The organism is Reichenbachiella sp. MALMAid0571 (assembly GCF_040151475.1).
Lineage (GTDB): Bacteria > Bacteroidota > Bacteroidia > Cytophagales > Cyclobacteriaceae > CAXBNB01.
In genome coordinates, this window is sequence record NZ_JBDKWG010000093.1 from 1 (window position 1) to 43,875 (window position 43,875).

The window sequence follows — 43,875 nt, forward strand, 5'->3', positions numbered from 1 at the left end:
CAGTCCGGTTTAGCGCAAAAACAGGAAAAAAAACCAAAACCAAAACCGTATTCGAAAAAGGGACGATCAAAATCTAATTTTAGGTTCTGAAAATTGAATTTTTTACTCTCCTGATTATTGAAAGTCCGACAGACTCCTAGAGTCTTGAAATCTCAAAAACCTATACCCCCCAAACTCGCCGAAAGCTTCCTTTCATGGTTCTGCAAAGGAGAACTGCTGGAGGAAATTCTGGGGGACTTATATGAATACCATGAGGAGTTGCTTGACAAACCTGATTGGAAAAGAAAACTTTTCTACTGGTTTCATGTATTCCACTTTCTCAGGCCTTTTGCAATAAAAAAAACAAAGCCAAGTCAATCAAATACTACTGCCATGTTCAGACATAATTTTCTTATCACCTTCCGAAATTTCAAGCGTTACAAAAGTTCATTTTTTATCAACTTGATTGGCCTATCAACAGGATTGGTTTGCATCTTACTAATTTATTTATGGGTACGTGATGAGCTTGCTATGGATAAGTTTCACACCAATGACCACAGACTTTACCAGATGTTGGAAAACGTAGATCAAGGAACGGGAATGATAACCCGTCACAGTACATCAGGCCCAACCGCCAAAGCTTTGGCAGAAGAAATGCCTGAAGTTGAATATGCAGCAATGACGACTTGGGTATCCGATTACACGCTTTCATTTAATAGTAAAGATGTAACGGGAAAAGGAATATACGCCAGCAAAGATTATTTTCAACTGTTTTCCTACAAGCTCATTCAGGGAAAAAGCAATCAAGTTTTAGCTGATAAAAAATCGATAGTACTGTCAAAAAATCTTGCAGTTAGTCTATTTGGTACAACGGAAGATGTAGTCGGCAAAATTCTAGAGTGGCAGCATGAAGAGAAATATCAGGTTTCTGGTATTTTTGAGAACTCTCCAAATAATTCTTCTGTTCAGTTTGACTTTCTCTTGACATTCGAAGGATTCCTAGATAATAATAAGTGGGCAACCAATTGGTTTAATACTTCACCAAGCACCTTTTTGCTAATGAAAGAGGGTGTTGATATTCAAGACTTCAATTTAAAAATTGTAGATTTAGTTCGAACCAAAACAGAGGGAAAAGCCAGTCATAGGACTCCATTCATCACTCCATATTCGGATGTTTACCTTTATAATAAATATGAAAATGGTGTTCAGTCAGGGGGACGGATTACTTATGTAAAGCTCTTTTCGATCATTGCACTATTCATATTGGTAATCGCATGTATCAATTTTATGAATCTATCTACGGCAAGAGCTTCCAGAAGAATTAAAGAAGTTGGAATTAAGAAGGCACTTGGGGCATATAGGGCAACACTTATTGCACAATATTTGGGAGAATCCATTCTGCTATCTTTTTTATCCTTGGTTATTTCAATATTGATTGTCGTTGTGCTGCTTCCTCAATTCAGTGACATTACTGGGAAGCAACTTCAAATCGAACTCAACTTATCTCTCTTAACTTGTTTATCGGTTGTTGTTTTGGTAACGGGTCTGTTGGCAGGTAGCTATCCAGCCCTGTATCTTTCAAAATTTAATCCTATCTCTATGTTTAAAAATAACCTCAGCGGAGGTGTTGGAGAGTTGTGGGTTCGAAAAGGATTGGTCATTTTTCAATTTACGATTTCTATCGTACTCATTATTTCGGTTTTAGTGGTATACAAGCAAATTGAATTTACACAGAATAAGAATTTAGGATATAAAAAAGACAATATATTAATTATTGATAGAAATGGACAGTTAGGAAATGACAGAAAACTAAAAACCTTTATTACCGAAATACAGAACCTTCCCGGGATTGAAATAGCTGCAAGTTCCGGACACGATATGACAGGCCACAATGGTGGTACGTATGGCTTATTCTGGCCTGGAAAAGACCCTGAAGATAGAACTGAATTTGAAAGGATGCCAATAACACATGGGATGTTGGATGTACTTGGTATTGAAATGAAGGAAGGAAGGGCATTTTCAGAAGAATTCCCTTCAGATAGTAGCAAAATTATATTTAACGAAGCTGGGATTGATTTTATGGGATTGACAGACCCTATTGGGAAAGTGGTCAAATTATGGGGAGAAGAACGGCAGATAATAGGTGTAGTTAAGAATTTTCATTTTGAGTCTTTTCATGAAAATGTAAAACCATTGTTTTTTTGGCTCTCACCAAATAGAACGGAATATGTTATGGCTAGAGTAGAAAAAGGAAAAGAGCAAGAAGCCATTCAAAACCTTGAAAAATTTCACGCAGACTTCAATCCGAATTTCCCAATAAATTATCGTTTTTTAGATACTGACTATCAAGCACTTTACGAATCAGAAAAGCGAGTATCTGTTCTTTCCAGCTATTTTGCTGGTATTGCCATTCTTATTTCGTGCCTGGGTCTTTTTGGGCTAGTAGCCTTTACTGCTGAGCGTAGATTGAAAGAAATTGGCATTAGAAAAATACTTGGCTCAAGTTCGTTTGGCATCATTGGACTACTCTCCTTCGATCTTACCAAGATGGTTATTTTGGCTATTCTAATTGGTCTGCCTATGAGTTACTTTATTGCTGACGAATGGCTTGATGGTTTCGCTTTTAGAATTACTCTGGAATGGTGGTTCTTCTTTGGAGCTGGTTTTATGGCTCTTCTTATCGCATGGCTCACTATTAGTTTTCAAATCTTAAAAACTGCTAATGTTAATCCAATTGAGTGTCTAAGAGATGAATAACTCTAAACTACTCAAATTCGCCGAAGACTTTCTCTCACAGTACTGCAAAGGAGACTCCTTGAAGAGTTACTGGATAAACCTGATAGGAAAAGAAGACTGTTTTACTGGTTTCATGTGCGTCATTTATTGAGGTCTTTTGCATTGAAAATCAAACCACTCTAATTCTTCAGTTATGCTAAGACATTTAATCTTATTTCGACACATTTCAGACACAACAAAACCACTTTTTAAGGAACAACCAGTTAACCCGATATCAAAAAATTGAAGTTATCATCAAATAGTTGATGACTTAGGATTTGGATCGGATTTCTCTCCTCATAAACAGATAATAACTGACTGAAAAGCAAACTACCGTAAGAGCTGTAAGACCTGTGAGTTGTGGCCAAACCAGTAATAAACTCTGTCCAAGTGGCAGTGGCCCGGGTATAGCCCCCTGAAGCTGCTCCATTGAGAGTGGCCCCAAAGTACGTACTGTTGGAGTTAAAAGTGTAGAGGTGGCCTCATTATAAAGTTCGTTGGGCATTACTTGCGACAAGCTGAATTTCAATTTTTCATAGAAATAGACTGCTCTTTGTGAGGCAAACTTTGAGGGCTGAAAAGCTTTGGTAATTATATTGACTATGAGGGGATAAAACATCGTGAAAAACAACCACACTCCTATGCCTGACAGGGCAGATGTAGCTGATTGTTTGAACCGAACCGAAAATAAAATGGATAGGTTCAACCAAAAAGACACATATACTACACTTAACAAGGTAAAGAAAATTATCCGCAGAAATTCCTCAGCAGTTGGTGGAATCCCCACAACTATCAATCCTGTACCCAGAACCGTGAAACTCAGAGCAAAAAACAAAATACCCAATACGATTATTGAAGCGACAAATTTTGCATTGAGGATGTAGTCTCGTGGTATGGGCTGAGCCAGAATGCGGCTTAGAGTTCCCCTGTTCTGCTCTGAATTAACGGCATCAAATCCCATACTAACCCCCATTAATGGTCCTAAAAATCCTACAAACACAAAAAATGAGGGAAGTGTACCATCTGAAATGGTAAACAGCTTCAAAAAGAAAAATGCGTTTTCAACATTTCCTGAATCAGCTATCTTATCAAGATTAGTCAGTGCGGTATATATTGACCCAATACATGTAAGTACAATAATAGCAATCAGGATCATCACTCGCCAACTTCGAATATGGTCTGCAATTTCCTTTTGTACCATCGACCAAAACGGATGAACAGCCTGATCTCCCGGTACTTTATCTTGCTGAGAAAAAAACAAAACCAATTTTGCCCATATTGAGCTCTCTATAACCTTTTCTGTTGAATTATTCATCTTCATTACCTCCTTCAAAATAACGATGATAGATATCATCCAATCCGTATTCTTTTTTGTATAAGTGGCTCAAACCCACCCCGGAATCTATGATGGTTTTAGATATTTGATTTGAAATATCCTGAGTGCATTCTATCCGCCAAATGTCACCCTCGACCTGTACTGACTCCACTGTCTCAATATTTTTAACTTTATTCAGTAAGGTAGTTTTCTCACTATTTCCATTTGCTGCCAAACCAACTTCAATGGTGTATGCACCACTATTGAACAATTGCTTTGCCAGCGAATCAACATTGCCTTCTGCTAATAATTTCCCTTTAACGAATATACCCACCCGATCGCACACTTGCTGTACCTGATGCAAATGGTGGGAAGAAAAAAGCACTGTAATTCCATCTTGTTTACTGAGTTGAACAATAAGTTCCAAAAATGCCTTTACACCAGTAGGGTCAATCCCCAAAGTAGGTTCATCGAGGATAATGACTTCAGGGTTTTTGATCAATACATCAGCAAGTCCCAGGCGTTGGCGCATTCCACGTGAATATTTACCAGCCTTTTTATGCATGTCTTCCGACAAGCCTACTCTTTCCAGTAGCTGCAACGACCTTTTTTGAGCCTCAATCCCCGAAACGCTGTTTAACCTGGCAGTGTACATAAGGTTTTCAAAACCAGTGAGGTCATCGTAAAAACCTACATCTTCGGGCAAATAGCCAACCTTTTGTTTTACATTTATGGGATTCCTTTCAGGGTCAATGTTACATACTTTCACACTCCCCGAATCAGACTCGGATAAGCCCATCAACATAAGGATGGTTGTAGATTTCCCTGCTCCATTAGGACCCAGAAGTCCAAAAACCTCTCCCTTTTCTATAGACAGATTTAGTTTGTCAACAGCAGTGTAGCTCCCATACTTTTTTGTGAGGTCGGATATTTCTATAACTGGAGTGCTCATACCCTACCTCCTTCCGTATTTTCGGACAAGATAATACACACCTCCGAGTGCTCCTGCTATGATCAACACCCCGAGCCAACCCCAAAGCAAAGGTGTTTTAACCGAAATCCTAAATGCTGTTTTGGAAGATACTTCAGGAGTTTGAGCAGTAATATTGGTTACATAATCTCCGGGAATAGCCTTGTCATCCGCTTTGATTGTAGCGAATACGGGTACACTACCTCCCGCTTCCAGGTGGATAACCGTATCAGGTTTGAATGTGACATCCCAGTTTTTAGGTTTTGAAGCACTGAACCTAATATTATTCAACTCACTTGAACTGGTATTTCTGATAAGCAACTCCACCCTCTTTTCACTTCCTGCTGTTATACCAGTACTCAGCAGTCCGTTTGGAGTAGTCAGTTCCATTTCATAAGAACCTGTAATGACAACTTCCAATTCTATGACTGCAGAAGTAGAACTGGTTACTGCCTGGATCGGTATTTTATATGTTCCAGCTTCAATATTATGCGGTGGTTTGATTTCTACTGTGATCTTAGAGGTAGCATTGGCATCAATCTCTACAGCAGTCGCTTGCTTGTAATTGGGTTTAAAAATCACATTCCACCCACGGAGAGAACTTGCCCGGAGAGAATAGAGCTGTTTTTCACCTGTATGATTTTTCAGTTCTGTTTGAAAAGTAAAAGTAGATTTGGCATGACCTTGCATATTCGCCTGTTCGGAAGTGAATTCTGTTTTATATGTTCCCTGCTCAGAAACTTCCACTGCCAAAGGAAGTATCCCAAAATTTCTGGCAACCACATTGAACCTGTGCATTCCTTTGTCCACTTTCAAAGGAACATCTACTTTCAGCGAGATGGTTTTTTTCTCTCCGGGCAGGACAGAAATCTGATTGATAGTCCACCCTCCTGACTTCATAGTATATCCCCACTCCTTAGGAATACCCGACAAGGAAATGTTAACATCCTTGATACTACTACCATTGTTAATGACATCTATAGAGTAGTCGATGGATTCTCCCGGTGGAACAGAAATGTTGGTGTAAGGTGTGTAAAGGCTTATTCCGTTTGCTGCATTTGCAACATTTTGACAGAACAATAAAAGGATTAGTGATGCTAAAGTATAGCTGAAAAATTGCGTACGAACTGACATAAAAAACTTTTTTTATCTTAGATGACTATTAATACGGTTTCCAAAAAACGGAAATAAAATTATCTCATGTACTTCTGTTAATGTTGAATGTTATGCTGGCAAATGTAATAATGGAGGATATCATTGAAAATAGTTAGCATACCGACACAATGTTAAAAATTGTTAAAACTTTTTAACAAAAGTTAAAACCGATCGTCTAAAAAAGTTTTCCTAAAATGAGAGCTTACTGAAGAAGTGATGTTGTGGATTAAAAACCCATCACCTGAACTGAATAATCTGAGGACTTGATATGTCAAAGTCTTGAAGCTCCAGATTTCCTATGGTGGAAAAATTGAAACTGCGGGAAGCTCCTTGAAAAGGAACAGAAGGATAAAAACCAAGACGGAATTGTATGGTATTGAAAGCCAGGTTGTCATTTTTTAATCTCAGCCCAAATCCGGCTCCATAATAACTATCTCTTCCTCTTGTAGTATTTATCAACCCAAAGTCAAAAAAGGCTAAAAAAGCCGTGCGAAATCCGCCCACATAAAAGGGCGTAAAAATTACAGATTCGGTATTGACTACAAATCGTTCTGTTCCGGTCAGGAAAAAATTATATAGCCCTCTGATTCCATTAGCATCATTTATATCAATATAATCCTGTTCTTTTCTTCGGATTCCTTTGGTGTAATCCACCGTAACAAACTGTCGGTATTTGAACAAATTCCATGTATGTAATCGTGAAAAATATTCTCCCCTCATCTTTAATACTCCCTGTTCAAGGGTCTTGTGCCTGAAAAAACCACCCAGCTTGAATGTACCCTTGATATAGCCGAATTTTTTCAATACCTCCCCTTCTGCAAACTCAATCCCGATATACTCTCTATTGAAGAACTCTCCTATTTGGTATCCGGTAGTAAGTTGCAATGAGGTTCCTACTGGAATATCTTCAGTTCTTCCAAAATTTCTGATGAGCCGGTCTTTGTAGTAGCCTCTGGAACTTAAGCCCACTCCTATCAGCATGTTGGTTCTGTCATGAAATGCCTGATTGTAGTCCAATTGTACTTCCGGACTATCCATAAAATTTCTTCTGGTTATTCTTCCTGAAACGATAAACCTAAGCCTTTCACGGTTCTTCAAAATAGATGGCACATGCAAGGTTTTAAAGGAACGTGCAAACCAAACATCCTGGAAAACCTCTTTATGGGAAATAATAGTAATTGAATCTGTTACATTATCGAATGCCCGGAATTGATTGTGGTTTTTACTACTAAACTCTACACCCCCGGCATACTCAATATCCGGGGTATAGAAATTTCGGTACAATTTTATGCCATAGCCATGATTGGCAAAAGATGTTACATAATTGAGCTCACCTGTGACAAATGAGCCTCCAATGTTTCTAACCAGATAATACCCATCATAACCAATACTATTTTCTCCAATATCATCTATAATAATATTGTTTTCATTTTCATGACCTGTACCGAAAATATTAATATTACTGATCCCTATACTAGATGTAGTAGTTTCAGCATCGGTACTGTAATCAAATTTCAAGGGGAAAAGGTCTCTGGTTACCACATAGAGATTTGCTTCTTCAGGGCTGCTTCCCTCAGCTACGTATATCCTTGCATCTTTGATATAATCAAGCTTTCGAATAAGCCTTTCGTTATCAGCAAGTTCATCGGCTCTAATCACACTTCCTTTCCGTACTATCAGGTTTTGCTGAATGATTTTATCGCTGGTAGCAATGTGCAATCCATTGATGGTTTTTGTAATTATAGAAGTTTCTAATTTGGTAGTATCCTCTACATTGGTTCCAAAGACCTTAAGCTTCTTCAGATTTATCTGATTGACAGTGGCTCCATCGTATTTGAGATACCTCTCTTTACTTTCCTCAAAATTTGATTTCTCCGCAGCTTTTTCCTCCGCAAGTTTTTGTTCATCCTTTTCAAATAACAAAGTATAGAGTAAGGAGGAATATTTGTTACTGGACAGCTTATTTACCAGAGAATTGTAAAATTCATTGGTACTGTTAAGCGAATGCTTCTTTTGATAACAATGCAAAGTGTCCGGTACTACAAAAACCGTATCTCTTGCGACATAATAAGCATCTTTTTCGATTACAAAAAAATGACCTGCTTTTACCTTAATACTGTCCAGATTCGTTTTTTTTTTCTTGCCTGTATTTTGAGCCCGGCTGTCAACAGAACAGATAATAAACAATACGGCAAAAATCAGTAACGAATTTTTTTTCATACTCCGACAATATATCAAAGATAGAAATACTTAAAAAATGGAATGAGTCAATAATTTATACTAACGTCAAATTACTTGGTCATAATACAAAAAAGGTCAAGATTTGTTTCTGACTCTTCATTGAGAAAATAGTCCTGATGTGATATGTCTGTTACCAAAGAAGTATTGTTGTTTTGAAGCATTTTTCTGTTTACCCTATTGAGTATATCGTAAGGTATTTTCAGTAAAGAAGCAGGGAGTCTGTATTGAAGGTTGAAAATGTCAAACCTGGTAAATTTAGCGACAGACATTTTATTTTCTTCATAATAATTCATTACTGTTCCGTTACCTGCTATCCCCTTCATTTCTACATGTTGAAAAATAGTACCAGCCAGTTGTTTCAATTCTGCATTGGTATATTCGCGGATATGCCAGGGATTTCGAGTAAGTGTCATCTTGATGTTTGGAGTGGTAATGATGGCCTTACCACCAGGTTTAAGCACACGGTAGATTTCCTCAAGAAATTTTTTATCATCCTGTATGTGTTCGATCACCTGAAAACTAATAACTACATCAAATGTATTATCTGAAAGCCCCTTAAATGGCGGGAAATTCATTTGGCTGAAATTAACTGTAGGAAATTGCAATTTCAGCGCATCAATTACTTCATCTATTTTATCTAGTGCTGTATAGCTTTCAGCTTTACCTGCCAATAGGTTTATCCCTCTTCCTTCGCCACAGCCCGGCTCCAATACATTTCCTTCAATATACGGCTCTGCTTCATAATAAGCTTTTAACAACCTTTGGTGAATCGGATTGTCGGACAATATCTTATCCGATGCTATTTCAGTAGTATATGTACTCATTGTCGCAAAATTAACGTTTTCCTTCACTTAAAAAGCGCATTAAAAACTATATTAGTGAAGAATTTGCATTTTTAATCTAAATGAACAATTGCCTTAATTATGAGACACCAAACAAGACTAAGCACCACAAACTCTTTCTTAAAATTGTGCATGTCAGTCTGCGGTTTTTTCTCTGACCAAATAAAAAACTTCTCAATTAAACCATTTTTCACCCTGAGCAAAAAGAAGTTGTTGGTATGCATTTTATTTTTTTCATACTTGAGCGTATATGCTATTGATTTGACCAAACAGGATTTCAACTACCAATACGACCCTTATTCTCCGGTGAGTATAAAGCATAAGTTAACTCAGAAAAACAATGAATTTACACTGTATATCATGCTCAATCTAAAAAACCCTCTGAGGCAAGAGTATTTTTTTGAGATTGATATATTGGCTCAAAAAGGATATAGTGATAAGAATGACATCATTGTAGATACCGAATTGATCAAACAGGATTCCACCAGAAAATTGATATTGATGAAGTATCAATTTAGTGTTGATAAAATGTACGATTTGCTTGTCGGAAGCTTCTTAATCAATAGCATCAACTATTACTATGACATCCCCATCCACTCCGGGCTAAAATTTCCCATTCCGGAAATCGTTCCTTTGAAAGAAAATGGATGGCCTTATTTTGAAAATTATATTGTACAAGGTAATACTGTGAATTTTGGACAAACTGCTTATTCCTTTCAGTATGATGATCAGTTTGGTACTGCTATGCCTCCAATGGCATCTGATATTGAGCCCAGTTCAAATACGATTAAAATTGATTCCTCCTTTGTCTCTACTGCCTTTACTCCTGATAAGGAACGCATGCTTTTTTTCAATCAGACCGACAGCTCCAGCAATGCTGGCTGCTCTTTTCTAAGTGTGTCCCCATATTACCCTAAATTGAGAAGAATAGATGATTTGGCAAAAGCCATAGTCTATTTATGCAAAAAGGAAGAATATGATAAAATTCAAAATGCTGGTGATACCAAAAAAGAATTTGATCGGTTTTGGATATCAGTTGTTTCTTCAGAAGACAGGGCACGGTCTATTCTGAAACGTTACTTTAATCATGTACGCTACGCCAATGCTTTTTTTACAAACTACAAGGAAGGATGGCGAACAGACAGAGGTATGATTTACATTATATATGGTAACCCAAAAGAAGTTATACGATCGGATGACAAAGAAATATGGAGTTATACAATCAATAGGAAGAAACAAAACTTTAATTTCGCCAAAGTTCCCAACTTATTCGTTCAGCACCATTACGTTTTAATTCGGGATAACGATTTATCTAAAGTTTGGCTTAATGAAGTAGGAAAATGGAGAAAAGGAAATATGTAAAATACAACCGACCAAAAGAAGAATCTCACAATGATGAGGACATGATATTTGGTACGAGGGCTTTGATAGAAACGATCAAAGCAGGAAAACAAATCGAAAAGATATTTGTTCAAAAGGGGCTGAACAATGAATTGTTTTCAGAGCTAAATGACCTAATCCAACTTCACAGACTCAGTGTATCTAAAGTTCCTGTTGAAAAACTGAACCGCCTTAGCAGAAAAAACCATCAGGGAGTCATTGCCTATGTATCTCCGGTCACTTATGTGCCCCTTCACAACATAGTAGCTGCCAGTTATGAAAATGGACGTACTCCATTGATACTCATCCTCGACAGAATTACAGATGTAAGAAACTTTGGAGCCATTTGCAGAACGGCAGAATGTACCGGGGTAAATGCCGTAGTAATTCCTACAAAAGGAGGAGCACTTATCAATAGCGATGCAATAAAAACTTCTGCGGGAGCTCTGAATTATCTTTCTATTTGCAAAGAAGAAAATCTGGTCAAGACCATTACCTATCTAAAAGAGAGTGGATTTCAGGTCATTTCCTGTACGGAAAAAACAGATAAACTTATTTTTGACCTAGAATACAACATCCCCACTGCTATAATAATGGGGTCAGAAGAAAATGGAATCTCAAAAGAGTTGATCGAGGCATCAGACATTTCGGCAAAAATCCCATTACATGGTGAGATTGCTTCTCTTAATGTTTCAGTTGCTACAGCTGTAGTATTATATGAATGTATGAGACAAAGGATGTGAAGTGAAACTTTACTCTTTGTATTCAAAAGTAATATTTCCGAAAGCCACGTCCAGATTGAATGTCATAAGGTTGGAAGCATCCGCTTTATATTCCGGATTGACATAAATATTTTTATCTACTTCTTCAAAACCCTTTTTGACAGAAATATTACAAAGAGGAGACCTTTTAAAGTAAATAATGGCGGGAGTTTGTTTATTAGGTAAAATGACCTTCAAATTACCTGCACCCACACTGGCACTTATGTTACATTTTTCAAATGCATTTTCGTGAAAGTCCAATACTGCATTGCCAAATCCAACATCCGCAATGATATACTTCGCTTTCGATAGGTTTACATTTTTAGCGCTGATACTCCCCAAATCGACTTTTACCAAAAAAGTATCCATCACACAATTATTGGGTTTGTCAAGATCGTATTTCACATTTACATCTGCACTTCCCGTTTCAATTTTCAAATTGGATACTGACACACCTGACAGATCGACATTAGCAGCACCCACTCCATAATTTAAATTGAGCTTGTATATCTTTTGCTTGTTCAGAAAGACCTTCCAAAAATTCATTTCATCCTTTTCTTCTGAACCAAACACAGTATAGGCAATGGTGTGGCTTAATCCACTCTTTTTGTAATCTTCCAAATTCAAATCTACGAAATTGGTGTTGTTACTTATGTTAGTATGAAAGGAAGGGTTAACGTCGCTGAAATCTGGATTTCCGTAGATAGTGATGGGATCGGAATGGTAGGAAGACTTGATGTGGCAGGTACCGGATGTCGCTTTTAGTGAGAAATTAATAGTATCAAAAGAACTCTCATTCTTGACTGCATAAAACTTCTTGAGTTGACCATAACAGTGACAACAACAACATAGACCAGTAATAAAAATCAATATTCCCCTCAGCATGAACTAACGTACGGATTCGCCAAATTTGAGTTGCAATTATACTAAAATTATGATTTGCGCCTGTACTCTATAAAGTATTGCATTTCAAACCTTTAAAATTGACAGTATAAATCAGTTGTTCTACATTATAGAAAAGACAGGTTTCTCAGAATAAAAATTATTCTATTACAGAGATCCCCTAACTTTGTTTTTTCAAAATAAATAATCAGAATGTATATGACTTTTTCAGTTTTAAGCACGAATATTGCTTTAAGCTGACAAAAGGTTTAATAAATCAGCAGGTAAATGATGCGTAAATTCATTTATCTTTGTAACAAATTTCAAATTAGACAAAACACACTTTAAAATGTTAGATTCAATATTAGCTATAGGAATGCCGGGAGGTTGGGAATTGGTGATAATTGTTTTAGTGATTATACTTCTTTTTGGAGCCAAAAAAATTCCAGAGTTGGCAAAAGGATTAGGTAAAGGCATCAGAGAATTCAAAGATGCTACCAAGGAAATTAAAAACGAAATAGACGAAGGGATCAAAGAAGAACCTAAAAAGTCTTAAAGTTCAATAAACAGTTTGAACGGTTTTTGGCATTTCTAAAAATGTTCACCATACAATCATAAAATAGAAAGACTGGGTCTATCTATGGATAAATGTTCTTTTTTTCGGAAATAGAAAATTAGTATGGATTCTTTTGATTAAGAACAGCAATCCATTTAATTTGTCAAACATGCTAAATCAAATTTTGTGTTAAAGATTAAATTAAGTGTAGTAGCCTTCTTAATAGCCTGTTTGCCTTGTTCACTATTATATGGACAAGAAGCAGATGTTTTTGAAGACTTACTCCCTGATGCACCTTACGATCTTATTGAAGATCGATTAAGTTGCATGGAAAGTGAAGTTCCGCTCAATTTTAATAATAATGTCAAGTCGTTTATAGATTACTTCACTATTCGAAATCGTGAATATACCAAAGGAGTAATAGAAAGAAGAGATCGTTTTTTCCCAATTTTCGAAGAAATATTGGCGAAAAATGGCATGCCTGAAGAACTAAAATACCTGTCCATTGTTGAATCCGGATTGAGAGCCAACGCCATCTCCAGAGTAGGAGCCGGAGGGCTCTGGCAATTTATGCCTTCTACCGGCAAAATGTATAAGCTAAGCCAAAGTTGGTATATTGATGAACGCATGAATCCCCGAATGGCTACCGAAGCAGCATGTAAGTACCTCAAAGAATTGTACAACATGTTTGACGATTGGGAACTGGCTCTGGCAGCATATAATACCGGGCCAGGAAATGTGAGGAGAGCAATCCGTCGCTCGGGATATAAAAAGCACTTTTGGGAAATTTATCGGTATTTACCCAGAGAAACCCGATCCTATCTGCCTCAATTCGTTGCTATTGCATATACGCTGAATCATCTGGACGAACACAATTTTGTGGAGCACGAACTAGATATGCAATACTTGCAGGAGCACGACACCATACATGTTAGTAACTACATTCATTTAGAAACTTTTGCAAGTCAGCTAAATTTATGTGTCGAAGATTTGATAAACTTAAATCCACAGATTATCAGGGGAGCAATTCCGGATGGTACAAAAAGATATCCACTTAATATTCCTGCTGATCTCAAAGCACATATCGATACTACTAAAACTACACTTTTGGATTCTGCTTCTAAAGTGGGTAAAAAAGAATTGGAATACCTTGCAAGAAATACACCGGGGAGTACTTTTGGCAGAACTAAGCAAGTTTACAGGGTAAGAAGTGGAGACGTACTTGGAACCATAGCCAACCAATACCATGTGCGGGTATCCGACTTAAGAACCTGGAACAACATTAGTGGAAATATGATCAGAGTGGGGCAAAGACTCAATATTTGGGTATTACCATACTACAATGCCAACACAAAATCCAACTATGTTGTCAGCAATTTACCTGTTACAACTCCAAAGACAGCTGCTGCCGAAAATGAAACAACAGGGGGCAACTTGTATCTGGTGAAAAATGGAGATTCTTTATGGAGTATATCCAAAAAGTTTGATGATCTCAGTATTGAGAAGCTTAAAAAACTCAACAACCTGACCAGTAGCAGAATCAACCCCGGGCAAAAATTACGAATTAGTTTGTGACTTTTGACCTAGTACTTTCTTTATAAGAAGTAATTTACCACAAATCTGCTTTTAGTAATCTATCCAATGAACTTATGAAAAAATTAACTTCTCAGATAAATACAGGTTTAATTATTTTCTTTTTGGGTCTGCTTTTTTCTTGTTCACAGGAAAATGGGAAACAGAAAAAGACGAAAAGTTACTTGCCGGAAGCCAGAGGTGCAGATGGAGTGATTTTGGTTGTTATGGATTCGGCACTATGGGCAGATAGTTTAGGTGCAGAACTCAAAAAAACCTTCGCCAATCCTATTCCCGGCTTACCTCAAGATGAACCTTATTTTACCATTCGCCAAATTAACCCTCTCAAACTGAATGATATACTGAAAGCAGCAAAAAACATGATTTTTGTTACTACTCTTGATCAAAAAAGTAGGCAGAGCAATGCAATGCGTCATTTTATGACAGATGAATCTCTCAAGAAGATTCAAGCTGACAGCTCTATTTACCGATTTTCAAATCAAGACGCTTATGCAAGAGGACAGGAAATATTACACCTTTTTGGACAAAGTCAGGATCAACTCATAGCTAAGATAATAAGTAACAGAACAACATTAAGAAACCATTTTCTGACAATAGAAAAGCGACGGATTTCTGAAACTCTTTTTAAGAAAGAAGAAAAAGGTACAGAGAGAATTCTGGAAAATGACCATGGCTTTACCTTCAGAATCCCTTATGGGTATGATCTTGCAAAAAATGAAAAAGATTTCGTATGGGTCAGGTTTTTAGATCTGGAGTATGAAAAAAATGTGTTTGTTTACTTCGTTCCTTATACCTCCAAAGAAGCATTCGACGATCCTGTAGAATATAGGGAAACAATTACATCCAAAAAAATGAGAGATGTAGAAAAACCGGATGTCTATATGACTACACAAGATGTTCCCCATCAGGTGCAAGAAGTGAACTTTAATGGAAAATATGCCAAAGAAACCAGAGGTCTTTGGAAATTGAGCGACATCTCGGGTGGAGGAGCATTTGTGAGTTATGTTTTTGTGGACGAATCTCAAAAAAGAATATACTACCTGGAAGGATATGCTTATGCTCCTTCAAAAGACAAAAGAGAATTCATGAGAGAAATGGAAGTAATTCTCTCCACTTTCAAATCAGGTGAAGAATTAAAATAATACATTTATTGAAACCTGCTTTTCATTAAAGATAATAAAGCAACTGAAAGACAAATAAATAGCCCAAGTGTCAATATTTGTTTTCCAAAAAATACCCATCTTTAAGGTTTTAAATTTCAGGAATAAATTTGATAATATTTTTAACCTACCTTCCCCCTTAGATTGTAAACATAGCCAATCCAATGGCCTGGTTATACCAACTTAAAGACACCTTATGAGCTTAAAAGTGAGAAAAAAAGACGCATTAAAATTTCATTCCGACCCTATACCAGGAAAAATTGAAGTCACCCCCACAAAACCATTAACTACCCAAATGGATTTGGCGTTGGCTTACTCTCCCGGAGTAGCAGAGCCCTGTCTGGAAATAGCGAAAAACCCCAGTGATGTATATAAATACACAGCCAAAGGAAATCTTGTTGGAGTAATATCCAATGGTACAGCGGTACTTGGGTTGGGAAACATAGGGCCCGAGGCATCAAAACCAGTAATGGAAGGTAAAGGAGTACTATTCAAAAAATTTGCAGGAATAGATGTATTTGATATCGAAATAGCAGAAAATGATGCGGATGCATTTATAAAAATAGTCAAAGCTCTTGAACCTACTTTTGGAGGCATCAATCTCGAAGACATTAAAGCTCCTGAAAGCTTTAAAATTGAAAAAGAACTGCGGGAACAAATGAAAATTCCCGTAATGCACGACGACCAACACGGCACGGCAATCATTTCAAGTGCTGCATTGCTGAACGCACTTTTGGTAGTAAACAAAAAAATTGAAGAAGTAAAGGTCGTGGTAAATGGTGCCGGAGGGGCAGCCATTTCCTGTACAGCCCTTTACATCAAATTAGGCGTGCAAAAAGAAAATGTTATCATGTTAGATAGCAAGGGGGTGTTAAGAAAAGATCGCTCTGACCTGAACGAAATGAAATCCCGTTACGCCACTGATATTGATGTACATACGCTTGATGAAGCCATAAAAGGTTGCGATGTGTTTTTAGGTCTTTCTATGGGCAATACCCTTACTCCGGAGAATCTATTGTCAATGGCGGATAGCCCTATTGTTTTTGCCCTTGCTAATCCTACCCCGGAGATAGATTATGAGCTAGCCATAAGTACCAGAAGTGATATTGTAATGGCTACAGGTCGTAGTGATCATCCAAATCAGGTAAATAATGTTTTGGGTTTTCCATATATATTCAGGGGAGCACTGGACGTTCGTGCCACATGCATCAATGAAGAAATGAAGATGGCAGCAGTAACCGCTTTGGCGGAACTGGCCAAACAACCAATACCCGATTTGGTGACCAAAGCCTATGGAAATACTCCTATAAAATTTGGAAAGGAATATTTAATTCCCAAACCATTAGATCCCAGATTGATTTCTACTATTTCTCCTGCAGTAGCCAAAGCAGCAATGGATAGCAATGTAGCGCAAATTAATATTTACGATTGGGAGCATTACAAAATAGAACTGGAAGAGAGAGTAGGTGCTGAAAAACGCATCATTTCAAGAATCATTACCAGAGCCAAAAAAGATCCTAAAAGAATTGTTTTTGCAGAAGCTGATAATTTAAAAATCTTAAAGGCTGCTGAAATGATTATAGATGAAGAAATCGGAACACCAATACTTTTAGGAAATGTCAAAAAGATAGAAAAACTCATCAAAGAGTATGAGCTCGAAATCGGAAATTGTACCATTATCGATCCCTTCTATGAGAATGACAAGCGGAAAAAGTACGGTAGCCTATTGTATGAAAAAAGAAAAAGAAAAGGCGTTTCCCTATATGAAGGAGAATCATTGATGCTTGATAGAAACTATTTTGGAGCAATGATGGTAGAAACCGGAGAAGCGGACGCATTGATCTCAGGATTGTTGAGTGACTATGCGAAATGCTTAAGACCAGCTTTACAAATATTAGGTATTGATGACGATGTGAAACGCGTAGGTGGTATGTATATCATACGCAATAAACGGGGAACATACTTTTTAGCAGATACCACAGTCAATATCAATCCAAGCTCTTCTGAATTGGTAGATATCATTGGCTTGTCTGCACGTGCTGTTCGGTTTTTCGATTTCGAACCTAAAATAGCTGTGCTTTCATATTCCAATTTTGGGTCTCAAAAAGGAGAAATACCTTCCAGGGCATCTGATGCCGTAAAAATGGCAAAAGAAAAGTGGCCTGAACTTACAATTGATGGAGAAATGCAGGCCAATGTTGCATTGAATAAAAAACTTATGGAGAAGTCTTACCCTTTCAGTGATCTGGTAGGTGAAAATGTAAATACACTGGTATTTCCTGATTTGTCTTCAGCCAACATTGCTTACAACCTACTAATGGAAATAGGTGGTAGTGAAGCAATAGGCCCAATACTTATGGGAATGAAAAAACCAGTCCATATTTTACAAAATGGCAGTTCTTCCAGAGATATCTTTAATATAGCAGCTATCGCTGTAGTTGACGCACAAACCACTCAAAACAAAACCAAATAAATGATAACTTATTTAAAAGGGGAAGTGGTCATAAAAGACCCAACTTTCCTTGTGATGGAAGTAGCGGGAATTGGCTATGAAATCAAAATTTCACTCAATACTTATGGTTATTTAAAAGATGCCACCAGTGCCAAATTACATACCTACCTTCATATCAAAGAGGATGCACATACTTTATTTGGCTTTCACGAAGAGTCCGAAAAAAAACGCTTTCTTGATTTAATATCTATCTCTGGAGTAGGGCCTTCTACAGCATTGATGGTATTATCCTCTTTATCCGCTCAGGAACTTCAGTCAGCAATAATAAATGGTGACGTAAAAACAATTTCAGGAGTGAAAGGAATAGGGCAAAAAACAGCACAAAGAATAATACTGGAATTGAAGGACAAAATGTCTAAAGACGACCTGCTGAGTAAGGCTGTTGGCATATCTTTGTCGATGGACAATACCGTAAAAAATGAAGCGTTATCCGCTTTGGCTACTTTAGGAATCAATAAAGCAGTTGCGGAAAAAACCATCGACCGAATAATGAAAGAAAGTGATGGAAATTTAAGTCTTGAAGAATTAATTAAATTAGCCCTCAAAAGGGCCTGACCATTTAAGAGAGAGCATTTGATCCGGATCAAATTCCACATAATAAATTTATCAATATTAATCCTTGGAAGTGGGCTAGAATCAAAAGCTAACTACACAAGAGCGTTGTTTTTTCAACAACCTGATAGTGTATTAACTGATTCTACCAAAACAGATTCACTCAAAAATCAGCCCTACGTTCCGTCAAAAAGACCTACGTTTATTCAGCAAGACAGGTTTGGAGATCCGTTTTCTAATCGCTCAAGCCGTTCCCCGTTATTACTTCAAGACCCGACAAGTCTCAATTTGGACGTGGAAATAGATACCGGGATGAATTATACTATTTATGAGAAAATTGGTGACCTCAACTACAGACCAATGAGTACCATGACTTTTGATGAGTTTAAAAATTATCAGGACGGTCAAATGATTAAATCCTACTGGAAAGAAAAATCTTCCGGCCTGGATGGGGAAAGTGCTGTTAGCGGAAGAAGCCTGCTTCCCAAGCTATTCGTTAGCCCTGTTTTCGACAGGATTTTTGGAGGCACCTATGTCGATATTCAGCCAAATGGATACTTAAACCTTGATTTTGGAGGTAGATGGCAGAAAGTAGAAAACCCTTCCATTCCGATTCGTCAACAAAAAACCGGTGGATTCAACTACAATCAGCAAATTTCGATGAATGTAACGGGTAAAATCGGAGAAAAACTCTCTATTTCTGCCAATTTCGACAACAACAATTCATTCGACTTTCAAAATAACTTAAAAGTAGAATATACAGGATACGAAGAAGACATAATAAAAAAGATCGAAGTAGGAAACGTCAGCATGCCTATTTCTAACAGTTTGATTACTGGTGGCCAGAGTTTATTCGGACTTAAAACGCAATTACAATTTGGAAAACTATTTGTCACAGCAGTTGCTTCCAGACAACAGGGTAGAAGCGAAGTATTAAATATTCCCAGTGGTTTTCAAGGCAAAGAGTTTGAAGTCCGGGCATCAGACTATGACGAAAACAAACACTTTTTCTTAGGTCATTTTTTCAGAGACAATTACGAGAAATGGCTTTCAAGGCTACCACAGATCGTCTCGGGAGTAAATGTCACAAGAGTTGAAGTTTATATTTTGAACAGAAACAACGAAACACAAACCCTGAGAAACATTGCCGCTCTGATGGACTTAGGTGAGGGCTCGAAAGTTCACAATCAAAATGTATCTGGTAGAGTTCCGGGTCCAAGTAACAATGCTGCAAACAATTTGTACGAAGAACTGGCTGTATCTAAAGTACCTGAAATCAGAAATATAGAAACTGCAGCAGACTATCTTGCCAGCACTTATTCAATGTCCAAATCAACGGATTTTGAGACTATTACTGCTGCAAGAAAACTTGACCCCAGAGAATATACCTGGAACAGCAAACTTGGATACATTTCTCTTTTAAGGAAATTGCAAAACGATGAGTTTTTGGCAGTATCCTATGAATATACCTATAATGGACAAAGGTATCAGGTAGGGGAATTATCAGAAGACTATCAGGTAAGACAAGATGATGATTTAATCTTATTAAAGCTATTGAGGCCAACTAAGATCAACACTAAGGTGCCTAGTTGGGATCTGATGATGAAAAACGTCTATTACTTAAATGCATATCGTTTGAGTGAAGACGGATTCACCCTCCGCATACATTACAGGGATGATTTGATCAACTTCGATAATCCAAGTTTAAATCAGGGAGCTGAAACCAAAGATATTCCTTTGGTACGCTTGCTTGGATTAGATCAGTTAAATAAAAATGGAGACCGACAAAGAGACGGTAATTTCGATTTTATTGAAGGGGTAACCGTGGACAAAGAACATGGAAACATTATGTTTCCTGTTCTTGAGCCATTCGGACGAACTCTGGAAAGTCACTTTAGAGATGACGAGCAAACACTGGTAAATAAGTATGTCTATGACACCCTGTATCGAACAACACAGGTTGCCGCTCAGCAAGTAGCATCTAAAAACAAGTATTTTATTAAAGGATCTTTTCAATCCGGATCTGCAAGTGAAATCCGGTTGGAAGGAATCAATATTGACGAAGAATCTGTGCACGTTTCTGCAGGGGGCACCCAGCTTACCAAAGGATTACACTATACAGTTGATGGAAGGTTGGGAGTTGTGAGAATTATCGATGATGGTATTCTTAATTCTGGAAAAGACCTGCAGATTTCTTATGAAAAGGCCGACCTGTTCAATTTTCAAACCCGATGGCTCACCGGAGCTCATTTTGACTATCGATTCAACGACAATTTCAATCTGGGTGCAACAATACTTCACCTCAACGAACGACCCGGAGGAATTAGCAGATATAGTGTAGGAGACGAACCATTGAAAAACACGAAATACGGATTTGATCTCAACTACCAAAAGGAGTCCAGATTTCTTACCAAAATGATTGATGCACTTCCGATACTAAATACGAAAGAAAAATCAACCTTTAGTTTCAATGGAGAGTTTGCTCAAATAATTCCCGGTACTTCCAATGTGGTGGATGGTGAAGGTACTTCTTACATAGACGATTTTGAGAATGCAGCTACACCGATAAATATCGCCGGAGGCCACATCCCCTGGAAGCTGGCCGCCACACCCGAAACTACCAACAACAAATTCAAGGTAGAAAATGGCATTGACAATCTGGGGTATGGATATAAGCGGGCAAAACTGGCATGGTATATTATTGACAATACTTTCTATCGATCAGTTGGAGGAAATCGTCCTGACAATATCAGGGATGAAGATTTAGCCAATCACTACGTAAGACCCATTTTACCTCAGGAAATATTTAAGCAAAGAGATTTACAAATAGTAAATACCAACGAACCGATTTTTGACCTTGCCTATTACCCAAGCGAAAGGGGAGCCTACAACTACAACCCGAATTTAACGGCAGATGGTTTTCTGAAAAATCCTGAACAAAATTTTGGAGGGATTACCCGAGCCAATACCAATGAAGTCAACTGGAACAAAACCAATGTAGAATACCTGGAATTTTGGATGATGGATCCCTTTATACAGGGACCAAATGGTAGAGTACTAGACGGGAATACCAACTTAAACAACTCAACTGGCGGAGAATTAATATTCAATTTTGGAAGTATCTCGGAAGATTTGATGAAAGACAACCGTCACGCTTTTGAAAATGGACTACCTGCTGATGGTTCTTTTGAGAACACAACCAGTACAGAATGGGGTAAGGTAACTACATTACAGTACCTCACAGACTTTTTTGATAACTCTGCCAATGCCAGGCCAAATCAGGATGTGGGTTTTGACGGGCTAAAGTCCAGTGAAGAAGCATCTTTTTTTGATTCAGGTAACAGATGGAGCAACATACTCAACAATAATGGTCGAGATCGGGTATTGAATGATGTTTCTGCTGATGACTTTAAGTACTTTCTTGATCCTGAATATGATAATAGAGATGCTAAAATCCTGGAACGTTATAAAAACTTTAATGGTACAGAAAACAACTCCCCTCTAAATGCGGGTTCAGGAAGTTATACAGCATCTTCCAGCAATACCCCTGAAAATGAAGACTTAAACAATGACAATACCATTTCTGATGTAGAAGAATATTTTGAATATAAAATTCCGCTAACTCCCGGAGGGTTGGGTATTGGCAAGGGTCACATCATAGATCAGGTAACAGTTGAAGAAAATGGAACAGATGTCAATTGGTATTTATTCCGCATACCTGTAAGAAATCCTGATAATATATTCGGTAATCCCACATTTGAGTCTATCAAATTTTACAGAATGTACCTGACAGGATGGAGACAACCAGTCGTTTTGAGGTTTGCAGAACTACAGCTTGTAGGTAGCCAATGGAGAAAATCTGAAGAGAATTTGAAAAAAAGTGGCTTCAGCGAAATCCCCGAAACCACCACTTCTGATTTCGACGTATCTGTGGTAAACATTGAAGAAAATGGTACAGCGGTGGATGGCAAATCACCTTATGTGGTACCACCCGGATTGAAAAGAGACCTTGACAACACTACTACCATTCAACGTAGAAATAATGAACAGTCTCTTCGGATTTGTGTAGAAGATTTGGAAGATGGAGATGCAAGAGGTGTTTACAAATTAGCAGGATTGGATTTACTGAGCTATGGTAGCATAAAGATGTTTTTGCATGCGGAACCAAACGGAGATAGTTTTCTGGAAGATGATGAAGTCACAGCATTCCTACGTTTTGGTAGTGATTTCGTAGAAAATTACTATGAAATTGAAGTGCCTTTAAAGATTACTCCAAATGGCCTCACTGGTTCAGAAATTGATATTGACAGACTTATTTGGCCTGAGGAAAATGAGATAGACATTGCAATCGATGAATTATATGCTTTGAAATCTCTAAGAGATCGAGAAGATCATAATTTGGAACAACCTTTTACGATACCTTATGATGGCGAAGATGGGAAACATTATAACCTGACCATAGAAGGTAACCCAAAAATGAGTTCAGTTCAGACCTTAATGATTGGAGTGAGAAACCCTAAAAGTACAGACCCGGACGTGGATGATGGTCAGGAAAAATCAATTTGTATCTGGGCTAACGAATTGAGGGTCTCAGACTTTAATACTACAAAAGGCTGGGCTGCAAATGCCCGGATGAGTGCACAGTTAGCCGATTTTGCCAGAGTAAATGCTTCTACCAGATACACTTCTATAGGTTTTGGAAGTATCCAGCAAAGAATCTCCGAGAGAACCAGAGATGAAACTTTTCAATATGACATCTCTGCAGACATCAATTTAGATAAGCTGATTCCGGGCAAACATGGAATAAAAATTCCTATGTACATCAGTACAGAAAAGACAGTTGCCACCCCACAATACGATCCATTGGATCAGGATTTGCCATTGGATGCTACTTTGCTAAGTTTCAGTAGCGAACAGGAAAGACAGGAGTATAAAGCGAAAGTGCAGGAAAGAAGTACCAGAAAGGCGATTAATTTTTCTAATGTACGCAAGGAGAAAGTAAATCCGGAAGCAAAAACCCATATTTATGATATCGAGAATTTTTCTTTCAGCTATGCCTTCAGTGAGTCTGTTACCAGCAATATAAATACAGCTGCTTATGTCGAAAAAAATTATCGCGGAGGATTTGCTTACAATTTCAGTCCATCTCCTACTCCAATCGAGCCTTTTAAAAATGTTGGGTTTTTGGATGGCAATTACTTAAAGCTGATCAAGGACTTTAATTTCACTCCCTTACCCAATAATCTTTCGATGAGGGCTGAAGTAGATAGAAGGTTTACAAAAAGGCAACTGCGGAATTCTGATTTATCTACCGATGGGATTGATCCTTATTTTGAAAAGTATTTCAACTTCAACAGATCGTATGCTCTCAGGTGGAACCTGACTAAGAGTTTGAGTCTGAATTACAGTGCCAGAGCCAGAGCAATAGTAGATGAGCCAGAGGGGGACTTGGATTCACAAGCCAAGAAAGACTCTGTCATGTACAACCTTCAGCATCTCGGCAGAATGAAAAATTTTGATCAAAGTATGGGAGCCACCTATCGCCTTCCTTTTGATAAAATACCGTTAACAGATTGGATCAGTGCAGATTTGGGATTTGATGTAGGATACAATTGGAATGGAGGATCAATAGATCAACTGGAAGAATTTGGTAATATTATTTCTAACAACAGGGACAGGTCAGCCACTGGTAAAGTGGATATGGTTAAACTCTATAACAAGATAGGTTTTCTCAAAGAAATAAATACTCCAAAAAGAAGCTCTACTTCAAGAAGGAGTCAACAGCCTACAGTGAAGAAAGATACAGTCAAACAAAGCGGAGGAGGACTAATAAAGAGTGTATTGAGAATGGCTATGTCACTACGATCAATCAATGTCAACTACAGTATAAGGGAGAGTACAGTATTGCCCGGATTCCGGCCAAGGGCATATTTGTTTGGATTGGATAGTGGGTTAAATGCTCCGGGTACCAGCTTTATATTTGGTAGCCAGGATCCGGAAATTAGATTTAGAGCAGCGGAGAATGGCTGGTTGGTCAAAAGCCCGTTTCTCACCTCATCTTTCACCCAAAGCTTGTCAGAAGATCTTGGTTTAAAAGCCAACATCGAACCCTTTAAAGACCTGAAAATTCAGCTTGATATGAAGCGGACAAATTCAGGAGATTTTCAGGAGATTTTCCGATACGATAGTCTGACTACTGAATACAATTCATTGACACCAACCCGATCGGGAAGCTATTCTATCTCTTTCTTTTCTTTGAAAACCGCATTTGTAAAGGACAATGCAGAAAATATTTCACCTACTTTTTCTGAATTTGAGAGCTATAGAGAAATTGTGCAAGGAAGATTGAATTCTTATAACAAGGCCGGAGAATACAGTTTAAATTCTCAGGATGTATTGATTCCTGCCTTTATTGCAGCATATAGTGGAAGAGACCCCAATACCATAAGCCTTACTCCGTTTCCAAAAATACCTTTACCAAACTGGAGGATCGATTATGCCGGGCTTAAAGATCTGCCAATGTTCAAAGATTTAGTATCGTCAATCAACCTGACACATAGTTACACCAGCACTTTCAGAATCAATAACTATACTAACTCCCTGCTCTACGACAATGCCATTGAGCTTTCAAATCACATAACGAATTACCCCAGCCCAACACTTTCCAATGACAATGGGTTAATTCCTGTGTATATACTCAACGAGGTATCCATAGCAGAAAGATTTTCGCCGTTAATAGGCGTAAATGTGCGAACCAAAAACAGATCAAGTGCCAAAATAGAGTGGAAAAAAGAAAGAACCATGGCACTCAACTTATCCAACTCTCAGGTAACAGAGGTTCGAAGCAGTGACATCTCTTTTGATTTTGGTACTACAAAAAAAGATTGGAAGATTCCATTTAAAGTGCAGGGAAGAACCATTTCGATAAAAAATGATGTCACATTCAGGATGACATTTACGGTTCGGGACACAAAAACCATCCAGAGAAAAATTGATGATGTGACCACCATTACAGCCGGAAACATCAATTATCAATTGAGGCCAACGGTGAATTATGTAGCCAACGAAAAGTTAAATATAACCATGTATTTTGAAAGGAATATAAACCAGCCAAGGGTTTCAAATTCCTACAACCGGGCCACTACAGCATTTGGGGTACAAATGAGGTTTAGTTTAGCGCAATAAATATTTTAAAAGTAGGTTTAAGAGCCAGTCTTATTAATAAAAACCTGGGTGGATTCTTTGCTACCCGAATCCATTTTAGCCCTTCTCTTGCGGTATGTTACGTTCAGAAAAATTGTCAACGACAATGCCGTTCCCACTACTACTGGAAGCACAACCAGATCAGAGTATCTTCTGAGAGAAAATACAAGAATGAGAAAAAGTACTTTAATTGCTACCAAAATGATTGTTGCCTGTTTGTGATTGTTTCCAAGCGAAAGTAAAACATGATGAATATGGCTGTTATCGGCTTCCATAAATGATTTTCCTGCAAGTGTTCTTTTTACAAACACCCTGATAGTGTCAACCAACGGAATGATCAATAATCCAATAGGAGTACCTATATTGGCTTTGAACTTAAACGTTGCTACGTCCGGCAAACCTGCATTTATCTGAATAAAATACACCGTATATAGAGCTATCAGCAACCCAACAATTGAGGTTCCTGAGTCTCCCATAAAAATTTTGGATGGACTCCAGTTGAAGTTAAGAAATGCCAACAAAGCTCCTGAAAATGCCAGTGCGATAAAACTAAAATGAATTTTATCATTCAGTAAAAACCAGCAACCAAAAAACAGAAGTGTAATCAACCCAACAGAACCTGCCAACCCGTCAATTCCATCTATTAAATTATATGAGTTGGTAATGACTATGATGGTAAATACAGTCGCAAAATAGCTTAACCACAGCGGCATTTGATACAATCCGAACAAACCATAAAAGGATTCAATTCGGATATCGCATAAAAAAAATAAGATTGATGCTGCACCAATTTGCCCCAACAGTTTTTGCAATGCCGTAACAGGACTCAAATCATCACGCAATCCCAGAATAAAAATAAAGGAGATCGCCACGATATAAAACTTGTATGTAGCTATCATGCCTATGGGCAACCATACCGCCAAAGAGATAATAACTCCAAGAAATATAGGAACACCACCCAAAGCAGGTGTTTCCTTGGTGTGAATTTTTCTGCCGCCCGGATCATCTACCAGACTGAATCTATGAAAGGCCTTAATGGCTGGCGGAAATACCAGATAGCTTATAGCAAAGGCGGTAATGAAGGAAAGTATGGCTCTGTCCATATTCCAAAGTTAGTCAAATTGTGATAGAATGGGAATCATAAATTTTGCTAGAACTGTTAATTGGATTTTAATTACGGTGTGATTTCTGGGATTTTAGTTGTATAGGTGTTTATATATCACAAATTCCATATAGTTTTATAGTTGATAATCACCAAATAGAAATAAAATAGTCTGGCCAAACATGAAAAAAGCTTTATTCTGGTTATGCTTTTCTTTCTTGTCTCTTTCTTCTGCTGAAGCCCAGTTTGGAAAATTCAAAGAGAAGCTCAAACAACAATTGGGAAACATTGTTGATGATGAAAAGGAAAAAGCAAAAGAAACTCTGGAAGAAAAAAAAGATGGTGCAGGGCTAAAATTGTTTAAAGAAGAACAAGCCAAACAACTTGTCAAAGACACTACCTACTACAACTTCTCATTTGCTCAGGCTGAAAAAATATCTTTCTTTACCAGCAGGGATGATGACCAAAATGCACTTTTTTCCTTTTCCAAACTTTATGATGACAGTAGTGAGGCACTCCCCGATCCAAAAGGTTACGAATTAGCTTTTGACCATAACAGGACAGGCAGCAACAGCATGGCAATCAACCGACTGCTGGCTATGTACAAATTTGCCGAAGCACTAAACATTTACTTCAATAAGGGCATCACCGATAGCCTCGTTTGGAATTCCGGACACCTTGATCTGGTAAGGCTCACAGCCTCTCTTAATAAAGATACCCTTATTGTTAATGACTATTATGCTATAGGAAAAACAGTGAGCAATGTCGCTATATGGTATCATACCAGCGGCCTTTTTTCCTTTTCGCAGGAACTGAATCAATCACTGATTTCTTTTATTAAGGAAAACATTGGCAGCCAGAGCCTGATGATTGCCTCTGTATATAATAACCTTGGGTTGATAGAAAGCAACCTTGGCAACTACAATACAGCGGAAGAATACATGATGAAATCCAGCTCTATTTTATTACAAAGAAAAGATGAACTAAAATTAGATTTGGCGGTACTGTCTAACAATCAGGCAATGCTTTATCAGCAAACAGGGCAATATGAAAAAGCCATTTCCAAAATAGACGAAGCAATCAATATCGCTCAGAGTGAAATCAATAATAAGGGAGCCGACTATAGCAAATTAAAATTAAATAAAGCACTGATATTAAAGAGTCAACAGAAGTACGAGAAAGCGGAAGAGTTGTTGACAGAATTGAAAAAGACAAAAGAAAAAAGATTCGGAACAAGACACCAAGACTATGCCGATATCCAAAGCATAATGGCTTCCTTATATATGGAAATGGGGAAAACCGATTTGGTAGAGCCTTTGTTGCTAAATGCATTGGACATTTACCAGAAGAAGTTTAATGAGCAACACCCGACATATTCAAACACACTTCGAAGCTTAGGCATCTACTACCTTTTTACTGAACAATACACCAAATCCCGTGAAGCCTTAGAAAAAGCAAAAGAACTCATAGAAATGGCTTTTGGTACCAATCATCCGGATTATTTGGCAGTAAACGAAAGCCTGGCGGCCTTATCATGGAATGAAGGAAATATCACCCTTGCACAGTCCGAATTTGTCGGGGTTTGTAATGCCAATCTCGACATGATCGAGAAGTTTTTTCCTTCCATGAGTGAGAATGAAAAGTCGAAATTCTGGGGAAAAACACAAAACACCTTTTTGAAGTTCTACGCTTTCGTCGCAGACAATTATCAGGATAATCCTGATCTGCTTAAAGAGATGTACAATGTACAGCTAGCAACAAAGGGAATTTTACTGAACTCGACATCCAAAGTGAGACAGGCTATTTTGTCCAGCGATGATGAAGCTTTGAAAAAAGATTACACAAACTGGGTTAGCACTAAAGAACATCTGGCGATAGCTTATAGCATGTCAAAAGCACAACTATCGGAACAAAAAATAAACATTGACTCGCTGGAGCAAACAGCCAATATGCTGGAAAAAAATCTGGGAAAAAAATCCAACGAATTTGCCAGTGTGCAAAAACTCAGAAGCAGTTCTGTAGAAGAGGTAGCGAGTAAGCTAAATCCAACAGAAGTCGCAATTGAGATCGTTCGTTTTCCGAAATTCAAAAAGGCATTTTCTAATGACATTCAATATGCTTATTTGATTTTGGACGATACAGGAAAAATCAATTTTGCACTTCGAACAAATGGAAGTGAATTGGAAGCCAAGCTGGCAAGCAGGTATAGAAAATCGATACAATACAAAATAGAAGACGAACATTCTTATGGAGATTACTGGTCTTTTTTATCGGATTTTACAACTGGCAAAAAAACCATTTACCTGTCAGTAGATGGCATTTACAGCCAGATAAATGTAAACACACTGAAGAAACCTGATGGGCACTACTTAGTCGATGATCAGAACATCATTAATCTACCTTCTACCCGAGACATCAAAAAACAATCAACTGCTTTAGCCAAAACAAAAAACATATTGATTTTTGGCAATCCTGACTTTGGTAGTTCAGGAAAAATAGCCGACCTGCCCGGCACCAAGTTGGAAGTAGAAAAAATTTCGGCTCTGGCAAAAAAGAATGGAGTTGCCGTGAAATCTTTTTTGAGAAAGGAAGCAAATGAATTTAAGTTTAAGTCTGAAACCAAAAGCCCGGAGGTATTGCATGTAGCTACACATGGCTTTTTCTTAAATGATGTAGAAAATGATGAGGGAGTTATATTTGGTGTTGAAATTAGCAAAGCAAAAGAAAACCCGCTACTCAGGTCAGGTTTGATGTTGGCAGATGCTGACAAAACAATAGATCAGGTAGCCTCAAACGAAGTAAATTCATCGGATAATGGCATTTTGACAGCTTATGAGGTAATGAATCTCAATTTGAAACAAACAAAACTAGTGGTGTTGAGTGCTTGCGAAACAGGACTGGGAGAAATCAAATCCGGCGAGGGTGTTTACGGTTTGCAACGAGCATTTCAATTGGCAGGAGCAGAAACTGTCATTATGAGTTTATGGAAAGTAAACGATGAAGCTACCCAGCAACTGATGACTATATTCTATTCCGAATGGATGAAATCCGGAGATAAATTTCGGGCATTTCAATTGGCACAAAAAAATATGCGTGAACAATATGAAGAACCCTACTATTGGGGAGCATTTGTAATGATGAACTAATAAACTATTCAAAAACTATAACTATACAATGAAAGAAAATAATAATCTCAACCACTATTGGCAGAAAAACATCAAATACCTGATCATACTCCTGTCCATTTGGGCACTGGTATCTTTTGGCTTTGGTATTTTATTCGCCGAACAACTCAACAATATCCGCATTGGAGGATTCAAACTTGGATTCTGGTTTGCTCAGCAAGGTTCTATCTATGTTTTTGTGATTTTAATCTTTGTGTATGTCAGGCTAATGAACAAGCTCGACAAAGAACACGGAATCAGCGAAGAATAATTTTCAATCAACTAATACAAATCAATGGATATTCAAATTTGGACGTATATTATAGTTGGGCTTACGTTCGCCCTATATATTGGAATTGCAATCATATCAAGAGCCGGATCCACAAATGAATTTTATGTAGCAGGCGGAGGAGTCTCTCCTTTGGCGAATGGAATGGCCACTGCTGCAGATTGGATGTCAGCAGCTTCGTTTATTTCTATGGCAGGTCTTATCTCCTTTATGGGATACGATGGAGCTGTTTACCTCATGGGCTGGACCGGTGGTTATGTACTGCTGGCATTATTGTTGGCTCCCTATCTTAGAAAATTCGGAAAATTTACCGTTCCTGATTTCATCGGAGACAGATATTACTCAGAAACCGCCAGGTTTGTAGCAGTTATCTGTGCCATATTCGTGTCGTTCACCTATGTGGCAGGTCAAATGCGAGGCGTTGGGGTGGTCTTTTCCAGATTTCTGGAAGTAGATGTCAATGTAGGCGTACTCATAGGAATGGTGATCGTATTCTTCTACGCTGTGTTAGGAGGAATGAAAGGCATCACCTACACTCAGGTGGCGCAATATTGCGTTTTGATTTTCGCCTTTATGGTGCCGGCTATTTTTATTTCAATATTAATGACAGGAAATCCTATTCCTCAATTGGGATTTGGAGGAACATTGTCTGATGGTACTTACCTGTTGGACAAACTGGATGGATTGCATGAAGAATTGGGTTTTGCATCTTACACCATTGCCAAAAAGAGTGTCACAGACATATTCTTCATCACAGCCGCTTTGATGGTAGGAACAGCAGGCCTGCCGCACGTTATAGTAAGGTTTTTCACCGTACCAAGTGTAAAGGATGCCAGGATATCCGGTGGGTATGCGCTGATACTCATTGCCATTTTATACACCACGGCTCCTGCCATTTCCGCATTTGCACGAACCAACCTGATCGGTACCGTTTCCAATAAAAACTACGCTGATATGCCGGAATGGTTTGGAAAATGGGAACAAACCGGATTGATCAAATTTGACGATAAAAATGGTGACGGAAAAATCCAATACGTAGGAGATCCGGTAAAGAACGAATTAGATATTGACAGAGACATCATCGTATTGGCCAACCCTGAAATTGCCAAGTTACCCAATTGGGTCATTGCGTTGGTGGCAGCAGGTGGATTAGCAGCTGCGCTTTCTACAGCAGCAGGATTATTGCTGGTGATATCGACTTCTGTGGCACATGATTTTGTAAAAAAACAACTGAGACCAGACATCACGGACAAGCAGGAATTGTTAATCGCAAGGATTTCTGCCGGAGGTGCCGTAGTGGTTGCCGGATATTTTGGAATTAATCCTCCCGGGTTTGTCGCCCAGGTGGTCGCATTTGCTTTTGGCTTAGCTGCTGCGTCATTTTTTCCTGCTATTGTTCAGGGTATTTTCACCAAAAGAGCCAACAAAGAAGGTGCAATATCAGGAATGATCGTGGGATTATTGTTCACTGCCTTTTACATCATCTATTTCAAATTTGTATCTCCTGAACTGAATACCAGAGAAAACTGGTGGTTTGGTATTTCACCAGAAGGAATAGGTACTTTGGGTATGCTAATCAATTTTGCAGTATCTTATGTAGTCTCGATGTTCACGCCAAAACCACCAGAAGAAATCGCAGTTATGGTAGATGGCATCAGGCATCCAAACTAATACTTTAGAGTTTAAGCATGGATAATTCTAAGCACCTGATATTTGAGAGCAGGCCGGAAGCGGAAAAAATAATTCCGCTCAATTCTATTCGAAAAATAAAAATAGATGACAGGGTGTATGGATTGGCAAATACAACCGATGGGTTCAAAGCATTTGAAAAATCATGTCCTCATGCGGGAGCAGATTTATCAAATGGTAAGATCAATTATTTGGGAGAAATAGTCTGTCCACTCCATGCTTATACTTTTAGGTTTTTGGACGGTGAGGAAGAAAGGCGCAGGTGTCCTCCAATTAAGACGTATCCCACTGTTTGGGAAAATGATAAATTGTATGTTTTTATAAGTAATTGAGACTTTTCAAATGCGTTTGCCCTGAAAGCAACACCTACTATTTTCCACAGGTTATTAACCCAAAAACGAAATTAATACTCCGGCCGCTACAGCAGAACCTATCACTCCTGAGATATTACTAGCCATGGCGTATTGCAGCAAATGATTGGAAGAATCATGCTTCAATGCAATATCATTGGCTACTCTGGAAGCCATCGGCACGGCACTCAGACCCGTTGCACCGATCAATGGGTTGATTTTTTTCTTAGCAAACAGGTTGTATAATTTTACAGCAAAGATTCCTCCTGCAATGGAGATCGCAAATGCAATAAACCCTCCGACAACTATCATAATCGTCTGTGTATTTAGAAATGCAGTTGCTGTCATTGTTGCGCCCACAGCAAGGCCAAGAAAAATGGTAGCTGCATTCATAATAGTACTTGAAGCCGCTTGATACAACCTGCTAGTAGATGCTCCTATTTCTTTCACCAAATTGCCAAACAGAAGCATGCCAACCAGTGGAACCGAAGAAGGAACCAGAATGGAAACTATTGTTCCCAAAGCTATTGGAAATAAGATTTTAACTGCCTGAAGGTTTTTTATCTCTTTGTTTGGAGGAAAAAGTTTGTCCTGTTTTTTCATGTTAATAGAAAGCTCACTTTTTGTCATCGTGAGTTTCACAATAAGAGGAATAATCACTGGTACAAGAGCCATATAAGAATAGGCAGCAATTGCTATCGGTCCTAAGAGATGAGGAGCCAGTTTGATGGTAGTGTAAATGGCCGTAGGGCCGTCTGCCCCACCGATGATACCCAATGCTGCAGCTTCTTTTAAAGTAAATCCCATAAGAACGGCAGAAATCAAGACGGAGAAAATGCCAATCTGTGCGGCGGCACCAAAGAATGCCAGTCTCAAATTTCGAAGCATCGGGCCAAAATCGGTAAGAGCTCCCACCCCCATAAAAATAATAGGCGGAAGAAATCCTGTTTTGATCAAAGCATAGTAAACGAAATTCATAATGCCATAATGCTTTGCTATTTCGAGAAGATTTTCTCCCTCTTTAATTTCTACAACACCCATGGCACCTCCAGGGAAATTTGCCAACAGAACTCCAAATGCAATCGGTACCAGCAATAGAGGTTCGTATTGTTTTTTGATGCCAAGGTATAATAGGAAAAATGAAATAAACAACATCAAAATAGTTTCAGGAGAATCAATCAGATTCCCAATAGCTGTCATTTCATATATCTTTCGGAGTAATTCCATTGAATCTCGAATATTAAATTGTAAATGTGGTGAAAGTAATCATTGATAAAAGTCCTGCTAATTTAAGCGGACAAGCACATCGTCATCGTAAATATCATCACCATCTTTAAAGCAAATTTCCACGATTGTTCCGGTAGTATCGGCTTTTACAGCATTGATTACTTTCATGGCCTCAATGTAGCAGACAATATCTCCTTCTTCTACCCTGTCACCGATCTGAATGCCTTTTTCGGAAGCATCTTTGGTGAAAAAAGTCTTACCTTCCAATGGAGCCAGAATCTCTACTGTTTCTCCTGAAGACTGAGCGTTACTACTACCGGAGGTGGTATTGGACTGGCCATTTTCTTTGAGGCCAATTGTCACTTTGAATTTTTCTCCATTAACATCCACAGTCAGTATTTGAGGCTCCTGACTTAGCGCAACACCAGTATCGGCAGAAGGTTCATTTGCGACTTTTCTTTGTTCCAAATCTGCTAAGAATGCTTCTTTTGCCTTCCCTGATTTGTAATCAATATATTGCTGTGGGTGAAGTGCATATTCCAGCAATTCCTCATCATCCTCTCCTGTATCCCAGCCTTTCTCTTCCATCTCTTTTCTGAATTCTTCCAAGGCATCAGGGTATAATGCAGCAGGATCTCCCTCAAAAAACTCTCTCCCCTGCTCTTTTGCAAGTGTTAATAATTCTTCGCCAACTTTGCCGGGCAAACGCCCACTTTTTCCCAGAAGCATATCCCAGGTATTGTCGTCTAGCAGAGACCACCGCTCTTTGCCCTTCAGCATTTGCATCACATTGACAAGTGCTGCATTTTTTACGTATTGGCTAAATGGAGTCACCAATGGAGGGTTACCCATTATTGGCCAAACATGTTTTACTTCGTCAAAAAGCTTGATCAATAAATCATCTTGTGAGATTTCTGGTTGCCCTTTTTTCTCTAGGTATTTATTGATACTCTTAAGGTTGTTTTCCAAATCAGACATCAAGCTGCCCATCATACCACCTGGAAGACCAGGGCTGATTAGAAGGGAATTCATATGCCGGTTTTTGGGGTTGATATAGTAGCCCAGAAAGTCATCAATAAACTCCTGCGTCAATGTACGGGCTTCCATGTAGGCATTCATATTGATGTCAGGAACTGAGAATCCCGCATCTTTTAATACTTCATGGACAGTCAGAAGGTCGGCATGTGCCGTACCCCATGACAAAGGTTCCATGGCTACATCTATAATGTCTGCGCCTGCACGGGCTGCTTCCAGTGATGAAGTAACAGAAAATCCCGGACCTGAATGGCCGTGGTATTGCACCAGAATGTCCGGTTTAATCTCTTTGATCCCTTTTACTATATTTCCTATCGAAACAGGTCTGCCTATTCCAGCCATATCTTTTATGCATATTTCCTCTGCACCCATATTGATGAGTTCTTCGGCCATTTTCACATAATACTCCACGGTATGTATTTCAGATTTTGTAATACATAGACAAGTCTGAGAAATCATGCCCCCTGCTTTAGCATATTCTATTGATTTTGCCAGATTTCGGGTGTCATTTAGCCCGTCGAAGGATCTTGCAATGTCAGTTCCCTGAAGTTTTTTGACTTTGAACATTAGTTTCCTTACATCGTCTGGTACGGGGTACATCCGTAATCCATTCAGGCCTCTTTCCAACATTTGGGTTTGAATGCCGGCATCATTGAAAGCCTGTGTCCAGGCTCGGTTGGATATGTTTGGGTTTTCACCATAAAGGAGGTTGATTTGCTCAAATCCACCACCATTGGTTTCTACTCTGGTGAAGCATCCCATATCCACAATTGGCTGAGCTATTCTAGTCAGCTGATCGACTCGTGGCATATATTTTCCCGAGGATTGCCACATATCTCTGTAAACAAGGCATAATCCAATCTCTCTTCCCATTATTTTTTATAATTTATGTATAGTTTAGATAGACTCTAGTCTGTTAAGTCAAATGGTTTTATTTAGCTTTTTCTATTTTTAATACTTCTCCTTTTCCTCTGGTTATTTCTTCAATAGCTGAATTAATAGCAGCTATTTTAGCAGGAGAAATGTTGTTGGAATTGCTTCGTTGGAGAACGGGTTGACCTGTAACCGGAACATATCTATTGACCATTTTTATCAATAGATTGCCTACTATTACTACAAAGGCCAATACCAGAAAAACCGTTATCATTCCTACTCCCAAAAGGGAGAGTGCCATGTTAAAATCATCAGACATTATTTATTCAGTTGAAGTTTTAAGTTGTGAAATTAGCCCAAAATACTAACAAAAATGAAATACCCCAATCAACATCAGTGCTTTTTATTATAAATAAAAAGATTTGGTTAGTAGAAAATTATCTATATCGCTGAATCAAATTAAGTTTGCAGCTTAATTGGTTAAATATGGAAATTACTGCGGATAAGAAATTAAAAAAACTTATTGTTGTTGGCGACAGGGTACTGATTAAGCCGAGAAAGGAATCTGAGAAAACTTCAAGTGGGCTTTACCTTCCTCCAGGTGTGAAGGAAAAAGAAAAAGTGCAATACGGATATATAGTTAAAACCGGGCCGGGATATCCAATTCCTACTCCTGCTGAAGACGATGAAGACTGGAAACCCGAAGAAAACAAAATAAAGTACATTCCACTACAGGCTAAGGAAGGAGATTTGGCTATTTTCTTACAAAATGGTGCTTTTGAAATTTCTTTTCAAAATGAAAAATATTTTGTAGTACCACAAGCTTCAATTTTGATGCTGGAAAGAGAAGAAGATCTGTAATTAATCTTCTTTCCTTAATTATTCGAAACAACATAAAACTCATACCATTATGATAAAATCATTGGAGTACATCGAAAACAACAAGCAAAGGTTTCTGGATGAATTGTTTGATTTATTAAGGATCCCGTCGGTTAGTGCTGACTCTAAGTTTAAAAATGATGTAAGAAAAGCCGCCGAGTTTATAAAACAAAAATTTGATGAGTCCGGTGTGGACAGTTCAGAAATATGTGAAACAGCTGGTCACCCTATTGTTTATGCAGAAAAAATAATAGACCCCTCTCTTCCAACTATACTGGTTTATGGGCATTACGATGTGCAACCTGCTGATCCCTATGATCTTTGGGATTCTCCTCCGTTTGAACCTGTAATCAAAGATGACAGAATTTTTGCACGGGGTGCTTGCGATGACAAAGGGCAATTTTATATGCATATCAAATCCTTTGAGTCAATGGCAGCCACAGGAGAACTAGCCTGCAATGTCAAGTTTATGATAGAAGGAGAGGAAGAGGTTGGTTCAGACAATTTGGGGCTTTTTGTGCAAAAAAATAAAGAAAAACTGAAAGCTGACGTGATCCTTATTTCTGACACTAGTATCCTCAGTAATGAGCACCCTTCTGTAACGGTTGGCTTAAGGGGACTTTCTTATTTGGAAATAGAAGTAACCGGGCCAAACAGAGATTTGCATTCCGGAGTTTATGGAGGTGCAGTGGGCAATCCATTAAATACACTTTGCGATATGATTTCATCATTGATTGATGAAAACGGACGTGTGACTATTCCCGGATTCTATGATAAAGTAGAAGAACTGAGTGATGAAGAAAGAGCAGAAATGGCAAAAGCTCCATTTGATTTAGATGAATATAAGAAGGATTTGGGGATAGAAGCGATAAAAGGCGAGGCGGGGTATTCGACCATTGAGAGGACGGGGATTCGTCCTACACTGGATGTGAATGGGATCTGGGGAGGATACACCGGAGAAGGTGCAAAAACAGTATTGCCATCAAAAGGGTACGCCAAGATTTCTGCACGACTAGTGCCCAATCAGGACAGCAAGGAGATTACGAAATTAATCATAGACCACATGCAAAAAATAGCACCAAAGCATGTGAAAGTCAAAGTGACTCCTCATCATGGAGGAGAAGCAGCGGTGATCCCAACGGATTCACAAGGGTATATTGCTGCGGTAAAGGCTTTTGAAGAAGCATGGGGCAAAACTCCAATCCCTACACGGGATGGAGGAAGTATTCCTATTGTAGCTTTGTTTCAGAAGGAGCTTGGCTTGAATTCCGTACTGCTCGGTTTCGGATTGGATGAAGATGCCATTCATTCTCCTAACGAAAGTTATGGTACTTTCAACTTTTATAAGGGTATTGAAACCATCACCTGGTTTCACAAATTTTTTGCTGAGAAAGAGAATTAATAGTTGCATCAAACTCACCTTTTTAGCAAACCATAAAAATCGAAACTAAATGCGTCGTTCCAAACTTGTAATAAATTGTCAGCCAGGCATATCTCCTGTGCTCAAAAATGAAATCGAATCGCTGGGTTATCGGGTGCTGTCAGTTGACAATACAGGGGTTTCGATGGAAGGAGGCTGGGAAGAAGTGATGGATTTGAATTTCAACCTTAGAACTGCGTCAAGGGTATTGTGGACAATTCGTTCGTTTGAGGCCAAAAATCCCAATGAACTTTATGCAGAAGCGAAAAAAACTCCCTGGAACAAGCTGATCCCAAAGGATGGATTTATTTCTATCCATTCTTTTGTCAAAAACGATTATATCCGGGACACCAGTTTTGCCAACCTCAAACTAAAGGATGCCATAGTAGATCAAATGACAGAAACTACTGGTGATCGTCCTAATTCAGGAAAAGAAAAGGACAAAACAGTAATTTTTATGTTTTGGTATGAAAGTAAATGCACTATTTATTTTGATACATCTGGTGAGACTATTGCCAAGCACGGATATAGGAAAATGCCTTTTAAAGCTCCAATGATGGAATCTTTGGCAGCAGCATGTGTCCGGTCGTCTGTATGGAAACCGGGAAAAGATCATTTCATCAACCCTATGTGTGGTAGTGGCACTTTAGCCATAGAAGCGGCACTATTAGCCACAAACAGGCCTCCGGGGTTGTTGCGGGATAACTATGGTTTTATGCACATAGATGGTTATGACCCGGAAGTCTGGAAAGCACAAAAGTCTAAGCTTAGGATTAACAGCAAGATAGATGGAAAAATTATAGCTTCGGATTTGAGTGGATTGGCAGTAAATGCCGCCATAGAAAATGCTAAAAATGCTGATGTTTCCGATTTGATCGAATTTGAAAAAGCACCATTTGAAAAAACGAATATTCCGGAAGGATCCGGAATCGTTATGATCAACCCTGAGTATGGTGACAGATTAGGAGAAATAGAGGAGCTGGAAAAGATATACGAACAATTGGGAGATTTTTTCAAGCAAAAATGTCAGGGAAAAATGGGATATATATTTACAGGAAATTCAAATCTGGCTAAAAGAATAGGGCTTAGGACTAAATCAAAGACTCAGTTTTTTAACGCCAGAATAGAGTGTCGATTACTGGAGTACGAGCTATACGGAGGAAGCAGAAAAGCTGAAGGCAATCATAAAACTTAACATTGCTCGTTACGGAATTTATATTTACCATCAATAATTGGGAATATTACGACTTGGGTTATAATTTGCACAAAACCTGCTAAAAGTGAAAAAATTCCTTATCATCATTATTTTACTGGTATTCTTCGGGGGTGGGTTGTATATATACAATAGCTATTTCCGGCAATCAGTCCTTTCGGTGTGGTCTTTTGTGCCATCTGATGCAGTACTTGTGTATGAGTCCGGCAATCCTCTGGCACAATGGAACGAAAGTAAAGACAAGAAAATATGGAAAAACCTAAGCGGTTTGCCCATTTTTAGCAAGATTGACAAGCGCCTAAGTGTTCTAGATTCTATTTCAGGAAAAAATGGCTCATTGCAAGCTTTTTTTGAGAAAAATGAGGTGTTGATTTCATTTCATGTGACCTCCAGTGAGGTAATGGACATGCTTTTCACTTTAGAAGTGAACAACCTTAGCCAACATGAATTGTTGTCAAAAGCAATAGACTACTATTCGAAAACTGAAAATCTTACCCGAAGAACCAGGCAATATTTGGGATATACCATAACGGAACTAAATTCTGATAAAGGCAGTTTTGCTTATGTGTTTCACAAAAAATATTTTGTTGGCAGCTTCACTCCTTTTTTAGTAGAAGACGCCATCAGGGTTGTTGAAGACAGGGAAATATTGTCTTTTCAAGAGCAACATGCAGATATTTTTGGTATTACCAAATTGCAACAGGATCAAGGCAACATCTTCGTGAATACTGCACGATTAAGTCAAATCACAGGCGTTTTTACCGACCCTTTAAAAGCAGACCTGTCGTCTTTATCCTCCCTCACGGATGTCTCTTTTCTGGATTTGGCTATCAACGATGACAATATTCTGATGACAGGCTTTTCGTTAAACAACCCTATAAAAAGCAATTATCTGGATGTTTTCAATGAAGTGGCAAGTAGCGAATTTGAGATGCCGGAAGTTACTCCTGACAATACAGCAGCCCTGATCCATTTTTCGTTTGACAATACCGAAAAATGGCATTTGGCATTAAAAAATTACTGGAGAAAAACCAATCCCTCTAACCTGACTCAGATGGAGGAATTGGAAAATAAATATAACCTTGAGGTTTCGGATTTGTACAACTTTTTAGATAAGGAACTGGGTTTGATTATTTTGGAATCACTTAACCCCAATGATCCTGATATGATTACCTGCCTCAAAATTTCGGATCAGGAAGCTGCAAATACTTTTTTTGGAACACTCGCATCAGCCACTCACAATGAAGAAAACCCTTACAATGAATCCTGGTCAGATATTCCTTTAAATCAAATAGAAATTGATGAATTGCCGGCACGATTGTTTGGTTCAGTTTTTTCAGGTTTTCCTATTACCTTTTATTGTCAGATAAATGGGTTTCTTTTTTTAGGAAATAGTGAGCAGGTATTGAAGCAGCTTATCGACCAGATAAACTCAGAGGAAATGTGGAGAAAATCCATCAAAGTGAATAATTTCCTGGATATCGCCAACAAAGAAGCAAACGTGAGTCTTTTTGTACATACGCCGGGTGCCTGGAATTTACTCTCAAATCAACTCAATGAAAAATGGAATGGTTTTTTTAGTGAGTATTCTTTGACATTGAAACAAATAGAATATGGAGCCTTTCAGTTCAGCAACATTGATGGTAAGTACTACACTAATATCTCTTTACAGCATCCTGGTAGAATCATAGAAAAAGTAGAGGCATCAGATTTTGTGACAATAGATGAGCAGGAATTCGCTCATAAACTGACTACAAAGCCACTTATAGTTAAAAACCATAACGACGGAGAACTAGAAGTGCTTGTGGCAGATTCATTGCACAATGTTTTTCTGGTTTCTTCCGACATAGACACACTGTGGAGCAAGAATTTGAAAGAAGAGATCGTAAGCCCTGTTTATCAGGTGGATTATTATAAAAACAGGAAACTCCAATACCTTTTTGCAACAAGTAAGTCGATTTATATTCTGGATAGAAATGGAGAGACACTTCCCGGTTATCCTTTTGAACTGCCGGACAAGAAAAACATAGAATTTCTGAGTTTGATAGACTATGACAACTCTAGGAATTATAGAATAATGGCAGCTACCAGTGATGGGAGTTATTATATGTTTGACAAAGGAGGAGTGAATCTGGAAGGATGGAAACCAAAATCTCTTGAAGGAAAGCCGGTTATTTACCCTTTTCACATGAGAATCAGATCCAGGGATTACATAGTGTTTATGCATCGCAATGGGTTGGTTTATATCTTAAACAGAAGAGGAGAACCTGTTTCGGGTTTTCCGGTAGATTTGAAAGGGATAGTTGAAAACGAGTTTTATATCCAAAAGGGAGGAAACATATCAAGCACCACCTTTACCACTGTTACTAATGATGGCGAAGTGGTAGAGTTCAACCTCGAAGGAAAATTTCTGAAAAGAGAACAGTTGTATAAAGCTACCCCAAGTGATCAATTTTTGTTGGTCAACTCATCGCCCAACAATAAATCTTACATAGTGTTGCGCTCCGATGACGAAAAAGTAACGGTCATTGATGCCAAAGGAAAGGAGTTGTTTAATCATAATTTCAGAACACCGTCATTGAGTGCGAAATATTACAACTTCAGTCCTGACAATGAAGTCATTGTGATCACAGATATAGAAAAGAAATACACTTATCTGTACAATAAAGAAGGAAGGATACTGCATTCATTGCCTTTGGAAACAGGAAAAGAGATAGGCATGCTTTATTTTGAATCTTTGGGTATTTACAAGCTGTACACAACAAACAACAGCAAGCTGTCAGTATTGTCATTGACAAGGTAATATCTGTTAAATGCTTTCCTGCACATACTGTAAATTCCGCACTCATAAATATTTATTTTGAAATAAAAGCGATATTTTTAATCATCCAACCAATTAATTTTTATGAAAAACTCCACCCTCATTGTTGCACTGGTCTTGATATTCAGTTCATGTGCAAAAAAAAACAGCGACCAGACGGATCAGTTAAATGAAGAAACTGAAGTATATGAAAATAATCCTGCGGAGGGATTTGATATTGAGGGATCAGACCCGCGGGCGATTGTTTTGGCTGATAAAGCAATGGAAGCTATGGGTGGAAGGAAAGCCTGGGATGAAACGAGGTACATTTCCTGGAACTTTTTTAATGCCAGAACACTCATATGGGACAAATGGAAAGGAGATGTCAGGGTTGACTTTTTAAAAGAAGACCTTAAAATAATCGTGAATATTCATGACCTATCGGGAAAAGTACTTAAGGACGGGCAGGAAATAACGAGCCCCGATTCATTAAAACAGTATTTGACCAAAGGTAAAAATGTATGGATCAATGATTCCTATTGGTTGGTGATGCCTTTCAAACTTAAAGATTCAGGGGTGACGCTATCTTATCTTAAAGAGGACACAACTCTTACAGGCAAACAGGCTCATGTTTTGGAACTGATATTTAAAGATGTAGGGGTGACACCTGAAAACTATTATGAGGTTTGGATAGACCCGGATACCAATTTGGTATGTCAATGGGCATTCTACAGAACACATGCTGAACAGGAAGCTAACTTTGTACTACCATGGGAAGATTACAAACAATACGGAAAGATTTTACTTTCAGGAAACAGGGGAAAAAGGGAATTAACAGATATAAAAGTATTAGAATCTATACCTGAAAATACTTTTACTACGTTTGATTCTGTTGTATTGTAAAATAAATAGGAACGATATTTGGATAAGACTAAAAGAAAAAAAACAGAAACAGAAATATGAAGAAGATAATCTTAATTTTATTGGTTGGGTTTGTTGGGATGAATATGCCTGCCATGGCTGTTGATGGGGTTAAAATCATATCAAAAACCAAGGACATTTCCAGCGGATCGGTTTCCAATACCACCATCTACATGACGGAAAATAGTATGGCTGTTGAAAATAATGGAGGCAGGGACAACAGTTCATTTATTTTCAATTCGGAAAAAGAGGAGTTTACATATGTTGATCACTCTAAAAAAGAATATTATCATTTCGATAAAGCGGCGATGCAACAACTGAAGCAGCAAATTCAGATGATGATGATGATGATGAAACAATTTGCGGCAAGTATGTCTGAAGAGCAGAAAAAAAAGATGGGTAAATTTATGAACAAGGACGCATCACCCATGGAATTCAATGCCGTTGGTTCATCTACTAAAGTAGGAAAATGGAATGCCCAAAAGTACGAGGGAATTTCCGAAGGTGAAAAAGCTACTGAGATGTATATTGCTTCTTTTAAAACGATAGGTATCCCGCAAGATAAATTTCAGGTAATGGATAAAATGATGGATTATTTTAAAACCAACCTGAGTGAGATAGCTACATTTTTACCTACTGGAGGTTCATTTTCCCAGATGGGATTTGATGATTCCAGTCCGGTATTTAAAGAAGGTATTCCCGTGAAAACGGTTTCGTACAAAAGTGAAACAGCAGACAATGAAAATACTGTGGAAAGCATCAATCAGGAGAGTTTTTCTGATGCGCTTTTCAAAGCTCCATCGGGATATTCTAAAAAACAGATTAACATGCAGATGAAATAATCTCAGAAGATTCAGTACATAAAAAAACACAACTCATTTGGGTTGTGTTTTTTTGGGTGCATATCAAATTGTCGTTTATGCCACATTTTTAAATTCTGTATTAACCATCTTGATTACTTTGTCCCATTGTCCATTCATATGTGCCACCCTTAAATTTAGCATGTGCTGCGCACCTTGTTTAGTCCACCTTTGTCC

The 43,875-nt window shown here is 38.2% G+C and carries 29 protein-coding genes; 19 read left to right on the forward strand and 10 right to left on the reverse strand.

What is annotated here, in order from left to right; all coding sequences use genetic code 11:
* Positions 1 to 144 precede the first annotated feature (144 nt).
* Positions 145 to 2,736 (forward strand): ABC transporter permease, encoded by a 2,592-nt coding sequence (locus tag AAOP42_RS03195; RefSeq protein ID WP_349527014.1) that lies wholly within the window; start codon positions 145 to 147, stop codon positions 2,734 to 2,736.
* Between the two features lie 289 nt (positions 2,737 to 3,025).
* Here AAOP42_RS03195 and AAOP42_RS03200 read toward each other — a convergent pair whose 3' ends face one another.
* The 5 genes from AAOP42_RS03200 to AAOP42_RS03220 form a co-directional block, all read right to left on the reverse strand.
* A complete protein-coding gene (locus tag AAOP42_RS03200; RefSeq protein ID WP_349527015.1) occupies positions 3,026 to 4,069 on the reverse strand; it encodes an ABC transporter permease in 1,044 nt (347 codons plus the stop codon).
* The gene (locus AAOP42_RS03205) at positions 4,062 to 5,021 is read right to left on the reverse strand and encodes an ABC transporter ATP-binding protein (RefSeq protein WP_349527016.1); all 960 of its coding nucleotides are present in this window, start codon (positions 5,019 to 5,021) and stop codon (positions 4,062 to 4,064) included. The genes AAOP42_RS03200 and AAOP42_RS03205 overlap by 8 nt, the downstream gene beginning before the upstream one ends.
* 3 nt (positions 5,022 to 5,024) lie before the next feature.
* Positions 5,025 to 6,173, reverse strand: a complete 1,149-nt coding sequence (locus AAOP42_RS03210) for a COG1470 family protein (RefSeq protein WP_349527017.1) — start codon at positions 6,171 to 6,173, stop codon at positions 5,025 to 5,027.
* 258 nt (positions 6,174 to 6,431) lie between these two features.
* The gene (locus AAOP42_RS03215) at positions 6,432 to 8,414 is read right to left on the reverse strand and encodes a hypothetical protein (protein WP_349527018.1); all 1,983 of its coding nucleotides are present in this window, start codon (positions 8,412 to 8,414) and stop codon (positions 6,432 to 6,434) included.
* A gap of 71 nt (positions 8,415 to 8,485) precedes the next feature.
* The gene (locus tag AAOP42_RS03220; protein ID WP_349527019.1) at positions 8,486 to 9,259 is read right to left on the reverse strand and encodes a class I SAM-dependent methyltransferase; all 774 of its coding nucleotides are present in this window, start codon (positions 9,257 to 9,259) and stop codon (positions 8,486 to 8,488) included.
* Between the two features lie 258 nt (positions 9,260 to 9,517).
* Between AAOP42_RS03220 and AAOP42_RS03225 the strand changes: the two genes are divergently transcribed.
* Both AAOP42_RS03225 and rlmB read left to right on the forward strand, forming a co-directional pair.
* Positions 9,518 to 10,639, forward strand: a complete 1,122-nt coding sequence (locus AAOP42_RS03225; RefSeq protein WP_349527020.1) for a GWxTD domain-containing protein — start codon at positions 9,518 to 9,520, stop codon at positions 10,637 to 10,639.
* A complete protein-coding gene (gene rlmB, locus AAOP42_RS03230; protein WP_349527021.1) occupies positions 10,618 to 11,400 on the forward strand; it encodes a 23S rRNA (guanosine(2251)-2'-O)-methyltransferase RlmB in 783 nt (260 codons plus the stop codon). The genes AAOP42_RS03225 and rlmB overlap by 22 nt, the downstream gene beginning before the upstream one ends.
* A gap of 9 nt (positions 11,401 to 11,409) precedes the next feature.
* Here rlmB and AAOP42_RS03235 read toward each other — a convergent pair whose 3' ends face one another.
* Positions 11,410 to 12,045, reverse strand: coding sequence for a toast rack family protein (locus tag AAOP42_RS03235; protein WP_349527022.1), 636 nt, complete (start codon positions 12,043 to 12,045; stop codon positions 11,410 to 11,412).
* A 604-nt stretch (positions 12,046 to 12,649) separates the two neighbouring features.
* Here AAOP42_RS03235 and AAOP42_RS03240 point away from each other — a divergent pair.
* The 6 genes from AAOP42_RS03240 to sov all read left to right on the forward strand — a co-directional run bounded on the left by AAOP42_RS03240 (position 12,650) and on the right by sov (position 25,858).
* Complete coding sequence (locus tag AAOP42_RS03240; RefSeq protein WP_349527023.1) at positions 12,650 to 12,856, forward strand: Sec-independent protein translocase subunit TatA/TatB; 207 nt, start codon at positions 12,650 to 12,652, stop codon at positions 12,854 to 12,856.
* Between the two features lie 186 nt (positions 12,857 to 13,042).
* Positions 13,043 to 14,431 carry a lytic transglycosylase domain-containing protein gene (locus AAOP42_RS03245; protein WP_349527024.1) on the forward strand — a complete coding sequence of 463 codons (1,389 nt, stop codon included), beginning with the start codon at positions 13,043 to 13,045 and terminating at the stop codon, positions 14,429 to 14,431.
* Between the two features lie 74 nt (positions 14,432 to 14,505).
* Positions 14,506 to 15,591: a DUF4837 family protein gene (locus tag AAOP42_RS03250; protein WP_349527025.1), complete on the forward strand. Its 1,086-nt coding sequence runs from the start codon at positions 14,506 to 14,508 to the stop codon at positions 15,589 to 15,591.
* Positions 15,592 to 15,805: 214 nt separating this feature from the next.
* Positions 15,806 to 18,082 (forward strand): NADP-dependent malic enzyme, encoded by a 2,277-nt coding sequence (locus tag AAOP42_RS03255; RefSeq protein WP_349527026.1) that lies wholly within the window; start codon positions 15,806 to 15,808, stop codon positions 18,080 to 18,082.
* Entirely contained in the window at positions 18,083 to 18,676 is a 594-nt protein-coding gene (gene ruvA, locus AAOP42_RS03260) for a Holliday junction branch migration protein RuvA (protein WP_349527027.1), read from the forward strand. It abuts the gene before it with no gap.
* A 105-nt stretch (positions 18,677 to 18,781) separates the two neighbouring features.
* Complete coding sequence (gene sov, locus AAOP42_RS03265) at positions 18,782 to 25,858, forward strand: T9SS outer membrane translocon Sov/SprA (protein WP_349527028.1); 7,077 nt, start codon at positions 18,782 to 18,784, stop codon at positions 25,856 to 25,858.
* Positions 25,859 to 25,875: 17 nt separating this feature from the next.
* Here sov and AAOP42_RS03270 read toward each other — a convergent pair whose 3' ends face one another.
* A complete protein-coding gene (locus AAOP42_RS03270; protein WP_349527029.1) occupies positions 25,876 to 26,979 on the reverse strand; it encodes a glycosyltransferase family 4 protein in 1,104 nt (367 codons plus the stop codon).
* A 181-nt stretch (positions 26,980 to 27,160) separates the two neighbouring features.
* On the opposite strand from AAOP42_RS03270, the gene AAOP42_RS03275 reads away from it, so the two are divergent.
* From AAOP42_RS03275 to AAOP42_RS03290, 4 genes are read left to right on the forward strand one after another with little or no spacing between them, the layout of a single operon-like run.
* On the forward strand, positions 27,161 to 30,124 hold the full coding sequence (locus tag AAOP42_RS03275) for a CHAT domain-containing protein (RefSeq protein ID WP_349527030.1): 2,964 nt from the start codon (positions 27,161 to 27,163) through the stop codon (positions 30,122 to 30,124).
* Between the two features lie 28 nt (positions 30,125 to 30,152).
* Complete coding sequence (locus AAOP42_RS03280) at positions 30,153 to 30,413, forward strand: DUF4212 domain-containing protein (RefSeq protein ID WP_349527031.1); 261 nt, start codon at positions 30,153 to 30,155, stop codon at positions 30,411 to 30,413.
* Between the two features lie 24 nt (positions 30,414 to 30,437).
* Positions 30,438 to 32,102 carry a sodium:solute symporter family protein gene (locus AAOP42_RS03285; RefSeq protein ID WP_349527032.1) on the forward strand — a complete coding sequence of 555 codons (1,665 nt, stop codon included), beginning with the start codon at positions 30,438 to 30,440 and terminating at the stop codon, positions 32,100 to 32,102.
* A gap of 17 nt (positions 32,103 to 32,119) precedes the next feature.
* A complete protein-coding gene (locus tag AAOP42_RS03290; RefSeq protein ID WP_349527033.1) occupies positions 32,120 to 32,452 on the forward strand; it encodes a Rieske (2Fe-2S) protein in 333 nt (110 codons plus the stop codon).
* Between the two features lie 54 nt (positions 32,453 to 32,506).
* On the opposite strand, the gene AAOP42_RS03295 is transcribed toward AAOP42_RS03290, so the two are convergent.
* The 3 genes from AAOP42_RS03295 to AAOP42_RS03305 are packed head-to-tail and all read right to left on the reverse strand — an operon-like array spanning position 32,507 to position 35,924.
* Positions 32,507 to 33,697, reverse strand: coding sequence for a sodium ion-translocating decarboxylase subunit beta (locus AAOP42_RS03295; RefSeq protein ID WP_349527034.1), 1,191 nt, complete (start codon positions 33,695 to 33,697; stop codon positions 32,507 to 32,509).
* 57 nt (positions 33,698 to 33,754) lie between these two features.
* The gene (locus tag AAOP42_RS03300; RefSeq protein WP_349527035.1) at positions 33,755 to 35,605 is read right to left on the reverse strand and encodes a biotin/lipoyl-containing protein; all 1,851 of its coding nucleotides are present in this window, start codon (positions 35,603 to 35,605) and stop codon (positions 33,755 to 33,757) included.
* Between the two features lie 58 nt (positions 35,606 to 35,663).
* The gene (locus AAOP42_RS03305; RefSeq protein ID WP_349527036.1) at positions 35,664 to 35,924 is read right to left on the reverse strand and encodes an OadG family protein; all 261 of its coding nucleotides are present in this window, start codon (positions 35,922 to 35,924) and stop codon (positions 35,664 to 35,666) included.
* 167 nt (positions 35,925 to 36,091) lie between these two features.
* On the opposite strand from AAOP42_RS03305, the gene AAOP42_RS03310 reads away from it, so the two are divergent.
* The 6 genes from AAOP42_RS03310 to AAOP42_RS03335 all read left to right on the forward strand — a co-directional run bounded on the left by AAOP42_RS03310 (position 36,092) and on the right by AAOP42_RS03335 (position 43,680).
* Entirely contained in the window at positions 36,092 to 36,466 is a 375-nt protein-coding gene (locus AAOP42_RS03310; protein WP_349527037.1) for a co-chaperone GroES, read from the forward strand.
* A gap of 49 nt (positions 36,467 to 36,515) precedes the next feature.
* Positions 36,516 to 37,886, forward strand: a complete 1,371-nt coding sequence (locus AAOP42_RS03315) for a dipeptidase (protein ID WP_349527038.1) — start codon at positions 36,516 to 36,518, stop codon at positions 37,884 to 37,886.
* A gap of 49 nt (positions 37,887 to 37,935) precedes the next feature.
* Positions 37,936 to 39,099: a THUMP domain-containing class I SAM-dependent RNA methyltransferase gene (locus AAOP42_RS03320; protein ID WP_349527039.1), complete on the forward strand. Its 1,164-nt coding sequence runs from the start codon at positions 37,936 to 37,938 to the stop codon at positions 39,097 to 39,099.
* 85 nt (positions 39,100 to 39,184) lie between these two features.
* Positions 39,185 to 41,920, forward strand: a complete 2,736-nt coding sequence (locus tag AAOP42_RS03325; RefSeq protein WP_349527040.1) for a hypothetical protein — start codon at positions 39,185 to 39,187, stop codon at positions 41,918 to 41,920.
* A 102-nt stretch (positions 41,921 to 42,022) separates the two neighbouring features.
* Positions 42,023 to 42,820, forward strand: coding sequence for a DUF6503 family protein (locus AAOP42_RS03330; protein ID WP_349527041.1), 798 nt, complete (start codon positions 42,023 to 42,025; stop codon positions 42,818 to 42,820).
* A gap of 56 nt (positions 42,821 to 42,876) precedes the next feature.
* Positions 42,877 to 43,680, forward strand: a complete 804-nt coding sequence (locus AAOP42_RS03335) for a hypothetical protein (protein WP_349527042.1) — start codon at positions 42,877 to 42,879, stop codon at positions 43,678 to 43,680.
* Positions 43,681 to 43,875: the final 195 nt, after the last annotated feature.

Coding starts and splice junctions, on each gene's coding strand:
- AAOP42_RS03200 (WP_349527015.1), bottom strand. CDS start 4,069: ATGAATAATTCAACAGAAAAGGTTATAGAGAGCTCAATATGGGCAAAA.
- AAOP42_RS03205 (WP_349527016.1), bottom strand. CDS start 5,021: ATGAGCACTCCAGTTATAGAAATATCCGACCTCACAAAAAAGTATGGG.
- AAOP42_RS03210 (WP_349527017.1), bottom strand. CDS start 6,173: ATGTCAGTTCGTACGCAATTTTTCAGCTATACTTTAGCATCACTAATC.
- AAOP42_RS03215 (WP_349527018.1), bottom strand. CDS start 8,414: ATGAAAAAAAATTCGTTACTGATTTTTGCCGTATTGTTTATTATCTGT.
- AAOP42_RS03220 (WP_349527019.1), bottom strand. CDS start 9,259: ATGAGTACATATACTACTGAAATAGCATCGGATAAGATATTGTCCGAC.
- rlmB (WP_349527021.1), top strand. CDS start 10,618: ATGGAGAAAAGGAAATATGTAAAATACAACCGACCAAAAGAAGAATCT.
- AAOP42_RS03240 (WP_349527023.1), top strand. CDS start 12,650: ATGTTAGATTCAATATTAGCTATAGGAATGCCGGGAGGTTGGGAATTG.
- AAOP42_RS03250 (WP_349527025.1), top strand. CDS start 14,506: ATGAAAAAATTAACTTCTCAGATAAATACAGGTTTAATTATTTTCTTT.
- AAOP42_RS03255 (WP_349527026.1), top strand. CDS start 15,806: ATGAGCTTAAAAGTGAGAAAAAAAGACGCATTAAAATTTCATTCCGAC.
- ruvA (WP_349527027.1), top strand. CDS start 18,083: ATGATAACTTATTTAAAAGGGGAAGTGGTCATAAAAGACCCAACTTTC.
- AAOP42_RS03270 (WP_349527029.1), bottom strand. CDS start 26,979: ATGGACAGAGCCATACTTTCCTTCATTACCGCCTTTGCTATAAGCTAT.
- AAOP42_RS03275 (WP_349527030.1), top strand. CDS start 27,161: ATGAAAAAAGCTTTATTCTGGTTATGCTTTTCTTTCTTGTCTCTTTCT.
- AAOP42_RS03280 (WP_349527031.1), top strand. CDS start 30,153: ATGAAAGAAAATAATAATCTCAACCACTATTGGCAGAAAAACATCAAA.
- AAOP42_RS03285 (WP_349527032.1), top strand. CDS start 30,438: ATGGATATTCAAATTTGGACGTATATTATAGTTGGGCTTACGTTCGCC.
- AAOP42_RS03290 (WP_349527033.1), top strand. CDS start 32,120: ATGGATAATTCTAAGCACCTGATATTTGAGAGCAGGCCGGAAGCGGAA.
- AAOP42_RS03295 (WP_349527034.1), bottom strand. CDS start 33,697: ATGGAATTACTCCGAAAGATATATGAAATGACAGCTATTGGGAATCTG.
- AAOP42_RS03300 (WP_349527035.1), bottom strand. CDS start 35,605: ATGGGAAGAGAGATTGGATTATGCCTTGTTTACAGAGATATGTGGCAA.
- AAOP42_RS03305 (WP_349527036.1), bottom strand. CDS start 35,924: ATGTCTGATGATTTTAACATGGCACTCTCCCTTTTGGGAGTAGGAATG.
- AAOP42_RS03310 (WP_349527037.1), top strand. CDS start 36,092: ATGGAAATTACTGCGGATAAGAAATTAAAAAAACTTATTGTTGTTGGC.
- AAOP42_RS03315 (WP_349527038.1), top strand. CDS start 36,516: ATGATAAAATCATTGGAGTACATCGAAAACAACAAGCAAAGGTTTCTG.
- AAOP42_RS03320 (WP_349527039.1), top strand. CDS start 37,936: ATGCGTCGTTCCAAACTTGTAATAAATTGTCAGCCAGGCATATCTCCT.
- AAOP42_RS03330 (WP_349527041.1), top strand. CDS start 42,023: ATGAAAAACTCCACCCTCATTGTTGCACTGGTCTTGATATTCAGTTCA.
- AAOP42_RS03335 (WP_349527042.1), top strand. CDS start 42,877: ATGAAGAAGATAATCTTAATTTTATTGGTTGGGTTTGTTGGGATGAAT.